Origin of the sequence: Abyssibacter sp. (assembly GCF_964229365.1) — a bacterium.
Classification (GTDB): Bacteria; Pseudomonadota; Gammaproteobacteria; order Nevskiales; family OUC007; genus Abyssibacter.
The window spans coordinates 1-57671 of sequence record NZ_CAXRDQ010000023.1; the positions used below are offsets into that span (position 1 = coordinate 1).

The window sequence follows — 57671 nt, forward strand, 5'->3', positions numbered from 1 at the left end:
CGCCCCGCGTTCAGCTCCGGGGAAATCCGATGAGTTTCAAGGACATCCTGGGATGGTCCACGTACATCGCGGCGTTGATGCTGCTGGCGGGGGCACTTCCACAGACGCACTTCGATCCGGCCAGCTCCGAGTTCATTCTGATACTCGGTGCGGTGGGTTTGTGGCGCTATTCGCTAGGGATCTACCATTTTCTCAGGGCGATGTGGTTTACCCATATCGCCTATCCGCGGGCACGGCGTCGTATCCAGGCCATGGGCGATGCGGCCATGCCCAGTCATGTGTACCTGTTGGTCACGAGCTTTCGCATCGAGCCGAGAACAACCGCGCAGGTGTACATGGCGACATTCCGCGAGGCGGTGAACTGCGGTCTGCCGGCCACGGTGGTGGCATCGATCGTCGAGTACGGCGATGAATCGCTAATCCGCGACCTGCATCGCAAGGTTGACCCCGAGGGTGTCAGCGAACTGCGGATTGTGCGTATTCCCGGCACCGGCAAACGCGACGGTCTGGCTCATGGATTTCGGGCGATCTCGCGTTGTGCGCCACCACCGGATGCCGTGGCGGCGGTGATTGATGGCGACACCGTGATCGACCCCGGCATCGTTCGCAAGACGGCGCCCTACTTCAAGCTCTACCCGAATGTCGGCGCGCTGACGACCAACGAATTCTGCAGCGTTGAGGGCTCGAGGACGATGCAGGAATGGCACCGGCTGCGGTTCGCCCAGCGGCACATGTACATGTGCTCCATGGCGTTGTCGAAGCGGGTGCTGACGCTCACCGGACGCATGTCGATGTTCCGGGCCTCGATCATCACCTCGCCCGAATTCATCGAAGACGTGCAGGCCGACGCGCTGGACCACTGGCGGCTGGGCCGGTTCGCCTTCCTGACCGGTGACGACAAGTCCAGCTGGTACAGCCTGATTCGCCACGGCTACGACACCTATTACACGCCCGACGCGGCGATCCACACCGTGGAACATCCGCCGGACAAGTCGTTCTGGCGCGCCAGCCGCAAGCTGATGTTCCGTTGGTACGGCAACTCGCTACGGCAGAACTCGCGTGCAACCAAGCTCGGGCCACGGCGGCTCGGGTGGTTCACCTACTACATGTTGTGGGATCAGCGGATCTCGATGTGGACCAGCCTGTTCGGGCTCGGCGTCTCGATCATCGGGGCGATGTACTACGGCTGGGCGATCTTCCTCGGTTACATGCTGTGGATCGGGCTTACCCGGTTGGCCGTGACCATCGTGCTGCGGTTCACCGGGCATGGCGTCGGGCCGATGTTCCCGATTCTTCTCTACTACTCACAAATCGTTGGTTCGCTGGTGAAGATCTACGTCTTCAACCGGCTGGATCAACAGTCCTGGACTCGTCAGGACACCAAGCTCGTCCGCGAGCTCGGACATTTCCAGGTGGCCTTCAACCGCTGGTCTTCTCGCGTCATGACGACGTCGGCCGCCAGCATTTTCCTGGCCTTTGTCTTCTTTGTCGTCTAACGGCAGTGCACCAAGGAACACGACCATGACCTCGAAAATCTCTCCCGACGTCGTTCACGAATCCGAGACACAGCGCCAGTACGTTCGCGTGCGGCTGCCTGCCGTGCTGCGGATCAGGCTGGAGGACGGCAGCGTCCGCAAGCACACCGTTCGCGATCTGTCGGTCGGCGGAATCTCTTTCGCGCCGGATGGGCAGAACTATGCATCGGGCCAGCGCTTGAGCGGTTCGGTGTCCGTCAGCCTGGAAGGGATCGGCATCACCATCCCGGTCAAGCTGATCGCGCTGCGTGATGAAGACGGCTATTGCTGCGCCGAGTTCGATGACCTTGACCGCACGGCTGTCGTCTCGCTGCGCCAGCTGATCACCGCCTATGTCAGTGGTGAGGTTGTGGATGCAGGCGATGTGCTGCACACCATGAACCGCGACAACTTCACCAAGCCTCGCAACGCCAAGACTGCGCGGGGCGAACCGCGCAGCCAGTTCCGAGCCTGGCTGGGTACGGCGGCCAGCTTCGCCATTGGTGTCATCGCCTTAGGTTATGTGGCCTCGGAGCTATACGGGCTCGCCTTTGTGACCAGCTCATCGGTCGCCACGGTGGAGGGCGCGAGCTTTCCGGTGACCATGCCGCGCGAAGGCACCTTCCGCAGCCTCGTGGAAGAGGGCAGCCGGGTCGAAAAGGGCGCACCACTGGGCACTTTCGAAACGCCGATGCTGGAGATTGTGCGCAGCGAGGCCATGGCGGCCAACCTGAGCACGCAGCGTCTCAACGACCTGCTCGAAGACACGATCAAGGGCACGGTGACCAGCCCCTGCAACTGCCGTGTGCAGCGGATGATGGTTGGAAACGGCCAGTTTGTCGGCAAAGGCCAGGAAGTATTCCAGCTGGTCGACATGGAGCGCGAACCCCTGGTGATTGCCCGGTTCGGCTACAAGCGCCTGGGTGATCTGAAACCGGGCCGCGAAGTGCGAGTCGCCGTTGCCGGCACCGACGGTTCCATTCCCGGCGAAATCCTGCGCATCGCCCATGGCAGCAGCGAAACCGCCTCCGGGTCGATTCTGGAAGTGGTCGTGAAGCCGAAGCGGGCGTTGCCGGTCGACTTTATCAATCGTCCTGCCGAGGTCTCGATGATGACGCCGAGCTTCATGCCGCGTCTGGGTGATTTCTCCACGGATGCGATCCCGGCAGCGGTCGCGAGTGAGAGCGATCCCGATGCGTAAATGGGCCTCCACACTCCTGCTTTGTCTGCCGTTGGCGGCGCACGCTGCCGTGCTTCCGGACATCGGCCGGGGCGTGCAGGCTCTGGAAGCCGGCCGCCTGGACCAGGCCGAGAAAAATCTGCTGCCTCTGGCCCAGCGCGGTTTCGTCGATGCCCAGCAGTATCTGGCGCGCCTTTACAAACAGGTCGGAACAGAAGCGACCCGGGACGAGGCGATCCGCTGGTACGAGCAGTCGGTGTCCAAGTACCCGCTGGATGCCGATCCGCTGGGCCGTCTGCGCTTCGAGGCGACGCGTGATCCGCAGCATCTGCTCGGAGTCGAACAAATGCTGCTTCAGCAGCGCGAGTTCGGGAATCCGGATGCGCTGAAGCGTCTGGTGCGGCTTTACCGTGACTTTCCCGGCCTGGCCGACGACGACAAGATCGGCGATGTGCTGGGCGCTGCGCTGGCGACCGATGATCCTGACAACATCGCTGCCGTCATCGACTGGTATCGCAAGAACGACGGCGTTCGCGAGAACTTCGTCCAGTTGATCCAGCTTTGCGCGCGCCACTATCGCCGGGTCGATGACTGCCTGCCCGATCTGGCGCTCAACGCCCGGATGGGCCGTAACCCCGAACGGGTGACGGAGCTGGTCGATCAGGCGCTGGCCCGCTACCCCAGCGAGCGGGTGGATGCCGGCCTGCTGTACGACATGGCGTCACGCCTGCTGACGAACAACGTGCCGCAGCCGCCGATGCAGGCAGATGCGATCGAACTGCTCGAAGCCGCGAGCTCGCGCCATCTGCCCGCGCTGGCGCGCCTGGGCGAGATCCTCACCGACCGCCCTGACCTGATCGAGGACGCCAACCCGATCGAGATGCTGGAACAGGCACACGCTGCGGGGTCGGCCGATGCCGCGCTGACGCTGGGGCGCGCCTATATGAACGGCACTCTGGTCGAGATCGATCCGTCACGTGCCGAACAGTATCTATCCGAGGCTTCCGAAACCCTGCCGGCCGGCAAATTCTCGCTGGCACGGTTCTACATGCGCGGCTTTGCCGGCGACGACGAGTACGTGCGTGCGGCGCCGCTGCTGCTGGAGGCCGCCCGCGCCGGGTATCAGCGGGCTGACCTGGATCTGGCGCGCTTTTACGCCGAGAACCGAGTGGTCCAGGCCAATCCGGCCTATGCCTTCGCGTTTGCGCGGATCGCGCAGCGCAATGAGGTCAGCGGCGTGGCCGAGTTCCTGAATCAACTGCAGCCACGGCTGACCGACGACATGGTCGCCAAGGGTAATTCGGTGGCCGAGAAGGAATTTGAGGCGCGGCGCTATCGCAACGAACCGATGTTGGGTCTGGCCCTGAATCAGGAGTCCGGCGCGACCGCATCTGAATCCACATTGAAGGACGGAGAGACACAGTGAAAACAACAACATGGATGTTGTTGCTGGCTGCGACACTCAGCAGCACGCAAGCCTTTGCACAAATGGAAAACGAAACCGAGCTGAAGCTGCGTGCCGGTGGCTTCGCCGAAGGCGAGCGTGATCTGGGACTGGGTGGCGATGAGGAATCGTCCGAGTTCTTCGGCGAGATCCACGGTTCGTTGTTCACGCAGTACGCCCCAGGCTTTTCCACGAAGCTCCGGGTGCAGGCGTTCTATTCCACCGGCGAAGTATTCCTGAACACGGACGAAACCCCGCAGCCGTCGGATGAGTACATCGCCCTGCGCGAGGCCTGGATCGACATCGGCGCGATGACCTCGTTTCCGGGCGAAGTGTTGCGTCTGGGACGGCAGCGGATTCGTGACGATGACGCGCTTTGGTATGACGACGATGCCGTTGCCGCCCGATGGGCGTTCGACACGACCTTGCTGCAGGCCTCGCTGGGCGTGGCGCAGCAACTGGAAGGCTTTCGGACCGATGACGCCGGTGTCGACAAGGACCAGGAAGACCGCTTCTACGTCTTCGGTGATATCGGCACACAGTTCCGGCCGGGACATTTTGTCGAGCTGCGTCTGGCCAATGCCGGCGACGATGTCGATCTCGAAGAAGAGCAGATGCGGGACGAGCCCGAGCGGGATCGTGATCGCAGCCTGACCTGGGTCGGCCTCGCGGTGCATAGCGACTACTACAACGAGTCGGCGCTGGAGCAGGTGGCCTACTGGGCCGAGGTGATGGGCGTCATGGGTGACGAGGAATACGTCATCCAGCCGGACCCGGTGCTGGGCGGCCCCGTGACCTTTGACCAACGTGATGTGAACGGCGTCGCCGGTTCGTTCGCCATGCGGTTCCGGCCATCGCTGCAAACGCCGGCGCAGTTCGGGTTCATGTACTCGCTGGGTTCTGGCGGCGTGGACGGCAGCGGTGAATCGGAACGTTTCGAACAGACGGGGCTGCAGAGCAACCGCTCCCGGTTCACGGGCACTCGTAGCCAGATTCATCGATTCAGCGAGGCCGCGCAGTTCGAGCTGACGAATCTGCACGTGGGCACGGTGTTCCTGTCGTTCCCGGCCGAAGTGTTCGACATCAGCCTCGTCGCGCATCAGTTCCAGCGCGATGCCGAGGCCTTCAGCGTGGAATCTCGCGGCTTGCGGGTTGACCCCGAGCCGGGTGGTGACGATGACATTGGCCGCTCCTACGACATCGTCGTGGCGCGTTATTTCGAAGGCTTCGACCGGGTGATTCTGCGTGACTCCGGCCCCAGCGGCGTGCTGCGGCTGCGGGCTTCGCTGTTCGAGCCAGGCGACGCCTATGCATCGAACGCGGATTCCACATATCGCGCGATTCTGGAGATGAGTTGGAAACTGTGATGCCTTTAAGCCCCTCACGATTCCTGTTGCTCGCCACCCTGGTCCTGCTGCCGCTGGCCGGCGCGCAGGCGGCGGATTACGTCGTGCGTTCGGAAGATCCGAATGTGCTGTACGAGCCGAAACCGGAACTGCCGTCGCTCAAGCCGTTCACCCGAGCGGCGGTCATGGCGAAGATCGGTTCACGCCAGCCCGGCGAGGTGAGCAGCGCTCGCATGGTGCATCTGGATCCGATGAACGAATTCGTCGGTGGCGATGGGCGCCTTGCGGTCTGGGCGGCGCGGCAGCGGCGGAATCCGCATGCCATCGTGCTGCGCAAGGGCTATCTCACGCCAGCCGACATCGCAACGGTGCTGGGACCGGAGGCCATGGAGGAAACGGCGCCCGGCATTTTTGTGGCGCGGCTGCCGATCCTGGTGTCCCGCGACGCCACATTCCATGTCGACGACTCGGTCCAGCAGTTGCGGCTGTCGGAGGACGCGGGCTCGTTCCTGGTCAACGATGGCCGGCTGTTCGTCACGGACTCGGCCGTGATCGGCTGGCGCGAATCCACCAACACGCCGGCGACCTATCGGTACGAGAAGGGCTACCGGCCGTTCGTCCTGTCCTGGGGCGGCACCGAAACCTATGTCGTCAACAGCCGTTTCGAAAGCCTGGGCTACGACGAGAGCAAGTCCTATGGCTTCTCGATCTCCCAATACACGCCGGCGCAGGCCAAGATCTTCAAGCGGCCGCACCCGACCGGCTGGGTGATCGATTCGGAATTCGACGACATGTGGTTCGGCTTTTATTGCTACGAGGCCGACGATGTCGTGATCGCACGCAATACCTATCGCGAATCCATCATCTATGGCATCGACCCGCATGACCGCTCGAACCGGCTGATCATCGCCGAGAACCACGTGTCGGGCACGCGCAAGAAGCACGGCATCATCATCTCCCGTGAGGTGAATAACAGCTGGCTGTTCAACAACATCACGACCCGCAACAAGCTGTCCGGCATGGTGCTGGACCGCCAGAGCAGCCACAACGTCGTGGCCGACAACGAGTTCATCGACAACGGTTCCGACGGCCTGACGCTGTACGAAAGCCCCGACAACATCATCTGGGGCAACAAGGCAATTAGTAACGGTTCGCACGGCTTTCGCGTTCGCAACAGCGTCGGTGTGAAGCTGTACGACAACATTGCCATCAACAACGCCTACACCGGCATCAATGGCCACGCCAAGGTGCTGCCACCCGGCTCGCGTGATCTCGAACTCGATCCTTACCACGACGAGTTTTCCATGGTCATCGTCGGGGGGCGGCTGGTGCACAACGGTGGCGGCCCGATTGCGATAGAGCAGCCGCTGAGCATCGAGATGGCCGGCGTGGAGATGCTGGCGCCGACCAGCGAAACCGGGTTCGCCCTGGATGGCGTGCTGGGTGAACACCTGCACGAGGTTTTTGACGTGATGGTGCGGCAGAAAAAAGCCGTGGTCATCGAACTCGACAATGTAAAACGCAAGGTCGAGGGCTGATGCAATGACGCTGGGGACGCAGTCAATCCGGGCGCGTTGCGTGATGTGGGCGCTGGCAGCGGTCATGCCGCTGACCGCCAGCGCCGCCATCGCCAAGGATTTCAACGCGACGCATTTCGACAGCTACGTGGTGCGTGCCGTGAAGCCCGACGGCCTATCGATGGCCGAGCCGGCCCTGCCGGATATCACCGGCTTCACCAAGCAAGCCGCGCTGAACAAGATCGTGCGCCGCCATCCCGGCGAGATCACGCTCACGCGGATGGTCGATCTGATCGAGTTCGACGAGTTTGTCGGCAGTGATGGGCGGCTGGCGACCTGGGCCGAGCGTCAGCGGCAGAACCCGGTCGCGATCGTGCTGCAGGACGGTCTGTTCCGGCTTTCCGACGTGCTCGGCAAGGTGGAGCCCTATCACCTGGAGGCCACCGAGAGCGGTATTTACACCCTGCGTCTGCCGCTGCTGATCACGGCATCGGCCACGCTGCTCATCGATGGCTCGGTGCGGTCGCTGCGGCTGTCGCAACAGGCCGGGGCCTTTCTTGTGAACGACGGCCGTTTGTTCGTGGCCGACAGCGAGATCGTGGCCTGGGATGAGGCTGCCGGGAAGGCGGCAGGCTACCAGTCCAAAAAGAAGTTCCGACCCTTCATGATCTCCTGGGGTGGCTCGGAAACCTACCTGATCGACAGCCAGTTCAAGCACCTCGGTTACGGCGCCACCAAGTCGTACGGGATCAGCTTTTCGCAGTACAGCAAAAGCGTGGAACGGCATAAGACACGGTCTCGACCCACCGGCTGGATCGTCGGATCCACCTTCGATGGACTGCTCTATGGCTTCTACTGCTACGAGGCCGATGACGTGGCCATCGTCGGCAACGTCTACAAGGACAGCATCATCTATGGCATCGACCCGCATGACCGGTCGCTGCGGCTGATCATTGCCGAGAACACGGCGTTCGGCACCCGGGAGCGCCACGGCATCATCGTCTCGCGCGAGGTGAACGACAGCTGGATCTTCCGCAATGAGTCTTACGACAACCATGGCTCCGGGATCATGGTGGATCGCCAGAGCACCGGAAATATCGTTGCCTACAACAAGGTGCACGGCAACGGCTCGGACGGCATCACCATCTACGAATCGCCCGAGAATCTGCTCTATGCCAATCAGAGTATCGGCAACCAGGCGCATGGTTACCGGGTGCGCAACAGCGTGGGGGTCAAGCTCTACGAGAATCGGGCGATCGCCAACGCCTACACCGGCATCAACGGGCATGTCCGCACCCTGAACGACCCGACGCGCGACCTTGCCCTGGACCCCTACGACACCCGCATTTCCATGGTGGTTGTCGGTGGCCGGCTCATCCACAACGGTGGCGGGCCGATCTCCATCGACCAGCCGGTGAGCGTGGAACTGTACGACGTGGACATGTTCGCGCCGGCCAACGCCACCGGCGTGGAGATGTCGGGCGTGCTTGGCGAGCACCTGCCGGAGGTGCTGGACGTGATGATTCGCCAGCGTCAGGCCGTGGTGATCGAACCCGACAACATCCAGCGCCGGGTGGATGGCTGACATGGTCTTCTCGTCGAACATCTTCCTGTTTGTCTTCCTGCCGGCGTTTCTGGGGATCTACTTCCTGAGCCCGACACGCTGGCGCAACGCCTGGATCGTGCTGGGCAGCTATGCGTTCTACGCCTGGTGGCGGCTGGATTTTCTCGCCCTGTTCGTCGGTGTGACGCTGGTCAATTACGTCGTGGGGCGCCGCATCTTCGCGGCGCAGGCGGTCGAGGCGCATGCATCGGCCCGTCGCTGGATGGTGGCCGGTGTGGTCGCCGACCTGGCGGTGCTCGGCTATTTCAAATACGCGAACTTCGGTGTCGACAGTTTCAACCTGATGCTCACATCGGCTGGCGTGGCACCGTTTCACCTGGCCGACATCGTGTTGCCGATCGGCATTTCGTTCTACACCTTCCAGGCGGTGAGCTACGTCATCGACGTGTATCGACGAGACACGCCGCCCGCCGACAACCTCGTCGACTTCGCCGCCTTCATCGCGCTGTTCCCACAGCTGATCGCCGGGCCGGTGCTGCGCTACAAGGATCTGGCGCCGCAGTTCAAGCATCGGCCACTGTCGGCGGATCTGTTCGGGGAGGGTGTCGCCCGCTTCATGCAGGGCTTCATCAAGAAGGTGCTGATCGCCGACTCGGTCGCGCCTCTGGTCGATGCCGGCTTCGCGCTGGAAGACCCGACCATGGCCGATGCCTGGCTCACCACGCTGGCCTACACGGTGCAGCTCTACTTCGACTTTTCCGGCTACACGGACATGGCGATCGGCCTCGGGCTGATGATGGGCTTTCGCTTCATCGAGAACTTCCGTCAGCCTTACGTTTCGCAGTCGATCACCGAATTCTGGCGGCGCTGGCACATCAGCCTGTCCACCTGGCTCAAGGATTATCTGTACATCTCGCTAGGCGGCAACCGCCGCGGCAAGGTTCGCACCTACATCAACCTGTTGCTGACCATGGTCCTCGGTGGGCTCTGGCATGGCGCCAACTGGACCTTCGTGGTCTGGGGGGCCTGGCATGGTGCGATTCTGGCGGTCGAGCGGATGCTGGGTGTCAATGGCAGCCCCAAGGGTTTCAACCCTGCACGCTGGGCGGTGACCTTCCTGTTCGTGATGTTGGGCTGGGTGGCGTTCCGCGCCGAGACGCTGGGCGATGCCGGGCGGCTCTACGCCGTGATGTTCGGCGCTGGCGATCTGGCGCTGTCGCCGGCCTACGCGGCCGCCATCTCCCAGTTCAATCTGGCCCTGTTGGGCCTCGGGGTGGCGGTGCTGCTGCTTGGCGGGCTGCGTGATCGCCTCGCGGCCGCCGGTGCGGCGCATCCGGGGGGGCATCCGCTGGTGCTGCGCTGGGCCGGTGCATTGGCCCTGCCGGTCTTCGTTGCCGCCGTGTTGAAGCTGTCTGCCGACAGCTACTCACCATTCCTGTACTTCCAGTTTTAGGAGGCTGCCCCATGCGATCACCCAATGCCTGGATTGCCGTTGTCTTCGTCGTGCCGTTCACCCTGCTGGTCGGTGCCTGGTCGGTGGTGTCCGCCGCCTCCTTCCAGCTCCCCGAGCAGGTGGGCTGGACCGATGGCGATGCGGCCGAGACTTTCGAGGGCCATTTCGATGAGGCGTTTCCGTTGCGGCAGGTCGGCCAGAACCTGTGGGCCGCGGCGCGCTACGAGCTGCTGGGCGAAGGGCGTGACGGGCTGATCGTCGGCAAGGACGGCTGGTTCTTCACCGAACAGGAGTTCCGCCCGTATCCGAATGAAGAGGCGAATCTTCAACAGCACCTGCAGTGGATCGTCGCCGTCCACCGGTATCTGGCCGACCGCGGCATCGATCTCGCCATTGCGTTGCTGCCCGCCAAGGCGCGCGTTTACGAGGAATATCGTGGCGAGCATGCGCCCTCCGAAGCGCATGCCGATCTATACGCCCATGCGCGCTGGCAGCTACGCAGTTCGGGCGTGCTGGTGCCGGACCTGCTGGGCTCCATGCAGCAGTGCAAATCCGCAACCCAGGTGTATCTGAAAACCGACACGCACTGGACGCCCGACGGTGCCGAGTGTGTGGCGACCGCGTTGGCCGACGATCGACGCGCCCAGTTGGCGATCGCCGATGCCGAGGCCACCGAGTTTGAAACCTACCTGAAGGATACGGTCGAGCATCGCGGCGACCTGATGAACTATCTGCCGCTGGCACCGGTGTTCGAATCGCTGCTGCCCGAGGCCGAACGTGTCGCACAGATCGAGACCGTCGCCAAGACATCGGGCTCGGCCAGCGCCTTGTTTGGAGGCTCCGACACCGTTCCGGTCGCGCTCGTGGGCACCAGCTACAGCGCCGACCCGCTCTGGCATTTCACGGGCGCATTGCAGCAGGCGCTGGCGCGTGACGTCGTCAATTACGCCGAGGAAGGACATGGCCCGTTCAAGCCCATGGCGCGGTTTCTCGCCGGCGACGTGCTCAAGACGGTCGAGCCTCGACTGGTCGTCTGGGAGATCCCCGAACGCTATCTGGTGCAGCCGGACGACAGCACCGAAATGCCCCCGCTACGCACCACTCAAGCACAACGCTACACGGAGATCCGAGTATGAACGTCACGACACTCCACGCCTCGCGCTTGCGCCCGGTTCTGTGGCTGCTCGGCCTCGCCGCGCTCGCCTCGATCAGCCCGCGGCTACAGGCCGGGGACGATGCCCTGTACGGCCCAGAGGCCCCGCCGGGGTCGGCCTTTGTGCGCATTTTCAATGCGACGCCGGCATCGATCACCGGTGGCAGCATCGGCGGTGAGCCGGTGGAAACCCTGGATCAATATGAGGCCAGCAGCTACACGTTTCTGCCGGCCGGCGAGCACAGCATTTCGACGGGGGCGGAGTCGGTCACCGAATCGCTGGAAGCGGGTCGTTACTACACCGCGACCCTGGATAGCGGAGGACTGTCGCTGCACGCACTGGAGACGCCCGAAGACGATCTCAAGGCGCTGGTGGTGTTCTACAACCTGACCGGTAACGACGCCTTGCAGCTCAAGACGGCTGACGGGTCGGCGACCATCGCCGAGGCATCCGGAGGCGACTTCGCCACCCGCGAAGTTAACCCGCTGCGCGTTTCGATGGCGGTGTATGCAGGCGACCAGATGCTGGCCGACACCGACCCCGTCAACCTCGCCCGGGGACGGGCCTTCAGTCTGTTCGTCACGCCCGGTCGCGGCCAGCCGCGGTTGACCTGGGTCATCGATTAACACTCACGGCACATAAGAAAAAGGGATGCAGGCATGCTGAACAACCAATCGACCACCCAAGGGTGCTGGCCGCGCGGGCTGCTCGCCGCGGCGACGACCGCCCTCCTGGCAGCAGCAATGGGCGCAAGCGCTCAACAGGCGCCTGCGTTTCCTGAACTGCCCACTTATGAATTGCAGCCCTGCTGCGACCTCTGCCCGGCCGCCGCCAATCCGGCGACTTATACCGGGTACCTGGACGGTTTCCGGATGATGGTGCAGGGCAAGAATGGCTGGTTGTTCCGGACCGAGGACGACCTCAAGGACCGCTACGCGTTATTGCCGTCGACATATCAGTCGGTCGCGATGCTGCAGCAGCGACTGGAAGCCCGTGGCGTGACCCTGGTCATGCTGCCGCTGCCGCCGCGTGGGTTGATGGCCTGGCAGAATCTGCCCGAGCAGCTGCGCCAGGGAGTCTCTCGGGACATGGCGCGTGTCGGTTACCAGGTGTTGCTGGAAGACCTGCGCAGCGCGGGTGTGGTGGTGCCGGAACTGGGTCAGTTGCTGTACGGCAACCAAGACCAGCCGTTCTACTTCAAGCGCGATCATCACTGGACACCATCAGGTGCCAAGCGCACGGCTGCGGTGACGGCCGAGACGCTGCGCGGCCTAGACGCCTACAAGAACATTCCAGGAAAGACGTTCACGACCCGCCAGCAGGGCGTTCTGCGTAAGTCCGGCACCTATGCCGAAGCTGTTGAGCGGATGTGTGGATTCGGCTACCCCGAGCAGGTGATTCCGCGATTCACCACGTCCACCGAGGGCAGCGGGTCAGACCTGTTCGGTGATGCCGAGAAGCCGGAGATCGTGCTGGCCGGTACCAGCAATAGTGATCCGGCCTACAACTTCGCCGGCTTTCTTGCCGAGGCGCTGAACGTGGATGTGCTCAACATGTCCGTGACCGGCGGGGGCATCGACGCCGCGTTGCTGCAGTACTTCATGAGCGAAGACTTCCGCGATTCACCGCCCAAGATCCTGATCTGGGAAATGCCTGTCTACAGCAATTTCGACGAGGCCGATCTGTTCCGCCAGATTCTGCCGTCCGTGGATGACGGCTGCACGGACGACGACCCCGTGATGCAGGTGCAGACGCCGCTCAAGCCGGATTCACTCACCGAAACGCTGTTCAACGGTAACGGCAAGGTCGAGTCCATTCGTGGAGGGCAGCACCTGCTGGACGTGAAGCTGAACCGGCCCGACATCGACAAGCTGCATTTCTCGGTTTGGTACACCAACGGCAAGAACGACAATTTCACCATCGAGCGCTCGCGCCACATCGACACACAAGGTCGGTTCGTCATCACCCTGCGAGAGGGCGAGGACTTCACCGACGCCGTGTTCATGGGCCTGGATCTGGGCCCCGATCCCGACGCCGGTGAGCCGCCGCTGCCCGAGGGCACGGAGGCCACGGTGACGCTTTGCGAGCGCCGCGCCTAAACGAGGACACCATGACGTTTTCCCCCCTGATTTATCGCCGACCCGCCATCACCGCGACATGCGCTGGACTGTTGCTGGCGGCCGGCTGCGCCACCAACCCGGGCCAGCCCGACCAGGCGGTCTACAGCCCTTCGCCTGCACCAAACCCGGCGACGGCCACGTCGCGGCTCAAAGCGCCGACCGGGTTTTACGCTGCGGCCCGCACCGAGGATGATTTTGACGGCTGCCCGCAGACCAGCGCGCCGCACACCGGTCCGCTGAACTTCCCGAGCAAGTACGAGGGTTCCGACTCCGCCCGGGACGATCTCAACGAGAATGCTGCGCAGCGCTATCGGACGCAGGTCGAACCCATTCGCGACCTGGAACGCGGGATCAATACGCTGGTCGAGGACTACCTCGAAACGGCCGATCCGGCCGCGGTGGATTGTGCGCTGGACTGGATGCTGGAATGGGCCCGAGCGGACGCGATGACCGGGCCGGTGACGACCCACACCGGAAAGTCGATGCGTAAATGGTCACTGGGTAGCATCGCATCGTCCTATCTACGGCTGAAACTGTCGGCCAGCGAACCGTTGTTGCCGTATCAGGATCAGGCTGCCGAAGTTGAGGATTGGCTCGGTGAGCTGGCGTACCTGGTCATCGGTGACTGGAGCAATGTCCCCCAGCGCAAGTTCAACAACCATGAGTACTGGGCCGCCTGGGCGGTGATGAGCGTTGCCGTGGTCGTGGACGACCGGCAGCTGTTCGACTGGGCTGTTTCGCAGTACGACCGGGCCGCCAATCAGGTGACCGACGACGGTTATCTCAACAATGAGTTGCGTCGTGAGACGCGAGCCTTGTTCTACCACAACTATGCGTTGCCACCGCTGGCGATGATGGCGGCGTTTGGCCACGCCAATGGCTTGGATCTGGAGCAGCGCGGCGACCATGCACTGACGCGCCTGGCCGAACGCGTGATGTCTGGCCTGGATCAACCGGAGGCGTTCCGGAACAAGGCCGGTGCCGAGCAGAAGCTCGACGATTTCAAGCCGTCGAAGTTCAGCTGGCTGGAGCCGTATTGCTCGATCGAACCCTGTCGTGGTGAATTCGCCCGCCGGCTTTCCGAATACCGCCCGCTCGACAACTACCGGGTTGGCGGCAACGTGACCGATTTGTTCAACCCGCGTGAATCTTCCTAATCCCCGTCGCGTAGGTGTCCGGGCCATGCCTGGGGGCGCTGCGCACTCAACCGACCGTTGGAGGTCTGAAATCATGGACGACTACCAAACCGAAACAACGAGTGCACGGACACCGGGTCGCGTCATCGTCCCGGTGATTCTGGCCGGTGGCTCCGGTACCCGCCTGTGGCCGCTGTCGCGCAAGCAGAAACCCAAGCAGTTTTTGGAGCTGACCAGCCAGCATTCGCTGTTTCAGGAAACCCTGTTGCGCAGCGCCGGCTTGAGCCGGGTGGCGGCACCGATGATTGTCGGTAGCGAGCCGCATCGATTCCTGATCAGCGAACAGTTGGAGGCGATCGGCATCGAGCCGGATTGCATTGTTCTCGAGCCCGAAGGCCGCGACACCGCGCCGGCCGTGGCCATCGCCGCGCAGCAGGTCGCCAACCGGCACGGGCCGGATGCCATCGCACTGGTGATGCCGGCTGATCATGCAGTGAACGACGTGGATGCGTTCCGCGCCGCTGTTGAGTCGGCCATGGATGTCGGTGAGACCGGCGAGATTGTCACCTTCGGAATCAAGCCGACACGGCCGGAAACCGGCTACGGCTACGTGCGGTGTCTGCCGACCAATGGCCGGGCGGCTCGCACCGTGGATGCCTTTGTTGAAAAACCCGATGTCGAGATTGCCGAGACCTATGTCGCGGATGACGCCACTTACTGGAACTCCGGCATGTTCCTGTTTCGCGCCGATCGCATGCTCGACGACCTGGAAACGCTGGAGCCCGATCTCATGCAGAACGCGCGCCGGGCCTTGATCAACGCCGAGGTCGACGGTGCCTTCCTGCGTCTGGATGCGCTGGCCTTCAAGGCCTGCCGTTCGGTATCCATCGACTATGCGGTCATGGAGCGAACCGACCGGATCGCACTAATGCCTCTGGATGCGGGCTGGGACGACGTCGGCGCCTGGACGTACCTGGACCGGTTGCCGGCCGATGACGACCAGGGCAATCGCACGCGCGGTGACGTGCAGGTGCTGAACGCGCACGACAATATCGTGCATTCGACCAAGCGCCTGGTCGCCTTGTCTGGCGTGAGCGATTTGATCGTGGTCGAGACGGCCGACGCCGTGCTGATCGCCCACAAGCATGACGCGCAATCGGTTAAGCAACTGGTCAAGCAGCTGGAACAGCTGGAGCGGCCCGAGGTGGAGCATCGCCAGCGGGTCTACCGCCCTTGGGGCTTTTACGAGAGCGTGGCCTACGGGGCACGCTTCCAGACCAAGCGGATCTGCGTGAAGCCCGGTGCCAAGCTCAGCTTGCAGATGCACCATCACCGCGCCGAGCACTGGATCATCGTGCAGGGTACGGCCATCGTGACCCGAAATACGGAGTCCTTCATGCTCTCGGAGAACGAGTCCACCTACATCCCGATCGGTTCCACGCATCGCCTGGAGAACCCCGGCAATATTCCGCTGGAGTTGATCGAGGTGCAGTCGGGTACGTATCTCGGTGAAGACGATATCGTGCGCTTCGACGATGTCTACGGCCGCGCCGGCGGCGAGACACCGCCCACCGCGGAACCTGCCCAGGAGCCCGTCGAGGTCGAAGCCGCCGCTCAGCAACCGGTGGCCGTAGCGCCGGCTTAACCGGAGAGCCGTATCGAGCCGAAGTGCCTCCGGCGGCGCGGCAATGCGTCGCCGGAGCGTCCGGGCACCGCCGCATGCGCCCGACAACCGGTCGGTCGGAACGCTGCACAGCGTTTTCAAGGTGATATTCTTGTGAAATCACTGGGGAAAACCTGACCACAGGTCGGTGCATCATGTTGAATCAAACGACGATCCGTTCGGTATTGCTGTTCTGTCTGGGCCTGGGGCTTTGTCAGCCGGCCTCGGCACAAGTGCTTCCGGACATCCCGTACGAAACGATTGACCAGGGCATCCGCACGGTGGCGCTCCAGTCGGCAGACTTGATAGAAACAGCCGGATATTCGGAATCGGCCCACGCGATACGTCAAGCCTGTAAGGACACCAGCTCGAGTTCTGTCAACTGTGCGATTTATTTGGCGGCCTACGGTGGCACGATTCTGATCCTGCGCGAGCACGAGATCGTCGGCACCTTTTACCGAACGATCGGTCAGGACGATATCGCTCGCGACTATGCGAATTGCGAAGAGGAGCCCGGTCTTATCGGCGACTCCACTGACCTTGGCAGCATGCATTGTTCGGAGCAGCTGGCGACCGACCCGCTATGGGCAGGTTCCCGCGCGGCGGTGTTGAACCTCGCGGATATCGCCGAGGCTGCCGGCTACAGCTCGGCCGCCCGGGACATGCGGGAAGACTGCCAGTATCCGGGCCCTGTGGGCGCTTGTGCGCTTGCGCCACAGCATCTGATTCTCGGCATCGCTACCGGGTCTGCCGCGGGAGAGAGCACGGGCGACACGACCCCGGTCTGCCAATCGACCGGTCTGATCACGCACTGCCCCACGCTGCGCCCGATTGACGTCACCAGTCTTGCAGACCTTGGTTTCGGTGGGCTGGACCAAACCGGCGATGGCATGTTTTCCGTGGCGGATCTCTCGCTGCTCTCCGGTAGTCGTCTGTCCCTGGACGGGCTGCTCGGCGGATTGCTCGCCGGTTCGGCGCAGCCGGAAGAGGGCCGAGCGGTCTGGCTGGCCCTGGAAGCCATCACGCTGGGACCGGCGGTTGCATCAGGAACCCCGCTTGCCGACGACTACTACGGCTTTTTACAAGCCCTCGCGGCAATGTCCGCACAGCCAGCAGCCCTCCGCACCTCGCGCCGCGCCGCTCGCCTGACCCCGTAGCGAAGTGAAGGACTCCGACGCGACGGCCGGCGTGGTCGCGTCGTATCTGCCGCTGGTTGTCGACCTGGATCATTCCCTGATCCGCACGGATGTTTTCGACGAAACGCTGATCGATGGTCTACGGCGTCAGCCGCTACAGACGCTGGCCTGCCTAAACGCGCTTCGGCGTGGTCGCGCCGCGCTGAAATCGGCTTTGGCCGATGCCACAACGCTCGACGTGGGCCGGCTGCCACTGAATCGCGACGTCCTCGGTTTGATCGATGACGCCCGGCGGATGCAGCGGTCGGTGTTTCTCGTGTCATCGGCTGATCAGCGGCTGGTGGATGGTATCGCCGATCGCCTCGGCGGTCTCGCTGGTTGGCAGGGTTCGTCGGAGTCGCTCAACCTCAAGGGTGCGCGCAAGGCACGGTGGCTGGTGCAACGCTTTGGTGACGGCGGCTTTGAGTATGTCGGTGATTCACATTCGGATCTCCAGGTCTGGCGTCATGCCGGCGGCTTGACCACTGTCGGGCTGGGGCCGTGGATGCGGCGGGCCGCCAACGTGCTCGGCCGCAACCAATCGGTGTTGGTGCTGCATCTCTCGGCCCCTGCTGGCGGGCGTGCACGGCTTCGTCCCTGGGCACGGCTGCTGCGGCCACGCCAATGGCTTGCCGCCGAGGGCGCGCTGTTCCTGACGCTGTGCATCTGCCTGCAGGCCGTCGATGCAGTGGTCGCAGCGCTACCGTTGATCGTCGGCTACTGGTTGCTGGGCAACAGCGGTCGTATGGGGGGCGGCGTTTTCGGGGCGCAAGTTCATCGTGGTCGTCCCGCAGCAGCGTCGATCGGCGACACCAACACCAGTACCAACCCCTACGCCGACGGTCGGCTGCGGCTGCGCACGGGTGCGCTGCTGTTTCCGTTCGTCGCGGTCTTGGGCCTGGTCTTCGTGAGCCGGGCTGGTGATTGGGCTTTGGGTTCGCTGGCGGTCCTGCACGCCGGGTTGTGTGCGGTGTCGACCTACGCAGGCCCATCTCACCCCAGGCATCGCTGGCTGCTGGCCGCAGCACGGCTTGCGACTTCGATCCTCACGGGGGTGCTTTTGGCCGTCCAGTTCAGGGCGTGACCGGAGCACATGCGGTGAGCAGTTGACCTTGACTGACCCCATGGCCTTGCACGTAGTCGATGCCGAGATCGAACAATGCCTTGACCAGGATTTTGTTGTGCGCGTGCTCGGCGATCAGAGGGAGTTTCAGCGCTCGTCCCAACTGAATGATGGATTGGAGAATGGCTCTGTCCTGGTTGTCCTCCAGAAAATTTCTGACCAATGAGCCATCGACCTTCAGGTAGTCCAGTGGTAGCTGTTTTAGCCGCGAGAACGAGCAATAACCTGAACCGAAATCGTCCAGCGCGACCTGGCAGCCCAGCTGCCTGATCTGGTGGAGCGCCGCCGAGGCTTCGACCGGGTTCTTCATGGCGAAGGTTTCGGTGATCTCCACGGTGATGTAGCGGGCGTCGTCCAGGTTGGTCAGAAGAACGGCTAGCCAGTCTTGCAGGCAGGCTTCATTGGCCAAGGTATAACCGGACAGATTGATGTGCATCCGCTTCATATCGAGACCATCTAGGCGTTGAGTCCCCATCCACTGCATTAGGCGGGCGAGGTTTCGCACATCCAGCTGCCCGATCAGGCCAAAGCGCTCGGCGGTCGGGAGAAACTGGCGGGGAAGCCGAGGTTTTTCGTCGCCGTTACAGACGCGTGTCAGCACCTCGTAGCCGAGGTATTCGCCCGACGGTTGGAGTATCGGTTCTGCGAACAGACACAGGCGGTCCTCATTGAGAATGCCGAGCACGTCCGAGATCCGGCAGGTCTCGTCAGGCGATTGCGGAGCATGTGGCAACGTCGCCGGTACCGATCGATTCCTGCCGCCCCGCTTGGCGTCTTCGACTGCAGTGGTGAGCGCGGCGAGGACCTCCTCGGTCGAGTGCATCACCCCAGGGCCGACCCAAGTCGCCCCAACGCTGGCGGTTAGGTGCGTCGTGAAACGCGCCGCTGTCAGGTCCAGCCTGCGCAAGGCCTGAACGATGCTGTCCGCTTCGCGCTGAGTGGCGTCCAAGTTCTCGGCAGCTAGGACCAAGACGAACTCGTCGGCGCACAGCCGCCCCGTCGCAAGGACATGTTCGCGATGTTGCAATAGCCGCCCGATGCGTCGCAGAACGCCGTCCGCCGCGTCTCGTCCCACCACATTGTTCACGATGCCGAAGCGATCCAGGTTGACCAGCAGTACGCCAAACCCACCTGTGCCGGTTTCGTGCACCTCTAGGCTCATCGCATCAATGGTTCCGCGAATGCTAACGCCGTTCTGAACGCCTGTGATCCTGTCGTGCTCGGAGCGATAACGGACGCGGCGGAGCAACTCGTCATGCTCGGTTGCATCGTGGAAGCACGCCATGGCTCCGACGAGTTGACCGTTTGCTTCGGTTAGGGGTTTTGCCCGCCCGCGTATCAGCCGGCCAGGTTGGCCCGAGTCCGGTCTGATGAGCATTTCATAGGCAGGTGTTTCGATGCCTTTCAGCGCTTTGGCCAATGGGAATTCATCAGGCTGGTAAAGCGTCCGACCGTCGAGATGATAAACCCCGAAAATTTCAGCCCAGTGATCAGGCGATGTAATGACTGGGCCATGTCCAAGCAGCTTTTCAGCATTGGCATTCTGGTAGATCACATGGCCGGTCGGGTTGATCAGCACCACACCGTCATTGATGTTGTCGAGCAGCAGGCTGACCGTCTCCAGCAGCATGTCTCGGGACATGGTTTCACGTAGGGCTTGCATCGTCGTTGGCATCGCGACGCGTGTTTTCATTGGATCAATGAATTGAGACATGCTCCCCTACCGTTCTTGGTCTTTTTTCCCACACTACTCCTGTTGTCGATCTTTTCCATCGTAAATTCTGTGATCTGAAAGACCTCAAGATTCAGCCGTTGGCGTCGATACCTGGGCCAAGTTCTGAACAAGGCCAGCCCGACAGTGCTAGACACCATTACCCAGGAATCCGTGATTCGGCTGGCGACCCAGCAGACCCTGCCCGCGCCGCCACAGGTGGTGATGCGGTTGTTGCAGGTGTTGCGCGGCGATGAGTTTTCGCTGGCCGATGTTGTGGCTGTGGTGGAGTCCGATGTCTCGTCGGCTGCGGCGGTGATGGCAGCGGCCAATTCCGTGGCCAACCGTGGCGTATCGCCGGCCCGTTCGGTCCGTGACGCGGTGATGCGGCTGGGCATGAGCGCAACCCGCGATCGGGTGATGCATCAGGCGATGCAGTCGGCCTTTCAGCCCCGACATCCTGCATTGACCGGCTTGTTGGGTAAGGAGTGGGCGCTGGCTGCTGCAGTGGCGACGATGCTCCGGCGGGTCGCAGACCCGGAGTTCGGCTTCGACGATCCGGATGCCGCCTTTACCATCGGCCTTTTTCACAATATCGGCATGGTGCCACTGCTTAGCGCCGCTCCGGCGCTGATCGACATCGGCTCTGCATCGGGCTACTACAGCGCCGCGCGGCATCACGCCAGTGCGCTGGGAGGCGCACTGGCGCGTCGCTGGCATCTCGGCGATGCCGTGTACAAGACTGCGCTGCATTGTCTGCGTCCCGCGGCCGAGCCTTGGGGACCCTGGATACTCGTGGGGATTGCCCGGCAGCTCTGCGCCGAGCAGCTGGGGCATCAGGTGGCTTGCGATGCCGAGTCATTGGAACGCTCCATCGTCTTGGCGCAGCGCGCGTTGGATCGAACAGATGTGATCGGCTGGCTGCAAGCACAGGGGGCCTATGCCGCCTGAATGCGGGCGCTGCGTGGCGGCGGACTTCCAGGGATAATCCACGCTCTGACTCGGATGGAGCCACGCGTGCGATTCGTGTTGTCTTGTTTGCGCGCCTGTGGGCTGACGCTGGCCGCGGGGGCGTTCGGCCTGCCCATGGTCCTGTTGCTGGCTGCGTCAACGCATGCGCCGGGCTCGGTGCCCGTGCCGGGTGACATCTGGCCGGACTCGCCCGGTATCGCTGCGTATTTCACTGCGTTCGAACAGGTGCCGATGGCGCGCGCCCTGCTGAACTCGGTTGTCTTGTTGCTGTTGTTTGTGCCGACGGCGTTGCTGACCGGCAGCCTCGGCGGGTTTGGTATTCGCCTGATGTCGCCACGTTGGCAGTTGATCGCAATCGCCTTGCTGGTGGCGGCCGCCTCGGTGCCCTATGCCGCGATCTGGTTGCCCCGTTTCATGTTGTTTCAGTGGCTGGGCCTGGGAGGAAGCTGGATTCCGCTGTGGGCGCCTGCGCTGATGGGTGGGCATCCCCTGCTGGTCCTGCTGTTCTACGTTTCGGCTCGCGGCATTTTGTCCTCGCAGATCGATGCAGCCCGGCTGGAGTCGGCGGGCTGGTTGCGAATCTGGTGGCGTGTCGCCCTGCCACAGATGCAGCCGGCGTTGCTCGCGGCGGCGTTGCTGGCGACTGCCTGGTGCTGGTCCAGTTTCACCGAGCCGCTGCTCTACCTGCACAGCGAACGTTCACAGACGGCGCCGCTCATGCTTTATGCACTGGAACTACTTGGGGCGAGCAACTGGTCCGTGCTGATGGCGGCTGCCATGGTGCTGGCCGCACCGGTGGTGCTGATCTTGCTGGTGGTCCCGCGGATACTGAATCGATCGGTAGGAGGGTGATTTGAGCGCTGCACGATGGGTGGGCTGTTGGGCGGCCGTGTCGCTGACTGTTGCTGCCTGCGGCCGTGATGCGGGCGGTGACCATACGGCGTTGCGCTTGCAGGCCGTGGCCGACCCGGTCGAGGCCAAGGCATACCGCGGCCTGATCGCGGCATTCGAGGCGCAGCGTCCAGATGTGCAGGTGGAATTCATCCCGGTGGGGCGTCACCCCGAGCATGTGACCCGCCTGACCACGGCATTCGCTGCCGGTAACGCCCCCGACCTGTTCCTGATCAACTTCCGCCGCTGGGGGCAGTTCATCGCCAGCGACGTGCTGGAGCCGGTCGGCCCACTGCTGGACGAGGCCGGGTTGCTCGACCGCGATGCGTTCTACGCGCCGCCGCTGGACGGCTTCAGCGTCGATGGCCGACTGATCTGCATGCCGCAGAACGTGTCGTCCCTGGTGGTTTACTGGAACCGCGCGTTGTTCAAGCAGTACGGGGTCGAGCCACCGGCGGCGGATTGGAGCTGGCGCGAATTTCATGATGCTGCAAGGGCGCTGACCCGCGATAACGATGGTGATCGGCGAGCGGATCTTTATGGTCTCGATGTCGATGCCTCGATCATTCGTCTCGCGCCCTTCGTGTGGCAGGCGGGCGGTCAACTCGTCGACGATGTGCAACAGCCGACTCGATTTGCCCTGCGCACGCAGCGGGCCGTGACGGGGCTGATGTTCCTCAAGCGATTGAAGAACGAAGTGCGGGTGATTCCGCCTCTGATCGAGCGGCGCGCCGAGAGCCCGGACGCACGGTTCATTCGCGGCGGGGCAGCGATGACGCTCAACAGCCGGCGCTTCTCGGCGACCCTGCGCGCCGTCAAGGGCCTGGATTGGGATGTGGCTCCGCTGCCGCAGAACCAGCAGGCTGCTTCGGTGCTGCATGCCGATGCCTATTGCCTCGGGCGCCAAAGCCGTCACAAGGCGGCGGCGCGGGACTTCATTGCCTTCGCCACGGGGGAGCAAGGTCAGGCGCTGCTGTCAGCGTCCGGGCGAATCGTGCCGGTGCGCAAGTCCGTGGCCGAAAGCGAGGCATTCCTGGACCCGAATCAGCCCCCGGCATCCGCCCGGGTTTTTCTCGACACCATTCCGACGTTGCGCCGGACGCCGAACATCCCGGTTTGGTACGAAATCGAAACGCGGATTAACCCGATTATCGAGGAGTGGATGTTCGAGTCGGTCGCGCAGATGGCCGGCGAGCAGAACTTCGGGTTGAGGGACGGTTATTTCCTGGTCAGCCGCATCGAGGCCGCGGCGGGTGACTTGCTGCGACCGCCGGCTGCAGTGGACGACGGCTCGTGAGCCAGATGGCGTCGGCGGTGGCCGGCCTGGACATTGCTGACCTGTCGGTCCAACTGGGCGGGCAAACGGTTTTGCACAACATCGAATTGCGCGCGCAACACGGCGAGTTTGTCGTGCTGGCAGGACCTTCGGGTAGCGGGAAATCCACGCTGCTGCGGGCGATTGCCGGTTTGCTGCCCTGCGCCGCCGGGCGCATCGCAGCCGGAGGGCTCGCTTTGGATGGCTTGCCGCCGGGCAAGCGCGATATCGCCATGGTGTTCCAGGATCATGCGCTGATGCCGCATCTGACGGTTGCCGGAAACCTGATGTTCGGGCTGCGCGCTCGCGGCACTGCACGCCGGGTCGCCCAGGCGCGGGCCGCCGATGTGGCCGAGCGGCTGGGGCTCGGCGGACTGCTGCACAGACCGGCCTCCCAGTTGTCGGGCGGTGAGCGTCAACGCGTAGCGCTGGGCCGGGCGATGTTGCGTGATGCACGGTTGGTATTGATGGACGAACCCTTGTCGAGCCTGGATGCGCCGCTGCGCGCACGCATGCGGCGCGAGATTCTGGAGTTGCACCGCCGCCAGGGCTGGACCACGGTTTATGTCACCCATGATCAGGCTGAAGCGCTGTCCATGGCCGATCGGCTCGGCGTGCTGATCGACGGCGTGTTGCAGCAGGTGGACGCTCCGCTGGCGCTTTATCAGCAGCCCGCCAATACGGCCGTCGCGGCCTTTCTGGGTCAACCGGCCATGCAGTTGTTCAATGCCGAGGCGAGTTCAGCTGGTGTCTGGCTGCTCGGGCGTGACCGGGCAGCGACGCTGGGCGCCGAATCCGCCCGTCTTGTGGCCGGCATTCGCGCCGAAGCGGTCGAGGTGGACGGCTCGCTCTGGTCACCGCTGCAGAGCGGTAGCTGGCCCGTTCCGGCAAGGATCAGCCGGGTGGAACACCTCGGCGATGTGCAGTGGCTGCATTGCGATGTGGGCGACGAGTCGTTGATCGCCCGTGTCGAACCGGAGAGGCGATACACGGCGGGAGCACCGATTGCATTGGCGCTCTCACCTGATCGTGTGTGCTGGTTCGACGCGCGGACCGGACTGCGCCTGTGAGTCGTGGTGGCGGACTTGCGGCGATCGCGCTGGCCGCGACCGTCGGACTGGTGATGCTGCCCCTGGTCGCAACGCTGGTGCTCGCGGGATTTCGCTATGACGCGCTGAATTCGCCAGTCTGGATTGGGTTCGATCACCTGCGCCGGCTACTCGCTGATCCGCTATTCCTGACCGCTCTCGAAAACTCTCTCTGGCTGATTGTGGTCGCCGTACCGGTCCGGCTGTTGCTGGCTCTGGTGCTGGGCTTGCTACTGACTGATCGCGGCCGCGTGGCGCGTGCGGCATTCGTGCCGGTTTTCACGCCGGTGGTGCTGCCGGAACTCGTCTGGGCCATGGCCTGGCTGTGGATTCTGAACCCCTTCTTCGGCCCGGCCGCATGGCTGCTCAACACCTTGGAGGTCGGTGGCGCGCAATGGCTGCTGACATCGACGGGCGCACGCTCGGCGATTGTCGTCGTGTTGGGGTTTCTGATTGGTGAGCAGGTGCTGGTGATCATGGCGACGCGGCGCCACATTCCGCCGCAACGCTATGAGCTTTGCGCGGTCGAGGGAGCCGGTGGGTGGTACAGCTTTTCTCGCGTGACGCTGCCGGCATTGTGGCCGGTGTTGCTGATGCTGGCGGCGCGTGATGTCGTGCTCGTGCTGCAGCTGGCGTTCGTGCCGTCACTGATCGTGACCAAAACCGGGCCGCAGTTCGCGACACTTTATCTGCCGCATTACATCTACCAGAACGCGTTCGAGTATTTGCGGTTCGGTTATGCGGCGGCGATGAGCGCCGTGCTCGTGCTGGCGGTTATGGTCGTGCTGGCCGCGCAGTTCTGGTTGCTGCGACGCTGGATCCGGATGGGCTGATCAGCATCAGGCCATGCGCGGCCAGTTCGCCAGCCGTCGCTTGCTGCGCCCCGCCTCACCGTCGCTGCCGCCGGCTCTTGCCAGCGCACGGGCGAGTTCCGAGCGGGTCATCCGGGGGTCAATCACGCGATCGATCAGGTTTTGTTCCGCCGCCGGCCACGGTGCATTGGCGCGGGCCATGTCGTCGATCATCTGCCGGCGCATCGCATGGCCCTGTTCTTCGGGGAGGGCGGATAGTCGCCGGCCATGGGCCACGTTCACCGCGACTGCCGGCGCCATGAAGGAGATATCTGCGCCCGGCCAGGCCAGCACCACGTCGCTGCCCATGTTGCCGCCGGACATATTGCAATGCGCCATGCCGTAGGACTTGCGGACAATCAGGCTAATGCGCGGTACCGAGGACTGATGCAGCGCCTCGATGAAGTTCATGATCTTCAGCGGCATCTGGCGTTCTTCCGCCCGCTTGCCGACAAAGAACCCCGGCGTGTCGTGCAGAAAGAGCAAGGGAATATGGAAGGAGTCGCAGAGACAGATGAAACTGGTCGCCTTTTCGCAGGCACCCGGTCCCATGGCGCCAGCGGTGACCTTCGGATTGTTCGCGAGGATGCCCACAACCTGTCCATCCAGCCGGGCGAGCGCGGTGATCAGGCTGCCGTCGTAGCTGGGTTTGAGCTCCAGCAGCGAGCCGGTATCGACGATCAGTTCCAGCAGCCGGTGCATGTCGTAGGGCTGGCGCGGGTCCGACGGAACCGTCTCCAGCAAGGCCGGAACCGGTTGATCGGTCGGGTGGGTGGCGGGTAACCGGGGTGGCAAGGCAGCGGCGCTGGATGGGAAATACGACAGGCAATGGCGTGCCAGTTGCAGCGCATGGGCATCGTCATTGGCGAACAGATCGACCAGCCCGGTGGTGTGGGCGTGCAGGGCCGGGCCGCCGAGGGCCTCTGCCGTGGCCTGTTCACCCGTGGCGATTTCAAGAATGGACGGCCCGCCGACGCACATGGCGGTGCCCTTGGCCTGGATCACGATGTCGGAGACCGAGGCGGTCCAGGTTGGTCCGCCGAAGCATTCGCCGAGAATCAGCGTGAGCAGGGGCACGCGCCGGTCGCGTGGCGCGTGGTCGATACGGTAGACCATGCTCATCATGCCGTCCGAACCCATGATGTCGGGAACGCGCGCGCCGCCTGCGTCGCCGAGGTGGACCAGCGGCAAACCCTTGCGGCAGGCATAGTCCATCAGCGCCATTTGCTTGCTCACACCCACACGCCCGCCGGCGCCCGCGAGCACGGTGACATCATCTGCGCTGACCGCCACCGGTCGGCCGGCGATCGCACCGTAGCCACAGATCTTGCCATCGGCAGGGGTTCGGTCGCGCGCCTCTGGCATGTCGCTGCGTGCCAGCAGGCCGAGTTCGTCGAAACTGTCGGCATCGACCAGGGCGGCGATGCGTTCGCGGGCGGTGAGCCGCCCCTTGGCATGCTGGCGGGCGATGCGCTGCTCGCCGCCCATGGCCAGGGCCGCCTGGGTCCGCGTCGCCAGTGCGTGCAGCCCGTAAGGATCGTCGCCGGTCATCGCGTCACCCCGCTCCGTCGGCGTCGGCGGTTCTGATCAGTTCGGCGAAATCTGCCGTCGGCATCGGGCGGGCGAAGAGAAAGCCCTGCATTTCGTGGCAACCCAGCCGGCGCAGGGCCTCCCATTGCGCGTCGGTTTCCACGCCTTCGGCCACCGTATTCAAATGCAGGCTGTTGGCCAGCGCGATGATTGCGCTGCAAATCGACGCATGTTGTTCCTCGGAATCGACGTCCCGCACGAATTCACGGTCGATCTTCACCGTGTCGATGGCGAAGGTCTTGAGGTGGGTCAGCGAGGAGTATCCGGTTCCGAAGTCATCCAGGGCGATCGAGAAGCCGTGCGATTTCAGCAGCCGCAGTGCGTCGCGGGTCTGTTCCATGTCGGTCAGCAGGGCTGATTCGGTGAGTTCCACCTCCAGCTGTGCGGGGGCGACGTCGAATTCCTCGCAGGTCCGGATCAGCAGTTCGACCATGGCGAGATCGCCGAGATTGGCGGCCGAGAGGTTGATCGCGATCTGAGGAGCTTGCAGCTGCTCAGCCTTCCACGAGGCCAGTAGCCCGCAAGCCTTGCGGATGACCCAGGTGTCCAGTTCGACGATCAGGTTCGATTCTTCAGCCAGGGCGACGAAGGTATTGGGCGGGATCCAGCCGATTTCGTCGCTATGCCAGCGCAGCAAGGCCTCGGCGCCGACGATGCGGCGGTCCATGCAGAACTTGGGTTGCAGGTGCAGTTCCAGTTCATCATTCGCGATGGCCTGCCGCAGCTGGGTCTCCAGTGCCAGACGCGATTCCACCCGCGTGGTCATTGCTTCGTTGTAGACCACCACGCCCTCGGCCTGAGGCCGTGAGTGGCTGGACGCCGCGGTGGCCGCGTAGCGGATCAACGAATCTGCATCGGCTGCGTGTTGCGGCGCTTGCGCCATGCCCACCGAAGCGGAGATAGGGACGCGATGTTGGCCAATGGTCAGCGATTCGGTGCAGATCAACCGCAGCCGCTCGCCCATCGCCAGGGCTTGCGTGTCATCGGGTCCGGTGGTCTGGAAAAACACCACGAAATGATCGGAATCCAGGCGGGCCAGGTCTCGTCGTCCCGACGGTTGCTCCTGGCCGTGAACCGCTCGCATCAGCCGAGAGGCCAGGGTTTGCCACATGTCGTTGAGTAGCTGCTGTTGCATCGACTGCGCAATTTGCTTGGGCACGGCAATGCGAACGCAAAGCACCGACAATGACTCTTGGCCGCCCTCGGCGCGGCGCAGCAGTTCATTGGTGCGTTGTTCGAACAGCTCCCGATTGGGCAGCCCCGTGATGCGGTCGTAGTAAGCGAGCTGATTGAAGCGGGCGTTGCGTTCCTGCGCCCTGAAATTGAGCCGGAGCACCCACCACAGCAGCAAAAGGGCCGCGGCGGTGTAGAGCCCGTACGCCCACCACGTAGCCCACGGAGCGGGCGTAACGCGAATCGGGAGCGTGTATGGCTCGGGCGTCCACACGCCGTCGCTGTTCGCCGCCCGAATTTTCAGCGTATAGCTGCCGGGGTCCAGGTTGGTGTAAGTCGCACGACTGCGGGTCGAGGGCGGGCTCCAGTTCTTGTCGAAGCCTTCCAGCTTGACCGAGTAGAGGTTTTGGTCCGGCGCGGTGTAGTCCGTCGCAGCGAACTCGAAGGCGACCACGTTTTCGTTGTGGGCCAGAACGAGCGAGTCACGTAGGTAGGGTGGCGTGGTGCCGGACAGGGGTTCGCCATAGAGCAGGATATCGGAGAGCAGAATGCGAGGCGGCTGGGCGTTCCACTCGACCGTCATGGGGTCGATGACATTGAAGCCGCCCGGCCCACCGAAATAGAGCGTGCCGTCGTCCGCACGGTAATGAGCTCCAAAGTTGAATTCGTTGCTAAAGCTGCCGTGGCCTTCGTGAAAAGTTCGAATCTCACCGGTCGCCGGTGTGTATCGCATCAGCCCATTGTTACTGCTCAGCCACAATCGGCCGTCGGGGTCCGGCTTGATGCCGTAGATGACGTTGCTGGAGAGTCCATCCGCGGTTGAGATCACCGAGAACGTCGATTGATCACGCTGTATCGAATCGCGACTCAGCTTCGCCAAGCCTTGAGCGCCGGTACCGATCCAGAGGTTTTCGTCGGCATCCGCATATAGGCTGTAGATCGTGTCCGACGGCAGTCGGCCGGCTTGTGCTGCATCGCTGCGGAAGCGGCGAGCATCTCCAGATTCTATGTCTACACGGATCAGCCCGTTCGTCTCGGTGCCTATCCAAAGTTGGCGGTCGCGGACGATAGCCAATGCGGTAGCGCGCAACCGCTCCAGCCCGATCGCCGTGCCCGAGAAGCCTAGGCGCTCGACAGAAAGGGTTTGCGTATCAACTCGGGCGACTCCACCGTTGTACGTGCCCACCCAGAGCGTTCCCGGCGGACCCTCCGCTAGGGACATGATGCCAGGCGCGCCTAGGGCATCTTGCGCTGCCGGATCGACTGGAAGGGATTGAATAGCGTCGTTTCTTGGGTCGTAGCGGAGCAGGCTATCTGCCAATGTGCCGATCCATATGATGCCGGCATCGTCTCTGAGCAGTGACATGACGCTGTTTTGGGACAGAACATAACGTGACATGGACGCCGCTGGGCTGGCATTGCCAGCTTCATCCAGGCTCAGCACTCCTGAGCCGATCGTGCCGATCCATACGGTGCCGTCCCCATCGGCCGGTTTTAGAAATGCGTTTACGTTGACCCCTGACAGGGATACTGGCGTGCGTGGCCCAAGTGACCAACTCCGGGGATTCCACGTGGCTACCCCACCCCCACGGGTGCCGATCCAGACAAGACCAGACGTGTCTTGTGCAAGGCTCATTACGAAATCGTTGGGAAGGCTGTACTGATTGGCCGCTTCGTGCCGGATAGTCTGGTAGGACTCATCCGGAAAGATCAGCGTGATGCCGGACTGGGTTCCGACCCAGATTCGTCCCTCGTTGTCCTCAAGCAACGCGCGGACGCGATTGCTGACCAATACGATCTCATCGTTGGTGTCAGCACGAAAATGCTTGAACTGGCCGGTATCTGGATTCAGGCGAGACACGCCAGAATCAAATGTCGCGATCCAGATGCGACCATGCCGGTCTTCCATTACGTGAGAGACATTATTTGTTGCCAGCGAATAAGCTACGTCGCTATCTTCGCTGTGAACATAGGATGTCACGGTGTTCGATGGCCGCTGAATCCGGTGCGCGCCTCGCTGACTCCCTACCCAGATCGTGCCGTCTTCGGCTTCCTCGAGTGAGGTAATCGCGCGGCGATGCGTCGCATCTGAACGTCCTGTTTCATTCAGGAATTGGGCGAAGGGTCTACCGTTCGCTGTGAGGGCGATAACACCGTGTTCCCGAGTCCCGACCCAGACCGTTCCGTCGGATGCGACTAACAGGTCATAAATTCTGGCATCAGTGAGATCATCCCCCCTCTGGCCGGTTAACCGAGCGAGATCAAAACGATCATCCTCGCGATGCATCTGCGTGACGCCGCCGTCGTCTGTCCCGAGCCAGAGATTGCCGGTTGCATCCTCGTCGATAGCCCAGATGTAGTCGCTGCGCAATTGGCCGGGCTCTCCGGCCTGGCGGTAGTAAGCCCGGATGTCATGGCCGTCAAACCGATTCAGCCCGTTCTCCGTTGCCAACCAGATATAACCGAACCTGTCCTGATGGATATCCATCACGGTGCTCTGGCTAAGCCCATCCCTGACACCGATTCGCTCAAAGGAAAGCGGGATTGATCGCGTGGCACTCCAGGCAGCGGGGGGCAGGGCAGTGAAGGCAAGCGCGAGCAACGCGTACGACATTGCACGACGGGCATGTGAGCGCAGTGATCGTCCCAGGCTGAAGCAGGCCAATTTCATTGAACAGAGTATGAACGAGCTCGTGTGAGAGTTCTGCGAGGACCGGTGAGATTGGGTGTCGAAACGTTCGCCTTGGGTGCGGCGCAGTGAGTTTAGTAGGTCCTACTATTGTTCCTGCCTGAGCGGGTTTCTACCCTAGCGTCCGAACAAAAAACGTTTCCACTAGGGATCTTCGCGGAAGCGCAATTTACTGGGGCTCAGGGATAGGCCACCACTAGGCCATTTGCAATGAATACACGTTTTCTGGGGATTGGCGCGGGCCTGTTCGCCGCGCTAGGGGTCGTTGCGTTCAACGCAACGGGTATTGTCCAACGCACGCTCGTCGAAGTCGAACCGACAACGACTTTCATCGTGAAAGCACGTACGGCAGCCGATGCCGTGGCGGCTGTGAACGCGGTCAACGGTGTGATGATCGGCGAGCTGTCGGTGATCAACGCAGCAACTGCTGCGTTGACGGACAGCCAGGCAGCGGCGCTGCGCCGCCGCGAGGGCTTGCAGGTCTACAACGACGCGCAACTCGAGGTCAGCGGTGACGCGCCGGATACGTTCTATCCGGCATGGGTCGGCGCCGATCAGCTACATGCCAGCGGCATAGACGGTAGCGGTGTGGCCATCGCAATCATCGACACCGGCCTGTGGCCGAAGGTCAGCAACGAGCTAGCCGTCGAACACGGCGTGGATACAGTAGGGCTGGCAACCGGCGGGTCCGACTTGTCGTTTGCGCCTGGGCTCGTCAGCGACCAGAGCGGTCACGGGACGCACATCACTTCGGTGGCTGCCGGCCGTGAGCTGTCCGCCGAAGGTTTCTACGAAGGTGTAGCCCCCGGGGCTGACGTGGTTGTGGTACGTGCATTCGATGACAATGGCTACGGCTCCTACGTGGATGTGATCGAAGGCATCCAATGGGTGATTGATCATCACGCGCAACTGAATATCCGGGTACTGAACCTGTCTTTTAGCGCCGAGCCTCAGTCCTATTATTGGGATGACCCGTTGAACCAGGCGGTGATGGCGGCCTGGGAGGCCGGTATTGTCGTGATCACCTCAGCCGGCAACACCGGGCCGGACCCGATGACGGTTGGTGTGCCAGGCAACGTGCCGTATGTGGTGACCGTGGGTTCTGTGGACGACAACTACACGCCCGACGATCACAGCGACGATTTCCTGTCGTCGTTTTCATCGACCGGGCCAACCTACGAAGGCTTCGTCAAGCCTGAAGTGACTGCGCCGGGCGGCCATATGCTGGCGCATATGAACCCCAACGGGACGATTGCGCGATCCTATAGCGAGTACCAGCACGAGAGCGGACACTACTTCACCATGTCCGGCACATCGCAGTCCTCGGCGGTGATTTCGGGCGTCGCTGCGTTGGTTCTCCAGGCGGACCCCACACTGACGCCGGACGATGTGAAATGTCGCTTGCTTAGTTCAGCGAGACCGGTTGTGGATTCATCAGGCGCATCATTGTATTCCCTGTTCCAGCAAGGCGCCGGACTGGTTTTTGCCCCGGATGCGGTATTCAGCCAGGCGACCGCTTGCGCGAACATCGGGCTTGATGTCGTGGCTGATCTGGCAGGCGAAGCGCACTATGTCGGCGCCGCGACGCAGCTCGAGGACGGAACCTTCGCGTTAAAAAACCCTGGTACGCAAGAATTGATCGGCGGAGAAGGTTCTACTTGGGACGGGGCTTACGTGTTTGCCCAAGGCTATACCTGGAGCGGAGGGGATACAGGCGGAACGACAGATGGATACACCTGGAGCGGTGGTGATACCGGCGGAACTACAGACGGGTACACCTGGAGTGGCGGTGACACAGGCGGCACCACGGACGGGTACACTTGGAGCGGTGGCGATACTGGCGGTACGACCAACGATGGTTACACTTGGAGTGGCGGTGACACTGGCGGCACGACCGACTTCATGCCCGACTTGTTAGGGCTCCGAGATCTAGACATCATCGACTGGGTCATCCCGGACCCACAGCGTGTGGGTGAATAGCCTATCGGCGAATATTAGTTCGTGCATTCGCGCTCGGAGTCGTTGATTCGGCTCCGAGCGTTTTTATATACAGGGCCTCAAAAGCCTGAACTCGGTTCATTGCCCGCCATGCAGATCATGATTGATTGCGGCGAGTTGGGGAATGAACACGCGCCACGAACTGATTGCGCAGCTCTATACCGTTGCGGCCGAAATGCTGCCGGATGCGTACGGCCAATGGGCGGTGGGTGAGCTGGCGCGGTGCCACGACATCGCCGGTCTCGAATGGACGCTATCTGCCGAGTCGAGTCTTTATCGCTCGGGGTTGATCGCCCGGCTGGAGGGTGGGGCGGGCCCGGATGAGCCGGTGGTCTATCAGCAGGTGCTGGAAGTGATGGTCGATGGCGCACGGCATGTGTTTCGACTGCCGGGCGCTGGAAACCACGCTCCTGCAGACCGTGATTTCCATACAGGGCTTTTTCATGCGGCGACGGCCTGGTCGCTCTGCCGCCGCTACTCCATCGCAGGTCGTATGGATGGCACTGGTGCGGATACAGAGCTGGGATACGCGATCGTTCACGCGACGGGGGAGGTCAAGGTGTGTGATTCGCGATTTTCACAGTTGCTGGCGGGTGCGGGGTGGACGGGGCTCGGGGTGCCACTGCCCTTTCAGATTCCCTGGAATGCCCGCGTGGCGAAGCGGGGATTTTGTTGGAGCTCCCTGTATTTCCAGGTGACACGGGATCGTCGGGTGTATCGTCTCGCGGTGCGGCCGGATCGCCGGGTCACGGCCAGCGTGACTGATCGCGAGTGGAGCGTCGTTCGCGAATTGGCCAAAGGCAAGACCTATCCGCAGATTGGCGAGGCGTTGCATATCGCACCCACCACGGCGTCTTCGCACACCTACAAGCTGATGGACAAGCTGGGGTTTCGCCAGAAGAGCGAGTTGGTGCAGTGGTACCACACCCAGGCCGTGCGTCTGGCCTGACGCCAGCCGCCGGCGGTTGTCAGCCAGCGCTCAGGTGGCGGGCGCATCGTGTGATCTCCCGTCATCAGGAGATCACCATGAATCGAATCGCCTGTCTTACCCTGTCCACCTGCCTGTTGGCGACCGCGCCGCTGGTTGACGCCGCCGGTTCTCGCGAACAGTCACTCATCGAGTCGGTGGACCGTGCCGCATCGGCGCGTGGCGAGCAAAAGCACCGGCCTTCGGGGCCTCGTCATGCGCCGGATCGCGGCCGTGGACGCGACCACCATCCAGGTCGTGGTCATGGTCACGCGCCGCGACATGGCCACGCACCGCAGCACCGCCGGGCTTACGCGCCGCGTCGCCACCGCATCAGTGAGTACGATGCACGCCGAATCGCCATCCATCACTATGGTCTGGGCGTGCGCAGCGCGCATTGCCACGATGGATACTGGACGCTGGTTGGTCATCGCCACGGGCATGGTGCGATCCGGGTTGTGCTGGATGCATTCTCAGGGCAGGTTGTCGGGTATTTCCCACTCGACCCTCACCGAGGCTGGCGTTGGTAACAAGTGCACGTATCTGTTCTCGCCGGTTCGTCAGCACCCTGTTCTTGCTGGTGGCTTTGGTCACGCCCGTGCACGCCTTTCCCGGCGGCGCCTCCGCGCTGGTCGCATCGGCCGGTGGGGGCTGGAAGACCGGCGCGGTGCGCCAGGCTATGGCCGAGATTCAGTCCCGCTACGGCGGATCGATGATCCGCCAGCAATCCAGCGGCGACACCTTGCTGGTGCAGTGGCGCACCCGACAGGGCGTGCAGGTCTTTGTCATCGAACCCTCTACCGGGCGCTGGTATCCGGCGCCGCGTCGCGATGCGCGTCCTGGTCGTTGACGACGATTCATCGCTGCGCGAAGGCGTGGCGGCGCTGATCCAGGAATCCGGCTTCGACGTGGAGACCGCGGGTAGCGGCGACGCTGCGGATTCCTGGGTCCGGGCGGTACCGTTTTCCGGCGTCGTGCTCGATCTGGGGCTGCCGGATGGCGACGGCCTGGCTCTGCTGCGTCAATGGCGCCGTCGCGGCCTGGCCGTTCCTATCCTGGTGCTTTCGGCCAGGGGGACGCCCGACGAGCGCGCTGACGGGCTCGAAGCAGGCGCCAACGATTATCTCCCCAAACCGTTTCACGGTCGTGAGCTGCTCGCGCGGCTGCGGCGCATGATCCAGGGCAGCACACCGCTGATCGAACCACTTCGTCTGGGCGCAGATGGCGATGTTGCCTTCGACCTGGTGGATGAATCCGTATTCCGCGATGGTCAGCCGGTGGCGATCTCACGCACCCTGCGTCGCGTGTTGGGTGTGCTGGTGGCCGCGCGAGGGCGGGCGGTTAGCAAGGCCCACCTGATGGATCAGGTTCGGGATCTGGAAGCCGCCGCATCGGAGAACGCCGTGGAGCAGTGGGTGCGCCGATTGCGCCAACGGCTAGGCCAGAGCTTGATCCTGACTGTGCCCGGGCAGGGGTATGCGATCAATTTGCCCGCCGAGCGGGCCATCCGCTGATGCGATCCCTGCGCCTGCAATTGACCCTGACGGTGGCGTTGGTGATCGGGGCAACGCTGTTGCTGGCCGGCAGCTGGCTGGGTGCCCGTCTGCATCAGGGCATGGAACAGTCGGCCGTCGCGCGCCTCACCGAAAGCGCCGAGCATGTGGCGGCTTTTTTGCCGTTCGAGCTGCCCGACAACTGGTCTCAAGGTGAGTTCGCCCAGCCGTATTCGGGGCATTACTGGGAGCTGATCCAGCTGGGCGATGGCGAAGACGCTGGGCGTTTTGCGGCCTCGGCGTCCTTGACCGATTACGAGTTGCTCGGCGCCGACGTGGCGGTCCCACCGACGGTAGTCGTCGGTCAGCTGGCTCGGCTAACGGGGCCGCTCGAGCAGCAGCTGGTTGCAGTCTGGGTACCTCTGCCGGTCGGTCCCGAACCCGGCCGTTTCGCGATGCTGATCGCGGTGCCCGCGCAGCCGCTGGACCAGCAGACAGCGGCCTTACGCTCCGCGCTCTGGCGCGGCGGGATCGTGATCTGGCTGCTGTGCGTGCTCGCGGGCGGGGCGGCAATTGCCGCAGCGTCGCGTCCGATCCGGGCCTTGCAGCGCCAGCTTCTCAGTTTGCAGCGCGGTCAACGGCAACGACTGGGCGAAGCCGTGCCATCGGAATTCTCTGGCTTGGTCCGGAGCTTCAACGCCGTCTTGACCGCACACGAGCAAACCGTGGCACGCCATCGGGATGCCGTGGCGCAGTTGGCGCACGAGTTGAAAACGCCGCTGGCGACGCTCAGGCAGGCCGCGGAGGCCGGCTCACAGGTCAGCTCCGAGGAGGTGCTGATGCGGGTGGAGCGAATGATGCCGCTGATCGAACAGGAGATCGGCCGGGCTCGCATTCACGGGCCATCACCGGGGTTGCAGCCGGTTACGCTGGTCAAGCAACTGCAGCGGGCCATTCAAGTCTGTCGTGTCGATCACGAGCTTGGGCCCGATGCCATTCGCCAGGACGTTCCTGCCACGCTGACGGTGCCGCTGGAAGCGCGGGATTTGTACACCGTGATCTGGAATCTGCTCGACAATGCCATCCGGCACGGCGGCCTGCCGGTCCTGATCTCCGCCACCGGCGACGGCTTTGCGATCCACGACAGTGGAGGCGGCGCGCAGCTTGCCGCGATCCGCCCTCAGGGCATCGGCCTGTCGCTGGTCGAGACCATTCTCGATGCCTACGGTTGGACAACGACGATCAGCGCCAGCCCGGAGGGTGGGCGCTGTGTCACGGTCCATCCGCAGGTCGCCACTCCGAACTGAAGCGGCCCAACCGAAGTTGGGCCGCTTGTATTACTTGCGCCGAGCTGGGTTCGCGCGCTGGCTGCGTCGCCGCAGCCAGCCACCGGCGAGCAGGACCAGCAGTGCGCCGGGCAAGGCCGCGCCGCCCTTGCCACCGGCCGAGTCGTTGCCGCCCGGCGTGCCACCACCTGTTGTCGCGTTCTCGAAGTTGTACAGCTGCACACCCCGACCAAACGTCGCCGCGAACAGCTTGGTGTCGTCACCGGGCTGCAGGACCAGCTGATTGATTGGCAGGTTGGGCAGGTCGCCCAGCGGCGCCCATTCCGAACCTTCGAGGTCGCTGGAGATGAACGCGCCGATGTCGGTGCCGACGATGAGCTGCTCGCCACGCTTGATGATGGCCGTGGTCACGACATCCGGCAGGTTGCCGGAAATGTCGACGAAGGTTTCGCCAGCGTCGGTGGACTTGAAGACATGGCCGCTGCCAACGTCGGTGTTCTGATCCAGGTAGCCGCCCTCGGGTAGCCAGCGAGCGGTGGAGTAGCCTCCCAGCGCGGCGTAAACCGTGGTGGGTTCAGCCGGGTCGATTTCCAGCCCGTAGATGAAGCGATTGGGCAGGCCGTCTGCTGTGGCGTGGTGCCAGCCGTCCGATGTGCCGGCGGCCGGGGGCGCATCGCCACCGACATTAGTCGCGATGCCCGAATCGAACTGGGCGTTGCCGTCCAGCACAGAGCAGCTCCCGCAGAACGCCACGTAGGCGGCGTCGCCTTCCAGATCCAGCGAGCGGTGACGGGCCTGGTAGGCGATGCCGGTGACCGGGCTCACCCCGAGGTCGAATACGTTGACCCAGTTGGTGGCCGTGGTCGCATCCGTGGTTTCCGCCACCATCGTGCCGGCCGCGATCATGTGATCGGCGTTTTGCGGATCCATGAAGAACGGCCCCAGGAAATGCGCGGCGCCGACTTCAGCTTCGCCCGGATCAGCGAAGCTGAAGGTCTCGCCACCGTCGTTGGTGCGGTTAATCGACAGGCCGGGCGTCTGCACAAAGGCCGTCTGCGAGTCATCGGGATCCACGGCTGTCCACATGCCGTCGCCGATGTAGATGCGAACCTGGCGTCGCGTGTCCGGCTCGATCTTGCCGGATGCGTTGTCTTGCAGGCCGTAGTACACCGTGCCGTCCTTGGCGACGCTGATGCCGTAGTTCATCAACGTGTAGAAACCTTGGTTGGCGCCGTCTTCCCAGTTGGCATTGGAGAACGGGGCGGTGACCGGGTTCGCCGAATACTGCTTGTAAGCGCCGCCATCACCACCCGCGAACAGCCACACGCCGCCGTTCACGTCATCGGGGATGTAGAAGCCGGTGTGCTGATCGGGATGCGTGGTGGTCCCGTTGATGATGCCGTCGTAGGTCGGGCAGATCGGCGTGCCGACGCCACCGACGTTGCCGATCAGGAACAGGCAGGTGTTGCCGGCGAAGTAGGTGCCGATGACCCCGAAATCCAGAGGGTTGAGCTGCTGGGTGACGCCATTGACGGGCACAATGCCTGAGGATTCGGTCTGCCAGATTTCCTCCAGGCCGAAGGTGAGTCGAGTCGGTGCGCCGGTGAGGGGGTCGGTGGCGGTGGGGTCGGGTGCGATCCAGAGGTCATACCAGGCCTGGATGCCCGGTCCGACGCCCAATGCCGCGGCGGCCGCAAGCGATGAGCCGCCGACCAGTCCGCTGGTGAGGATCTCCAGCTCGTCCGCCAGCTGCGTCCAGCTTTCGCCGAAATCGGTGGACACGTAAATCCCGTTGAGCGCAGTGCTGCTGAGTACGCCGGTGTCTTCCACGAGTTCGCAGACGAATTGCGGGTCACCAGCCGGTAGCTGCTCGCAGGGCAGGTCGGGAATCTCGATGCCATCCCCGATCAGCGAATCGACGTAGGCGACACCGCCGTTGAGCAGCGCGGCATCCTGCACGATCGCGTAGACGATGTTGTGATCCTGGTCGTCGCCGCTGGCGATGCCGAATTCCACACGGCCGATCTTGTCGAACGGAGCGAACCCGGCTGGGGCGCCGCTACCGTCGTCGATCAATGCGAAGCTGCCAGCCTCGCCGGTTTGCGACAGATACAAGCCGTTGCCCGGTGACTGCGGCGTGCCATCGGCGTAAGGCAGTGCGCCGGAGCGGTAACCGACGGCAGCCAGCACCGGGCAGCCCGCGGCGTCACAGGTCTCTGCCGTGGCGCCGCCCGGAATTTTCACGACAACGTCCGACACCACGTTCGCGAGCTGGCAGGCGCCAGCAAAATCTTCATTGCCGGCGCAGCTGTCGGAGACCGGCAGCGCGACATTCGCGAAGGTTTCGCCAGCATCGTCGGAGCGGAACAGGCCACCATGGGTGGCTGCATAGACGATGTTCGGGTTGGACGGATCAATCGTCACGCGCGAGCCGCCGACGCCGTCGGGCAGCCCCATGGATTGATGCCAGGTTGCGCCGAGATCGTCGGTATAGAACGCGCCCAGGCCGACATAGGTGTTGCCACCTTGCACATGTTCGCCGGTTAGAACGATCAAGCGACCGCCATTGACGGTGCTCCAGGCCAGCGAGCTGTTGACGAGGGTCGGCAGATTGTCCCCGATGGGGTACCAGGCGTCGCCCAGTGTGCCGACGTCGCCGTCGACCGCATCGCTGGCCCAGACGCCACCCGTTCCGACCGAGGCGAACAGGCGCATGGCGTCAGCATCGTAGGCAAAATCATCGACGCGGCCGGCGACCATGGGGATGCCGTCGTTGGAGCCATCGGGAAACTGCTCGTCCGACACCTGCGGCCCGATACCGTATTCCTCCCATTCGCCCACGGCGTTCGGCACCGCTTTCTGGGTGGCGAGCATCGCCGCCTTCTGCTCCACCGCGTTGCGGAAGGCTTGGCCGGGGTGCCCCGAGGCCTGCAGTTTCGCCTGGCTCCATTGGTCGATTTCGGTCAGCGATTCAGGCAGGCGGCGGTTGGCACAGGTCTGCTCGCCGTACTGCGCATGCAGCTTGTCTGCGGCCGCGTCCGATAACGCCGGGTTGAACTCCCGGGCAAACGCGGCCGGGTCCACCAGGGCGTATCCCGGTGGGCAGGTATCGGTTGCCAGACGCTCGCGGTCGGCACTGACGGAATTGAATGTGGTCCATACAACCACAGCGGAGAGGGCCGCCGTGCAGCCCAGGCCAAGATGGAGAGTTCGCATAGAGTTACCGCGGTGCTTCGACGTCTTGCGCGTCGCCTTCAGGATGGTCGTGGTAGCGCCCCCAGGCGCCAACCGAAGACTTTACGCGCAAACTCCGGGCCGGAATTCCCGTACTAGCGGCAAAAGTGTGGTCGTTGCTTCCCATGTGGGAATTGCATGCCAGGATTGACTACAGGGTTGGTTCTGTCTTGTCGTCAAGGTCAATCAGCTCCCCGAGTTCTGCAAGGTAGAGGCCGCGCCGGACGAGGGCGTGCCCCCTCAGCTGGCCGAGCAATTGTGCGTACTGCGTCAGTTGGGCGGCGTATTGAGCAATGGCCCTCTGCCGATATCTGTCGCGGTCGTCGGGATCGTCGATAGGCTGGCGCGTCGTCTTGTAATCGATCACCCAAAGCTGGCCTGCGTCGTCTTCCAGGCAGCGATCGATAATTGCCGACACCCACTGTCCGTCGAGCCAGCCTGACAGGTGGTACTCGGAGGCGTGCCAGGGATGTGATCGCAGCATCCATCGGCTGCGTTCGCCGTCCAAGGTGCGGGCTAACAGCAGCAACACGCGCTCCACGGCGGTTTCGACCTGATCCTCCGGCATGCCCATTCGCCGCAGGCCCGCGCGCATTGGCCCGGCTCGCGAGCGGCCCGCATCGGCCCAGGCGTCCAGTCCTTCGGAGATGATGCGTTCCAGTGCCTCGTGGTACATGGTGCCGATCAAGGTCGCGTGCAGATCTCCGACGGTCGCGCCGGCCTCGCCTTCCAGGACCTGCTCACTCGGTTTGAGCGTGCGGCGTTCGGTCGGGGCCCACACGGGCGGTGGCGGCGCCACCGGCCAGTCGGCAGGCAGACGATCGATTTGCGGCAGCGCGCCGGCTTGGGTCGTCGAGTCGGCGGTTACGTCGGCCTGGTCCTCGCAGGGGGCGAGCCCTTCAAAGCAGGGTTCGATCACCGGCCATAGCCGGGCGGCGATCGAATGTGCCCTGGGCTGATAAGCCAAGCCGTCTGCGGTTTCGCGCGGCGCGGCGGCGGCCACGATGTGCAGGCTTTCCTTGGCCCGCGTTACCGCCACATACAGCAGGCGCAAGGCCTCGGCCGCCGCGGCGTCGGTTGCCAGGCGATGCAAGAAGTCGTATTGCGCCTGGCCCGGATCGTTCTCATCCGCAGGCTTGGCCACCAACAATGCGCCATGCGGCACGGTGCGCAGGTGTAGCAGGGGTCTGTCCTGCCCGCGAGACGCTCGGCCGCAGCCCACCAGCACGACATGGTCGTACTGCAATCCTTTGGACTTGTGGATGGTCAAGGCCTCGATGCGGCCACGCCCGGCGCCGCGATAGAGCTGCTGCAGGCGTCGGTCGAAGGCGGGCCAGTCCTGCAGTTCACCGCCGACACAGCAGCTACGCAGCAGGCGAAAGAGTTGCCGGATGGCGGTGAAATCATCTGGCGAGACGCAATCCGGCCCCCGCAGCAGCGTCCACAACGCGTCCGCAGCATCGGCGAGATGAGCGCGCCGGGCCTCCGCGACGGCCAGTGCTGCCTGTAGGCGTGCCAGCCGGGCTCTTGCATCGTCGCTAAGGCCTTGTGCCGGGAGGTCACGCAGACGCGCCGGCCAGGAGCGATGCAGCTGCCCGCGGGACAGCACGATCAGATCGGCCCATTGCAAGCCGACAAAGGGCGCGCGCAGCAGCGCAGTCCAGGCCAGTCGGTCCTCCGGATGGCGGATGGCCCGGATGAGCTGCACCACGTCGCGAACATTCGGACGCTCGGCCAGCGGATCGATATCCACGGCCTGGAACGGCTCCTGCAAACGCCCGCGCAGTGCGTCGAGCACCGGGGTTAGCTGTGGGCGCGTCGCCGCGAGTATCGCGATGCTGGCGTCTGGCGCGGCCGATGCCAGTAACGCTTCCACGGTTTCCACAGCGGCCTGCACTTCGTCCTGCTTGTCGCCCGACGGCACGGCCACAACCCGGGCACCGGCATCGCCGCCTTTGTCGCGTCCGGCCGTGCACGGCGTGTACGTCACGGCGCCGATACCGCGGTCTGACCGGGTGGGAAACAGCTGGCCGAGCGCTCCGTTGAACCAGGCGATGAGCGTCGGCGCGCTGCGGAAGTTGGCGCTTAGCGTCTCGACGGTCAGTTCCAGACCGCCAAGGCGCTTGGATTCGATCAAGTCCACGAACAGCCGCACATCCGCCTTGCGAAAGGCGTAAATGGACTGCTGCGGGTCGCCGACGAGGAATAGCGAGCGCCCGTCATCCGGCGACCAGTTGGCGGTCAGTTCCCGAACCAGCCGGATCTGGGATTCGCTGGTGTCCTGCATTTCATCGATGAGCAGGTGCTGGATTTGCGCGTCGGCATGTGCGATCGCCTCCGCACCGGCTTCGCCGCTGGCTGCGGTAACAGCCGCCAGCGCGACTTCGATGAAATCGGCCTCGCCGCGCTGGGCGAACTGCAGACGCAACTCCGCATAGCAAAGGCGAAGCACCCGGCCCAGCGCCGCCCGCAATGCGAGGCTGGTTGGCGGCAAGCTCGGCTCCGGCAGTGTTCGAACCCGATCGAATAGATCACGTAGGCGTTCGGCATGCGGCAGGCTCGCCAGCGTGTCCAGCAGATCAAGGAATGCTTGTTTGCTCGCCTTGTCCTGACTCGGAAAGCCGATGCGCTTGTCTGCGGTGCGTCGCCAGGTGCCCGATGCGGTCAGCAGCAGATGGGCGATGAACTGCCACGCCGCCAGACTCTCGCAGTCCGGCTGCGGCCACTGCTGCAAGGCCCCCGAATCGATCTGGCCCTGCTCGGGCCAATGCGTTGCTGCGTGCAGGGCGGCATCCCGAATGGCCACCTGATGCGCCGACGGGATGGCGCCGATTAGCTGATCGAGTTGCGCCGCGATCAGCGTATGCAGAATGTCGGCGTCCTGAACACCATGCGCGTCGAGGAACTGCGGCAGGTGCTCCAGCCATTGATCGCGCCGAGCGAGCAGACCGGTTAACGCGGGCAGCAACTGATCGATGCGGTTGTCTGCCCAGCTGAGCACGGCGGTGATGGCGTCGCGTGCGTCGTCCGGGCCTGCGCTTAGATTGCGTTCATCGAACACCGCCAGAACCGCTTCGGCGTAAAGGCTTTCGGGGTCCTGGGTGATGCTAAGCGTGCCTCCGAAGCCGGAGAGTATCGGCAGGCGGGCGGCCAGGCTCTGGTTGAACGCGTCAATGGTCATCGCCTGCAGACGGTCCGGGTTTTCGCGCAGTTGCCAGCCGCGGGCGCGATCGCGCTGGCGCACCGCGGTGGCATCAGCGTGCAACGCCGCGCCGAAAGCCTCGGCCGGCGCGGGACCGTCCGCCAGTTCCAACGCTTCGGTGATGCGCAGCCGGATTTCCGCCGCGGCCTTGTTGGTGAAGGTGATGCAGACCACCGATTCCGGTTCGTCGACGGTGGCCAGGGCGCGCAACGCGCGCCGCACGAGCAGTCCGGTCTTGCCGGAACCCGCCGGCGCAATCGTGACGACATGGCGGTCGAGCCTTAGCGCTCGATCCCTGGCGGCCTGATCAGCCGGTGCGCTCATGCGTCGGCCTCCGCGTCATCGGTGAGCGGATCGCGGATCAGAACCTGAAGCGGGCTGTCGCGTAACGCGCCCGGTACGTAGTCGGCCTGTCCCACCAGAAACGCCCGGGTCAAATCACGAAGCCGGGCGTGGGTATCGGCGAGCAGGGTGTCGAAGTCTGGCTGGCGACGGGGTGTGGGATCGTCGTCGATGAGTCGCGCCGCCCAGTTCGTGGCCGACGCGATGCGTCGTCGATTGGCATGCACATGGGCGAAGGCGATGCCGTCGGCCCGCTCGATGCCCAGCGCCGCGATCGCTTCCGGCGAGGCGTAAAGCGGTAATTGCGGCTCGCGCAGCCGGTCGGCCTGCCAGCCGCCGGGTTGGACGTCGCGGCCCGTCTTGTAGTCCAGAATCAGGTAGCGGCTGCCTTCGGCAGTGTCCACCCGGTCCAGACGGTCCACCCGGAATCGCAAGGGTAGGTCCTCAAACATCACCTCGGCTGCTCGCTCGTGGGCCAGAACGGTGAATGGTTCGCTGCGCCGCTGTTCATGCTGCAGCCAGGCCACCAGCAGACGGCCGATGCGGGCACGCTCGGATTCGATCACCAGGCGAGGGTAGCGATGGGTTGGCAGCGCGGCGGGAAGCAGGTGATCGAGATGGGCATCGACCAGCGCCTCCAGGTCTGAGGCGCTCATCCGTCCGAGGGCCTGTGAGTGCCCCAGTTCCGTCCAGATCGCGGCGAGCGCCGCATGTATGAGCTGCCCCTGCGCCCGCGGGTCCAGGCCGTTGGCCGGCTCGTTCATCGGTTCGGCGCCCAGCCGGAACTGCACCATCGCAGCGAATAACGACTGTGCACAGGTTTGCAGCAGACGTGTACCGCCCCGGATGCCATCGCCGGCCGGGTCGGTAATGGGCGGCAATGCGGGTTCGGGGGTCCGGATGAGTGTCGCGGGAATGCCGTGGGCGGTTTCGAAGGCCGCGGTGGCCGACGTCCAGCGCACATCACTGCCCAGCAAGCCACTGGGGTGCTGCTGCGCTCCGGTGTCGTCCAGCAGCGGCATGCTCAGGTGTAGCTCGTTCGTCTGCTGGCGCCAGGCCGCTGTCATCGCGCGTGCGCGCTGCAACCGGCTGTCGGGTGATGCGCCCGGCACGTTGGCTTGCGTCAGCAGCTCCCGCGCGATGAACGGTTGGTTGAGCGAGCGGCCGAGGACATTGGAGTCGTCGACGCCCAGAATCCAGCGGGCATCCGCCGGTGTTTCGCAGGCTGCCTCAAAGTCACAGATCAGAATCGGCTGGATCGCGTCGACGCGGGGTGCGAAGCGTCTCGAGCGCAACAACTCGCCGAACCAGCCGGTGGCGGCCTCGAAGCTGATTGCACCGAGTTGTCGGTCCAGCACCGCCAGCTGCTGCAGGCTCTCCCGCACGGCCTCGGTGCTTTGCCATTGCTCGGAGTCGCGTTCATCCGAGCGGCCCCAGCCGAGCGCCTGCAGGCGCCGGCCGAAGTGCTCGACCCAATCCCCGGGGGTTGCGCGTCGTGGCTCGTCGCGGACGACTTGTTCCAGTGCCTCCCAGCCGTCCCTGAATCCGGGATCAGCGTGGGTCACGAAGTCGCGCAGGTGGATACGCGGCGCGCAACGCTCGCGCAGCTGCGTTTCCAAACGGGTGGCGGCCGCACGTTGCGGGCCTTGCCATTGAGCGCCGGACAGTAGCAGCCGCGAAACGGTGCTGAACCGGTTGTCCCAGAGGCGCAGCGACAGAATGTCCAGCGCGGCCGCCGCCCACGGGTTACTGGTCAGCGCGTCGGCCCGCTCAAACCGCCAGGCGCTTGCGGCGCCGTGGGCCGGCGTGAGGCGCAGGGCTGTCTGCAAGGCGTCTTCGAGTGCCGCCCGGTCGGCGTCGGGATTGGCGGTGGCGACGACCAGCACCGGTAGGGTTGCGGTGTCACTCAGTGCGCCCAGCAGCTTGGCGATCTGTGCGGCGCAGGCGCGCCGCTCGGCCTCAGCGTCGGCAAAGATGCGGGCGGACGAGGCGGGAACGGTGGCGCCAGGTGCTACATGCTGCAGCCGGGTGCCGGTTTGCTCCAATGCTTGCAACGCGGCCCGCTGTGAAGGGTTCAGTAGGAGGCCCGCGTAGGGAAAATCCAGGGCGACGGCTTCGGGCGGCCGAATCAGCCCCTGGCGCAGTCGTTCGGCAAACGCTGCCGGAATCGCCGCCGCAGAGAGTTCGCCGCGACTCTGTCGCTCGGCATTCAGCTGGGGGAGCCATCGCTGGAAGGCCGCTTGTTCCGGCGTCCATGCTGGCGCGTTGCTCAGGTCGATGTGATGGCTCGCCACCAGTCGATCGGCAGCGCGCAATTGTCGGGCAATGGTCTTGGTCGACAGCAGGTCTTCGGCGACCGGGTCGGCATCAACGCAGGCCATCCATTGAGCGAGTTCCTGAACGGGGTGCAGGATCTGCTCATTCGGCCAGCTGGCGGCCCAGGTTTCGGCGAGCCAGCGGTCAAGCGACAGGAACTGCGGTGCTTCCCACACCGTCAGGCCTTGATCTCGGGCGCCCAGCGCGGCGGCGGTGCGAAGCGCGCGGGCTCGCGTCTCGGTGGAAGTGAGCGTCAGCACGAGCGCAGTTTACGCGAGCTGATTGGATCGGTTTCTGGCGCCAGAAAAAAAGATGGCCCGGTGTAAACACCGGGCCGAGTACGAAGGCAATGAACGTAACGGACGACTGGGGAACCATCACATCACGTCGGCATCCAGCCAGCGGCTCTTGGCCAACCGCTCAAACCAGGCGTTCCTTGCCCGGCGACCTCCGAAATCAGAACCTTGTTAGGTCTGTAAAATCACCATCCTTGCTCAAGCCCGTTCTAACCATCCCTGGACTCCGTGTCCCTGAACAGGCTGAGGCTATTATGCGCGCTCATCATGAGATTTCCATGTCAGTTCGTCGGATAGCGCGCGTGTCAGAAAATTCCTACGCATGAAGGCATTGTTGCAGCGCGTCACGCAGGCTTCGGTGTCGGTGGACAACGCCGAGATCGCAAGCATTTCCAAGGGGTGTCTGGCCCTGGTGGGCGTTGAGCCCCATGACGGTCCGGAGCATGCTTCCAGGTTGGCCGAGCGCATGGTCACGTACCGGATGTTCGCGGATGACAGCGGCCGGATGAATCGCTCGCTGGTCGATATCGGGGGCGGTTTATTGCTGGTGTCGCAGTTCACGCTGGTCGCCGACACACGCAAAGGCACTCGCCCCGGGTTTTCGACGGCCGCCACGCCGAATCTCGCAGAGCCTCTGTTCGAGGCGCTGGTGAAACAGGCGCAACACCGTCTGGGTAACGTGCAGGTGGGCCGGTTCGGCGCCGACATGCAGGTCTCGCTTGTCAATGACGGCCCGGTGACGTTCTGGCTGTCCGTTCCGGGTTGAGACTCAAACGAGGTGCCGGTAGTCCTGCCGAAAGACGACCGGACTGCCCGAATCGTGCCCGGCGCGTTTGCCAGCCGGTCGCATCGGAGTATCCTTCGCCCAACACCTGCCCTGATGCTTGCATGAACCCGCGGATTGCGGATGTCGCGCGCGATACGAACGAAACCCAGATCGCAGTGCGCATCAACCTAGATGGCTCCGGCCAGACCGACTTGTCGACCGGTATTCCGTTCTTTGATCACATGCTCGATCAGATTGGACGACACGGGCTGTTCGATCTGAAGATCCGTGCGTCGGGCGATCTCGAAGTGGACCAGCACCACACGGTCGAAGACACCGGCATCGTGCTGGGCCAGGCCGTGGCGAAAGCGGTGGGCGACAAGCGCGGTCTCGTGCGCTATGCCCATGCTTACGTGCCTTTAGATGAGGCGCTCTCGCGTGTCGTGATCGATTTCTCCGGCCGACCGGGCCTGCATTATTTTGTGGACTATCCGCGGGCCCGCATCGGGGATTTCGATGTCGATCTCATCTCGGAGTTCTTCCAGGGCTTTGTCAACCATGCCAACGTCACGTTGCATATCGACACGCTGCGTGGGGTTAACGCGCATCATGTGGCCGAGACCATCTTCAAGGCGTTTGGACGTGCATTACGCGCAGCCACAACACTGGACCCGCGGGCCGGCGACAGCATGCCCTCCACCAAGGGGACGCTCTAGCGAGCCGAACACGGACCCACGCCCGGATCTGATGAACGCCCTCCCACTCTTGTTTTCGCGCGCTTTGCCGGCCTCCGCTTCGGACGCCGGGAGGGCTGCGTAATGGCATCGATTGGTGTCATCGACTACGGCATGGGCAATCTGCATTCGCTGTCCAAGGCCATATCGCGGGTTTCAGCCGAGGACCGCGTCGAGGTCACCTACGATCCCGACAAGCTGGTGCGCGCAGAGCATCTAGTGCTGCCTGGTGTGGGTGGTGCCAAACATTGCATGCAGGAGCTCCAGCGCCTGGAACTCGATGCCTTTGTCCGCGAGGCCGCGGGGCGGGTGCCGATCCTCGGCGTTTGTCTGGGCATGCAGATCATGCTGGATCACTCCGATGAGAATGGCGGCGCCGACACCCTGGGATTGTTCCAGGGGACGGTCGAGGCCTTTCCAGAACCGGAAGCCGAAGGGAGTAGCTCGCAGCGCATCAAGGTTCCGCACATGGGCTGGAATCAGGTGCGGCATACACGGACACACCCCTTGCTCGACGGTGTGTCAGAGGATGCGTGGTTTTACTTCGTCCATAGCTACCGTGCTCGGCCGGTGCACGATGCGGACACGCTGGGCATGACCCGGCATGGCGTGGATTTCGCCTCCATGCTGATCAAACCGAATCTATTCGCTGTTCAATTTCATCCGGAAAAAAGCCAGGGAGCCGGAATGACGCTTCTCGCCAACTTCGTGCACTGGGACGGGCAGGCCTAACATGCTTTTAATACCCGCAATTGATTTGAAAGACGGTCAGTGTGTCCGCCTGCGCCAGGGGCGCATGGACGATGTCACGGTCTTTTCCGACGATCCCGTCGATGTGGCCAAGCAGTGGATCAAGGCTGGTGCCCGGCGCCTGCATCTGGTCGATCTGGACGGTGCCAAGGCCGGTGAGCCGAGAAACTTGGCGGCGATCCAGGCCATCACCGAGGCTGCGGGCGACATTCCGGTCCAGGTCGGTGGAGGCATTCGCGATGAAGACGCCGTGGTCGCCTGCCTCGAAGCCGGCGTGCAGTACGTGATTCTTGGCACCAAGGTCATTAACGAGCCGCATCTGCTCGCGGATCTGTGCATCGAGTTTCCGCGCCACATTCTGGTCGGTCTGGATGTGCGTGACGGCAAGGTCGCGGTCGACGGCTGGAGCAAGCTTTCCCAGCATGATCTGCTGGATCTGGCGCAGCATTTTGAACGAGACGGCGCCGAAGCTTTCATCTACACCGATATCGAGCGCGACGGCATGATGCAGGGCGTCAATGTGCCCGGCACCAAGGAGTTGGCCGAGGCCGTCGCCGTGCCCGTGTTCGCCTCAGGCGGCATTTCCAGCATCGAGGACATCCGCGCCTTGGCCGGGCTTGGCGAGTCCGGCGTCGCGGGCGCCGTCATCGGCCGGGCTCTTTATGAAGGCAAGCTCGATCTGGCTGAAGCCCAGGCCGTGGTTGACGAGGTCCAATCACAGTCATGACCAGCGGTCTGGCCAAGCGCATCGTGCCCTGTCTCGATGTGGACAAGGGCCGCGTGGTCAAGGGCGTCAAGTTCGTTGATATCAAGGATGCGGGTGACCCCGTCGAGGTTGCGCGCCGGTATGACCAGCAAGGGGCTGACGAACTGGTGATCCTCGACATCACCGCGAGTTCGGACAACCGGGAAACGCTGATTCACGTGGTTGAGGCCGCGGCCGCGCAGATCTACATCCCGCTGACGGTCGGCGGGGGCGTTCGAACCAACGCCGACGTGCGCGCGCTGCTCAACGCGGGCGCCGACAAGGTGTCGATCAACACCGCCGCGGTTGATCGTCCCGAGTTCGTCTCGGAAGCCGCGGAGCGTTATGGCTCGCAGTGCATTGTCGGCGCGATCGACGCTCGCCGACCGAAAAAGCGCCGCAAGCAGGACGACATGCCAGCCGGCTGGCATGTCTACACCCACGGCGGCCGCAAATCGACCGGTATGGATGCGGTGGAATGGGCGCAACGACTGGTCGAACTCGGCGCCGGTGAAATCCTGCTGACCAGCATGGATCGCGATGGCACCAAGGAAGGCTTTGATGTGGATCTGACGCGGGCCGTGGCCGATGCGGTCCCCGTTCCGGTGATCGCGTCAGGCGGTGTGGGGGCTCTGGAGGACCTGTATGATGGCCTCGTCGCCGGTCATGCCGACGCGGTGCTGGCCGCCAGCATCTTTCATTTCGGTCAGCACACCGTGGGCGAAGCCAAGGATTTTCTCGCCGAACGCGGCGTGCAAGTTCGGCGTTAGCCACGGCGATTACGCCGAACGTCACGATTCTGCAATCTGCAGACGGTGCAATATGTCTTCTTCCGACATCCTCGCCCAGCTCGACGCGATACTCGCAGAGCGGCGGCACGCCTCTCCTGACCAGTCCTATGTCGCACGTCTGCACGCAGGCGGGCCGGCAGCGGTGGGCAAAAAGGTTGGCGAGGAAGCGGCGGAAGTGATCATCGCGGGTCTGGATGATCAGCCTGAGGCTTTGGTGCACGAAGTGGCCGACCTCTGGTTTCACACGATGGTCTTGTTGAATCACCATGGGCTCGATGCGGCGGCGGTGCTGGCAGAATTGCAGCGTCGCTTCGGCGTGTCGGGTTTGGACGAGAAAGCGGCAAGAGCCGCGGAGGGCAAGTAGCAATGGGATTAGGCGGCATCAGCATGTGGCAGCTTCTGATCATTCTGGCGATCGTGCTGCTGGTGTTCGGCACCAAGCGGGTTCGCAATCTGGGCGGTGATCTGGGCGGCGCGATCAAGGGCTTCAAATCGGCGATGAAAGACGGCGAGGAGGAGCAGGCGAAATCCGAAGAGACCGACGACCCGGCATCCATCTCGGCCGAGAAGTCCGAAAGCACTGAAGCGACCAGCAAGACCGGCGAGCGTCAGTCTTCCTGATCGTACGGAGTCGGCTCTGCCATGTTCGACATCGGCTTCTGGGAGTTGCTGCTGATCTTCAGCATCGCACTCATCGTGCTCGGTCCCGAGCGACTGCCCCAGGCAGCGCGTACGGTCGGGCAGTGGACCGGCCGTGCACGCGCCTTTGTCCGTAATCTCACCACCGAACTGGAACGCGAGACGCGTAAGTCGGAAGCCGCCAAGTCCTTTGCTGAAGCGCAGCGGATGATGAAGGAATCCGTCGCGGATCTGGATACGAAATCTGACGATGGGACGACCTCGACATCTTCGCAGGAAAAGGCCACCAAGCAGGCTGCGCCAGGTGAGTGACACCTTGGGCGGCGATGCACCGCTACTGTCCCATCTGCTGGAACTGCGCACCCGGCTGATGAAGGCGATGGCCGGCGTGCTGGTGGTATTCCTGCCGCTCGCGTTTTTCGCTCAGCCGATCTTTTCGTTTATCGCCGTGCCGCTGCTGGCGCAGATGCCCGCCGGCACCAGCATGATCGCCACCGAGGTGGCGGCTCCGTTCCTGACGCCGTTCAAGCTGGCGATGCTGCTGGCCGTGGTCTTGTCCATGCCCTGGATTCTGTATCAGGTCTGGGCGTTCGTGGCGCCGGGCCTGTACAAGCGGGAACAGCGCCTGGCAGTGCCTCTGCTGCTCACCAGCACGCTGTTGTTCTACCTCGGTATGGCATTCGCCTACTTTGTCGTCTTTCCGTTGATCTTCGGCTTTCTGGTCTCGGTTGCGCCGGAAGGCGTCGCGGTCATGACCGACATCAGCCGCTATCTCGATTTCATCATCAAGCTGTTCCTGGCATTCGGAGCGGCGTTCGAGACACCGGTCGCCATCGTGCTGATGGTTTGGGCCGGGTTCACGACGCCCGGTCAGCTACGGGCGAAACGGCCCTACGTCCTGGTCGCTGTATTCACGCTGGGGATGCTGCTGACGCCGCCGGATATCGTGTCGCAAACCCTGCTCGCGCTGCCGGCCTACATCCTGTTCGAGATCGGAATCATCGCCGCTCGCGTGTTCGTGCCAGGGTCGAAGGAGGTCGACGAGCAGATCAAGGCGGGTGAGTGCGAGTAGCGCGGCACACACCCAACTTGGCAGGCCTATCTTTTCGATAGTGTCAGTTCGCCGCGTGCGGTCTCCAAGCATCTCTCATACTTTTCTATCGCCTCCGGATCGCCGTGTAGCTTCCTGAGTTGTGGGATTGCTGCTTTCAGCAGTGCAACTGCTTCGGCGTATTTCCCTTTCCCCAGCAGCGCCTGGCCACGAATCGCTTCGAGGCGCGCCGCCCATTCGGGTTCGCTTTGCGCCGCGGCCAACTTGGCGGGCTCCAGACCGTCCAGCAGCGCAAGGCTGCGATCATATTGTCCTTTGTCTGCATAGGCTTCCGCTGCGAACACCCGAAAGGCTTGCGAAGCAGTATCATCGTTCCCGTTGGCGACCCGAAGTGTCTCCCCAACCTCCTCAACGAGTGCCAGCCCCACCGCGGGATCGCCGCACTCATATTCCTTGAAGCCGAGATTCCCATTTTCGATCAATGTAAAACGATTGTTTAGTCCGACCAGCCGGGTTGCCTCAGCGCTAACTTCTCGCATCACTTCGAGAGATTGCTCACAGTCACCGGCCTCGTCGTATATTGCTGCCAGTTGAGAGCGGATTAGCAGGACGGTCCTCGAATCGGGGTTTACGGAAGCGGCGTTCTCAAGGGCCAACTCCGCCGCTCGGACGGCCTCATCGAATCGGTGTAAGGCTCTGAGGCTTCGCGCCAGCATCATTTGAACGTTTGCACGCAGCTCTTGACCGCCATCGGTTGGAGTCTGATCCATTTGCTGTATTAGCGATTGCGCGCGTTTCATCGCTGCTTCCGGCTTGCCTTGCCGAAGGAGTGCTTCGGTAATTTGCGACTGCACACTAAATCGTTCCAGTCGTGCCTCTGGCCGCAAACGCTGGAGCAGGCTGGCGGTTTTCTCGAGATATGGCAGTGCCAGCGCTGGTTCGAGTTTTGTTGCATGGTAGCCGGCGTGTGCACGTGCCGCGAGCAGTGCAAGTTCCGAAGTTTTATTGACTTGTTCCCCGGCTAATGTGTCCGCGCGCTCCAGAGTTATTTTTACTAAGTTTAACGATTTGGCGTCTTCAGCATATGACTGCGCCAGTGCCACGTTATACAAGGCGGCGGCGATTCGAGTATCGCTCTCGCCGAACGCTACTTCGCTGCTTTTCACCGCATTTTGGAAGTATTCTTTCGCGTCTCGGAACTGATGAATGGCAAATGCTGCATCTCCCATTGCTTGCCAGACGGCGGCCTCGGTGGCGGGTTCGTCGGCAAAGCGCTGCTCAATCTGATTGGAGGCGAGTTCTAGCAACTCTTGGACAGTTGGGTTTTTTTCGAAACCGGCGCGACCAGGGTTGGCTCCCCCAATTATATCGTCGGTCAAAAACGCCACCGTGGCCTCTGCGCGCCGGCGCTCCTGTTCTGCCTGGACACGGGCACGATCGCTTTGCTCGAATAGCCATAACGTAGTCGCTAATCCGACGACCAGCATGCCTATGGTCGCTGCGATCCAAGGCCGCCTGGCTTTCGCGCGTTCTAGAGTTTGTGCTGCAATCCGGTTCTGCAGTTCTGCGTCGGCAATGTGCTGGCGCTCACTATGACGTGATTCCAGTGTTCGCAGTCGTTTCGTCAGTTCCGATACGTTCGGTAACCGACGCGCAGGATGGCCGTCGGTCGCCCGAGCGACATCTTCTTGAAGTAACTCGTCGGCAATATCGCGCTCCCATCCCGGCGCCATGGGGCGAGACAGATCGCCGACGAGTATCTGGTAGAGCATGATGCCCAGCGCGTAGACGTCGCTTTGTACCGTGGGCGCGTGTCCCGCGACGAGTTCAGGTGCCAGATAGAGCGGCGTGCCGCTGCTGGAGTCTCCGCCGATGCCTTGAGTCAGTGTCAGGCCCAGATTGGTGATCCCGAGCTCGTCCAGCCGCCCGGGCTCCAGCAGACGGCTACTGCCGAAATCGGTCAAACGTGTGCGCCAGGCACCGTCTTCACCGGTTACCAGTACGTTGCCGGGTTTCAGGTCTTTGTGAAGGACCCCGACGCTATGTGCCGCGGAAACGGTGTCGCAAATCTGGATGAAGAACGCCAGGCGCTCATCCAGGGACATATCGTCTAGCGCGTCACCAGTTTGTGCCCAATCTGACAGGTTTTGTCCGCCGAATTCGCATTCGAGAAAGAACGGAGCGGTTTCGAAATTCCAGTCGATGATGCGGACGAAATCGTCACGCTCCCCCAGGCTTTCGCGCAGAACGCGGAACAGTGTCGCCTCGCGCTTGAGGGAGGACAGCCGGCTGCCGTCGGGACTAAACTTGTAGACGCGTTGCTCGCCCGTCTTACTGTGGCGTGCCAGCCAGACTTCACTGCTGCCGGAAGGGCTGAGCTGGCGTTCCAGCTGAAAGTGGTCGCGGCCGGGCACTTTCGCCCCCGGGGTCAGATCCATCTGACTGGTGTGGCGGCGGCCGACTGCCACGCGTTCGACCGGAATGGCCAGTCGGTATCCCACCCTGGGAACGGTGACAATGAGTTTCGTGCCATCGTCTCCGAAAACCTTGCGCAATTTGCCGATCGCGGTGGCCAGGACATGATCGACGGTCACCCGTCCCTGCCACACCGTCTCGAACAATTCTTCCTTGGTGACGACTTCGCCCGCGTGTCGTAGCAACTGGGCAAGGACTTGCAGCGGTTTTTGTTCGACGTCGACCGGCAGTCCCGACACACGCAGTTCCAGTCTCGCCTCATCGAACTGCATGTCGCCGAACCGCCAGCGATACAGGTGGCTGCCTTCGCTCATTTCACCATTCCCCAAGCGTCGTTTAAAAAAACGCCGAATCCAGCTGATTCCCCGACTCGGTATACCGAGTTTTTTTAACCATACCGCGTGTCAGCGGTGCTCGGAAAGAGCGGCTTGAAGGTTTCTTGAAACCGGCTTGAGGACTCGCGGGTGTCAATGCCGGCAGTCTTTTGGTCGGAACTCGAGGTTGGCCGGCATAGGTTCGCGTCAGGAGTTTGTTTCAACCGCACCAATGCCCGTCGTCTTCTCGTGCATCAGCGTTTCATAACCAAGAGGGAGTCACGATGAAATTGAAAACGGGAATAGCCTGGGCGCGGGTGATCACCATGCTGACGCTCGGTCTGGCACTGACGGGCTGCATTGCGGCCGGGGGATCCGCACAGATCAAACCCGACAATGTCGCCAAGCTTCAGGAAGGCGTCACCACCTTGGCAGAAGTGAGAGCCATGTTCGGTGACCCGATTCAGACCGGCCTGACGTCAGACGGCAATCGAGAGTTTTATTACCAGTACTCGAAGACGACGGTGAATCCGGCGACCTACATTCCTGTCGTAGGTTCGTTTCTGGGTGGTAGTGACACGGACTTTCAGAAGCTCACGATCATTTTCGATGAAGACGACGTCGTGGAGCATTTCCTTTACGACGAGACGAGTCAGGAAACGAAGACGCCGTTGGGTTTTTGAGCGGTTTTCATCCGGTCAGGGCTCGTCGAATTAACCGCCTGAAGGGGATAACGATGCCAATTCTGTTTGAAACGGAATGGTTTGTATGGAAAGTCGAAAATGACTGCGTATCCAAAAAAATCGAGAACAGGAGGTTTGACAAGGGAATCTGGGACCGCAGCGACTGGACGATCAATGAGCAGTCGATGGAGCGAGGCCTAGCGTTGCTTGCTCAGCGGTGCATGGAAGAAAACTTGGAGATCAAGTCAGTGCTTCCGCTCAATGGTGGCCGCTCATATGACTACTGTCGCTCAAGCACCAATTCCTGGTCGACAGGGGCAGGCGGTGGGGGTGGTTGGGGTTGGGGGCTCGGGTATGGGTGGGGGGTCGCCTTATGCAAGGGCTTTGTGGCCTTGCTGCAACGTCGGGTTGAGGTTCGCACTGAGGACTACGAAACCTGACTTCAGGCCAACCGACTGAAGGCACGCATCGCGGAGAAGTTGCGCTTGATTCAAGAGCTATCCACGCGTGCACGGGCCTCATCGGAAGTTCAGAAGAAGACAGAGAAGCGAGGCTTGATTGGCAAGAAGGAAACCTGGTTCGTCGTATTCAGTAGGAGAGACCACCATGAGACAAGTGTTGTTTTTCGATTCGATGATCACGCCGAGGATCATCACCTTCGTGTATTGGTTGCTGCTGCTCGTCGTCGCCTTCAGCGGCATTGGTTCCATGTTCTTTGGGTTCGGTGGATTTTCATTTGGCGGGTTTTTACGTGGCCTGTGCATTATCGGTGGTGGTGCGCTGGGAGTTCGTATCTGGTGTGAATTGCTGATCGTGCTGTTCAAAATGAACGAAGCGTTACAGGACATTCGTCAGCGTCCGTCGTCGATTGGGTAAAGAACAAATTGGCGACCATCGCAATCATGAAGAAATAAAACTCCCGCTTTTTCGCATGTCGCGCGTCAGTGACGCTTGGAAAGAGCGGCTTGAAGAGTTCTTGAAGCAGGCTTGAGGACGTGGCGGAGCAGCCGCGGCAGGCTATTGGTCGGTGTTAGGGATGCGATAGCGGATCGCGCCAAACATCAATTTCCAAGTGACTAGAAGAGGTGTTCAATGACTGGGAAAAAACTAATTGGAATGGGCGCGGCTTTTTGCGTTGCGATGTACCTGGCCGGATGCGGTGGGAGTGACGGTGGTGACAGCGGCGAGCCTGAGCCACCGATTCAGACCCTGTCGCTAACAATCGCCGGAAAGGTGACTGACGCTCCAATACCGAATGCGGTAGTTACCGCAACGGTCGGGGGCGTGGAGTTCAGTGCGGTTGCTGATGGCGAGGGTGCTTATTCGTTGGAACTCGTGGATGTGCCGCTCGAGAGCGGTACCCTGCCGGTGCTTATAGAAGCCCAGGGTTCAGAGGGTCAGGAATTTGTGGCCTTCCGCAGTCAACTTCATTCCCTCGACACATTGATTACACAGTCGAACGACGACGGTGTTCTGGATTCCGGTGAAAACATTCGAGTCAATGTCACTCATCTGAGCACATCCGAGTCGGTATTGATTGGCGATGATCTGAATTCAGATGCGGAATTGAACGATGCGATTTCCAACGTCGATCCCGAACCATTGCTCGACACGGCTGGCGTCATCAAGTTGATTGTGGATATGGGAGAAGAATACGCACTACCCGACGAATTCGACGACACCTTGTCATTTGCCTCGAGTGAGGAGGCCGTCGAGACCTTCGTTGAGGAGGTGATGAGTACCGAAGAGGGGGCGGAGGATTTGAGGAAGGCTCAGATGGAAACTGCGGACGATGCGGACGTGGTTGACCAAAGCGATGGAATTGTCGTTCCAGCGCGTGCACTGACGATATACCAGGTGCCAGAAGACGCCTTCAACTACTTCAACCTTGGCGAAGTATTCGAGTTCAAACCCGACGGAACCGGCTTGGCATACAACGCTGCCGAGACGTCTGAAACCACTTGGCAGCAGGATGGCAATGGCATCCAGGTGTCGACCGATTTCGCAACCGAAGTTGACGAATACAACGGATCCGGCGCCTATGACCGGGTTCTTTACGAGACGCGACTTATCGAGCTCGTGCCGTTGGGCAACGACCTTGCGCAGGTTCGACGCACTGTAGTCAAGAGCTACCCTGACTACCCGATGGTAGTGCCTACCGAGACGACATACGTGTTTGCAAAGCGGTATCTCGTCGACGAACGCGAAACCGAGGTCTTTCCTCCAGTCAATGGCGTGTCGGGTCGGTCGATTGGCGTGAATGTTTATAACACTGACGAAGCGGTTTCGCCGCCCGGCGGGTTGGCTGCGGACGTTCTCGGCTTTATTGCGGGGGGCATGGGGGAATCGACATTCTGGGCGGACGGCTTCACCTGGACGGAAGCCGAAAACGGTTTGTCCTTGTCCTTCACTGGTGGCACGGAGATGTCGTACCGCTTCGTCCGCGATATCGACGCCTGCGGTCAGATCTGGATTGCTGATGCGCTGGGCGCCGATGGACACCGCCGAATCGATACTGGGCTCGCGCTGTGCAACGAGCAAGCTGCATTCGTGGAATCGGATATTCCCGGTTACTACTATCAGTTCGGCGTGGGAGAGGAAGAGATGCCTGAAGCTGATGTCGTTGGCTTCGGCCTGAGATTCGACGCGGACGGTACGGGCTCTCAGTTCGACAACTACATCGAAACCGACGAGGACGGAAACGAGACTGAACGCTATGACGACGATCAAAACGATCCCTACTTGGCGTTTTTCTGGGAATTGACGGCTGACGGCTCGGTATTGGTGCGACGTACTTACGATGAGGAAACATACGTGCCGAGCTGCGATCCCGATTCGAGCGGATGTCTGGTCTGGGACCGGCGGGAACTGTTTCCGATGACGCTGTCCGACGGGCGCTTCTATTGGATGGAAGTGCGTT

General features: G+C 62.7%; 45 protein-coding genes (1 of these 45 running past the window's edge). 38 read left to right on the forward strand and 7 right to left on the reverse strand.

Annotation, left to right across the window (positions count from 1 at the left end; translation table 11 throughout):
- The 14 genes from ACE1EY_RS03255 to ACE1EY_RS03320 all read left to right on the forward strand — a co-directional run.
- The coding region (locus ACE1EY_RS03255) for a glycosyltransferase family 2 protein (RefSeq protein WP_370299468.1) at positions 1 to 1496 on the forward strand (1496 nt) is incomplete at its 5' end.
- A 25-nt stretch (positions 1497 to 1521) separates the two neighbouring features.
- A complete protein-coding gene (locus tag ACE1EY_RS03260) occupies positions 1522 to 2715 on the forward strand; it encodes an HlyD family efflux transporter periplasmic adaptor subunit (protein WP_291513469.1) in 1194 nt (397 codons plus the stop codon).
- Positions 2708 to 4120, forward strand: coding sequence for a tetratricopeptide repeat protein (locus tag ACE1EY_RS03265; protein ID WP_370299469.1), 1413 nt, complete (start codon positions 2708 to 2710; stop codon positions 4118 to 4120). Before ACE1EY_RS03260 ends, ACE1EY_RS03265 begins: the two co-directional genes overlap by 8 nt.
- The gene (locus tag ACE1EY_RS03270) at positions 4117 to 5505 is read left to right on the forward strand and encodes an alginate export family protein (RefSeq protein ID WP_370299470.1); all 1389 of its coding nucleotides are present in this window, start codon (positions 4117 to 4119) and stop codon (positions 5503 to 5505) included. The genes ACE1EY_RS03265 and ACE1EY_RS03270 overlap by 4 nt, the downstream gene beginning before the upstream one ends.
- On the forward strand, positions 5505 to 7022 hold the full coding sequence (locus tag ACE1EY_RS03275) for a right-handed parallel beta-helix repeat-containing protein (RefSeq protein ID WP_370299471.1): 1518 nt from the start codon (positions 5505 to 5507) through the stop codon (positions 7020 to 7022). The genes ACE1EY_RS03270 and ACE1EY_RS03275 overlap by 1 nt, the downstream gene beginning before the upstream one ends.
- 4 nt (positions 7023 to 7026) lie before the next feature.
- A complete protein-coding gene (locus ACE1EY_RS03280; protein ID WP_370299472.1) occupies positions 7027 to 8586 on the forward strand; it encodes a NosD domain-containing protein in 1560 nt (519 codons plus the stop codon).
- Entirely contained in the window at positions 8579 to 10018 is a 1440-nt protein-coding gene (locus ACE1EY_RS03285) for an MBOAT family protein (protein WP_370299473.1), read from the forward strand. The genes ACE1EY_RS03280 and ACE1EY_RS03285 overlap by 8 nt, the downstream gene beginning before the upstream one ends.
- Positions 10019 to 10029: 11 nt before the next feature.
- Positions 10030 to 11154 carry an alginate O-acetyltransferase gene (locus ACE1EY_RS03290; protein ID WP_370299474.1) on the forward strand — a complete coding sequence of 375 codons (1125 nt, stop codon included), beginning with the start codon at positions 10030 to 10032 and terminating at the stop codon, positions 11152 to 11154.
- Entirely contained in the window at positions 11151 to 11798 is a 648-nt protein-coding gene (locus ACE1EY_RS03295) for an alginate O-acetyltransferase AlgF (protein ID WP_291513462.1), read from the forward strand. The genes ACE1EY_RS03290 and ACE1EY_RS03295 overlap by 4 nt, the downstream gene beginning before the upstream one ends.
- Before the next feature lie 33 nt (positions 11799 to 11831).
- A complete protein-coding gene (locus ACE1EY_RS03300; protein WP_291513461.1) occupies positions 11832 to 13271 on the forward strand; it encodes an alginate biosynthesis protein AlgX in 1440 nt (479 codons plus the stop codon).
- 11 nt (positions 13272 to 13282) lie between these two features.
- Positions 13283 to 14449 carry a mannuronate-specific alginate lyase gene (locus tag ACE1EY_RS03305; protein WP_370299476.1) on the forward strand — a complete coding sequence of 389 codons (1167 nt, stop codon included), beginning with the start codon at positions 13283 to 13285 and terminating at the stop codon, positions 14447 to 14449.
- A 73-nt stretch (positions 14450 to 14522) separates the two neighbouring features.
- Positions 14523 to 16073, forward strand: a complete 1551-nt coding sequence (locus ACE1EY_RS03310; RefSeq protein ID WP_291513459.1) for a mannose-1-phosphate guanylyltransferase/mannose-6-phosphate isomerase — start codon at positions 14523 to 14525, stop codon at positions 16071 to 16073.
- 173 nt (positions 16074 to 16246) lie between these two features.
- On the forward strand, positions 16247 to 17248 hold the full coding sequence (locus ACE1EY_RS03315) for a hypothetical protein (protein WP_291513458.1): 1002 nt from the start codon (positions 16247 to 16249) through the stop codon (positions 17246 to 17248).
- A 4-nt stretch (positions 17249 to 17252) separates the two neighbouring features.
- Positions 17253 to 18350, forward strand: coding sequence for a hypothetical protein (locus tag ACE1EY_RS03320; protein WP_370299477.1), 1098 nt, complete (start codon positions 17253 to 17255; stop codon positions 18348 to 18350).
- Here the strand turns inward: ACE1EY_RS03320 and ACE1EY_RS03325 are convergent.
- Complete coding sequence (locus tag ACE1EY_RS03325; RefSeq protein WP_373928036.1) at positions 18340 to 20031, reverse strand: EAL domain-containing protein; 1692 nt, start codon at positions 20029 to 20031, stop codon at positions 18340 to 18342. The two genes, ACE1EY_RS03320 and ACE1EY_RS03325, sit on opposite strands and share 11 nt — an antisense overlap.
- Positions 20032 to 20247: 216 nt before the next feature.
- Between ACE1EY_RS03325 and ACE1EY_RS03330 the strand changes: the two genes are divergently transcribed.
- From ACE1EY_RS03330 to ACE1EY_RS03350, 5 genes are all read left to right on the forward strand, one after another.
- Positions 20248 to 21051: an HDOD domain-containing protein gene (locus ACE1EY_RS03330; RefSeq protein WP_370299479.1), complete on the forward strand. Its 804-nt coding sequence runs from the start codon at positions 20248 to 20250 to the stop codon at positions 21049 to 21051.
- A gap of 66 nt (positions 21052 to 21117) precedes the next feature.
- Positions 21118 to 21924: a hypothetical protein gene (locus ACE1EY_RS03335; RefSeq protein WP_291515237.1), complete on the forward strand. Its 807-nt coding sequence runs from the start codon at positions 21118 to 21120 to the stop codon at positions 21922 to 21924.
- A gap of 1 nt (position 21925) precedes the next feature.
- Positions 21926 to 23260, forward strand: coding sequence for a sugar ABC transporter substrate-binding protein (locus ACE1EY_RS03340; RefSeq protein ID WP_370299480.1), 1335 nt, complete (start codon positions 21926 to 21928; stop codon positions 23258 to 23260).
- A 5-nt stretch (positions 23261 to 23265) separates the two neighbouring features.
- A complete protein-coding gene (locus ACE1EY_RS03345) occupies positions 23266 to 24348 on the forward strand; it encodes an ABC transporter ATP-binding protein (RefSeq protein ID WP_370299492.1) in 1083 nt (360 codons plus the stop codon).
- On the forward strand, positions 24345 to 25199 hold the full coding sequence (locus tag ACE1EY_RS03350) for a carbohydrate ABC transporter permease (RefSeq protein ID WP_291515239.1): 855 nt from the start codon (positions 24345 to 24347) through the stop codon (positions 25197 to 25199). The genes ACE1EY_RS03345 and ACE1EY_RS03350 overlap by 4 nt, the downstream gene beginning before the upstream one ends.
- Positions 25200 to 25205: 6 nt before the next feature.
- Here ACE1EY_RS03350 and ACE1EY_RS03355 read toward each other — a convergent pair whose 3' ends face one another.
- Both ACE1EY_RS03355 and ACE1EY_RS03360 read right to left on the reverse strand, forming a co-directional pair.
- Positions 25206 to 26768, reverse strand: coding sequence for an acyl-CoA carboxylase subunit beta (locus ACE1EY_RS03355; protein WP_370299481.1), 1563 nt, complete (start codon positions 26766 to 26768; stop codon positions 25206 to 25208).
- Positions 26769 to 26772: 4 nt separating this feature from the next.
- Positions 26773 to 30468, reverse strand: coding sequence for an EAL domain-containing protein (locus ACE1EY_RS03360; RefSeq protein ID WP_370299482.1), 3696 nt, complete (start codon positions 30466 to 30468; stop codon positions 26773 to 26775).
- Positions 30469 to 30879: 411 nt separating this feature from the next.
- Between ACE1EY_RS03360 and ACE1EY_RS03365 the strand changes: the two genes are divergently transcribed.
- The 6 genes from ACE1EY_RS03365 (at position 30880) to ACE1EY_RS03390 (ending at position 36434) form a co-directional block, all read left to right on the forward strand.
- A complete protein-coding gene (locus tag ACE1EY_RS03365; protein ID WP_370299483.1) occupies positions 30880 to 32649 on the forward strand; it encodes a S8 family peptidase in 1770 nt (589 codons plus the stop codon).
- 142 nt (positions 32650 to 32791) lie between these two features.
- A complete protein-coding gene (locus ACE1EY_RS03370) occupies positions 32792 to 33616 on the forward strand; it encodes a response regulator transcription factor (RefSeq protein ID WP_370299484.1) in 825 nt (274 codons plus the stop codon).
- 77 nt (positions 33617 to 33693) lie between these two features.
- Positions 33694 to 34164, forward strand: a complete 471-nt coding sequence (locus tag ACE1EY_RS03375; protein WP_370299485.1) for a hypothetical protein — start codon at positions 33694 to 33696, stop codon at positions 34162 to 34164.
- Positions 34158 to 34484, forward strand: a complete 327-nt coding sequence (locus tag ACE1EY_RS03380) for a hypothetical protein (protein ID WP_291512854.1) — start codon at positions 34158 to 34160, stop codon at positions 34482 to 34484. Before ACE1EY_RS03375 ends, ACE1EY_RS03380 begins: the two co-directional genes overlap by 7 nt.
- Entirely contained in the window at positions 34465 to 35148 is a 684-nt protein-coding gene (locus ACE1EY_RS03385) for a response regulator transcription factor (RefSeq protein WP_370299486.1), read from the forward strand. Before ACE1EY_RS03380 ends, ACE1EY_RS03385 begins: the two co-directional genes overlap by 20 nt.
- Positions 35148 to 36434: an ATP-binding protein gene (locus ACE1EY_RS03390; RefSeq protein WP_370299487.1), complete on the forward strand. Its 1287-nt coding sequence runs from the start codon at positions 35148 to 35150 to the stop codon at positions 36432 to 36434. Before ACE1EY_RS03385 ends, ACE1EY_RS03390 begins: the two co-directional genes overlap by 1 nt.
- Positions 36435 to 36464: 30 nt before the next feature.
- Here the strand turns inward: ACE1EY_RS03390 and ACE1EY_RS03395 are convergent, their stop codons facing one another.
- The 3 genes from ACE1EY_RS03395 to ACE1EY_RS03405 all read right to left on the reverse strand — a co-directional run bounded on the left by ACE1EY_RS03395 (position 36465) and on the right by ACE1EY_RS03405 (position 45767).
- On the reverse strand, positions 36465 to 39629 hold the full coding sequence (locus tag ACE1EY_RS03395; protein WP_370299488.1) for a WD40/YVTN/BNR-like repeat-containing protein: 3165 nt from the start codon (positions 39627 to 39629) through the stop codon (positions 36465 to 36467).
- A gap of 169 nt (positions 39630 to 39798) precedes the next feature.
- Positions 39799 to 43173, reverse strand: coding sequence for a UvrD-helicase domain-containing protein (locus tag ACE1EY_RS03400; RefSeq protein ID WP_370299489.1), 3375 nt, complete (start codon positions 43171 to 43173; stop codon positions 39799 to 39801).
- Positions 43170 to 45767, reverse strand: a complete 2598-nt coding sequence (locus ACE1EY_RS03405; RefSeq protein WP_370299490.1) for a PD-(D/E)XK nuclease family protein — start codon at positions 45765 to 45767, stop codon at positions 43170 to 43172. The genes ACE1EY_RS03400 and ACE1EY_RS03405 overlap by 4 nt, the downstream gene beginning before the upstream one ends.
- A gap of 358 nt (positions 45768 to 46125) precedes the next feature.
- On the opposite strand from ACE1EY_RS03405, the gene dtd reads away from it, so the two are divergent.
- The 9 genes from dtd (at position 46126) to tatC (ending at position 51300) form a co-directional block, all read left to right on the forward strand.
- Positions 46126 to 46569 carry a D-aminoacyl-tRNA deacylase gene (gene dtd, locus ACE1EY_RS03410; RefSeq protein ID WP_291512848.1) on the forward strand — a complete coding sequence of 148 codons (444 nt, stop codon included), beginning with the start codon at positions 46126 to 46128 and terminating at the stop codon, positions 46567 to 46569.
- Between the two features lie 122 nt (positions 46570 to 46691).
- Positions 46692 to 47285, forward strand: coding sequence for an imidazoleglycerol-phosphate dehydratase HisB (gene hisB, locus ACE1EY_RS03415; RefSeq protein WP_291512847.1), 594 nt, complete (start codon positions 46692 to 46694; stop codon positions 47283 to 47285).
- A 102-nt stretch (positions 47286 to 47387) separates the two neighbouring features.
- Positions 47388 to 48035: an imidazole glycerol phosphate synthase subunit HisH gene (gene hisH, locus ACE1EY_RS03420; RefSeq protein ID WP_291512846.1), complete on the forward strand. Its 648-nt coding sequence runs from the start codon at positions 47388 to 47390 to the stop codon at positions 48033 to 48035.
- Between the two features lies 1 nt (position 48036).
- A complete protein-coding gene (gene hisA, locus ACE1EY_RS03425; RefSeq protein ID WP_291512845.1) occupies positions 48037 to 48780 on the forward strand; it encodes a 1-(5-phosphoribosyl)-5-[(5-phosphoribosylamino)methylideneamino]imidazole-4-carboxamide isomerase in 744 nt (247 codons plus the stop codon).
- A complete protein-coding gene (gene hisF, locus ACE1EY_RS03430; RefSeq protein ID WP_291512844.1) occupies positions 48777 to 49568 on the forward strand; it encodes an imidazole glycerol phosphate synthase subunit HisF in 792 nt (263 codons plus the stop codon). The genes hisA and hisF overlap by 4 nt, the downstream gene beginning before the upstream one ends.
- 52 nt (positions 49569 to 49620) lie before the next feature.
- A complete protein-coding gene (locus tag ACE1EY_RS03435) occupies positions 49621 to 49953 on the forward strand; it encodes a phosphoribosyl-ATP diphosphatase (RefSeq protein ID WP_291512843.1) in 333 nt (110 codons plus the stop codon).
- A 2-nt stretch (positions 49954 to 49955) separates the two neighbouring features.
- Positions 49956 to 50210, forward strand: a complete 255-nt coding sequence (tatA, locus tag ACE1EY_RS03440) for a Sec-independent protein translocase subunit TatA (RefSeq protein ID WP_291512842.1) — start codon at positions 49956 to 49958, stop codon at positions 50208 to 50210.
- A gap of 21 nt (positions 50211 to 50231) precedes the next feature.
- A complete protein-coding gene (gene tatB / locus ACE1EY_RS03445; protein ID WP_291512841.1) occupies positions 50232 to 50540 on the forward strand; it encodes a Sec-independent protein translocase protein TatB in 309 nt (102 codons plus the stop codon).
- The gene (gene tatC / locus ACE1EY_RS03450; RefSeq protein ID WP_291512840.1) at positions 50533 to 51300 is read left to right on the forward strand and encodes a twin-arginine translocase subunit TatC; all 768 of its coding nucleotides are present in this window, start codon (positions 50533 to 50535) and stop codon (positions 51298 to 51300) included. Before tatB ends, tatC begins: the two co-directional genes overlap by 8 nt.
- 26 nt (positions 51301 to 51326) lie before the next feature.
- Here the strand turns inward: tatC and ACE1EY_RS03455 are convergent, their stop codons facing one another.
- Entirely contained in the window at positions 51327 to 54068 is a 2742-nt protein-coding gene (locus tag ACE1EY_RS03455; protein WP_370299491.1) for a winged helix-turn-helix domain-containing protein, read from the reverse strand.
- Between the two features lie 284 nt (positions 54069 to 54352).
- Between ACE1EY_RS03455 and bamE the strand changes: the two genes are divergently transcribed.
- The 4 genes from bamE to ACE1EY_RS03475 all read left to right on the forward strand — a co-directional run.
- The gene (gene bamE, locus ACE1EY_RS03460; protein WP_291512838.1) at positions 54353 to 54751 is read left to right on the forward strand and encodes an outer membrane protein assembly factor BamE; all 399 of its coding nucleotides are present in this window, start codon (positions 54353 to 54355) and stop codon (positions 54749 to 54751) included.
- 53 nt (positions 54752 to 54804) lie between these two features.
- Entirely contained in the window at positions 54805 to 55191 is a 387-nt protein-coding gene (locus ACE1EY_RS03465; protein WP_291512837.1) for a hypothetical protein, read from the forward strand.
- A gap of 166 nt (positions 55192 to 55357) precedes the next feature.
- A complete protein-coding gene (locus ACE1EY_RS03470; protein WP_291512836.1) occupies positions 55358 to 55627 on the forward strand; it encodes a DUF4282 domain-containing protein in 270 nt (89 codons plus the stop codon).
- A gap of 216 nt (positions 55628 to 55843) precedes the next feature.
- Positions 55844 to 57671, forward strand: partial view of a carboxypeptidase-like regulatory domain-containing protein gene (locus ACE1EY_RS03475; protein WP_291512835.1) — the 5' portion only. It continues 164 nt past the right edge of the window; only the first 1828 of its 1992 coding nucleotides appear in the window; its start codon is at positions 55844 to 55846; its stop codon lies off the right edge, out of view.

Excerpts from the sequence above, each read along its gene's own strand:
- ACE1EY_RS03260 (WP_291513469.1), top strand. The coding sequence starts at position 1,522 with ATGACCTCGAAAATCTCTCCCGACGTCGTTCACGAATCCGAGACACAG.
- ACE1EY_RS03265 (WP_370299469.1), top strand. The coding sequence starts at position 2,708 with ATGCGTAAATGGGCCTCCACACTCCTGCTTTGTCTGCCGTTGGCGGCG.
- ACE1EY_RS03275 (WP_370299471.1), top strand. The coding sequence starts at position 5,505 with ATGCCTTTAAGCCCCTCACGATTCCTGTTGCTCGCCACCCTGGTCCTG.
- ACE1EY_RS03280 (WP_370299472.1), top strand. The coding sequence starts at position 7,027 with ATGACGCTGGGGACGCAGTCAATCCGGGCGCGTTGCGTGATGTGGGCG.
- ACE1EY_RS03285 (WP_370299473.1), top strand. The coding sequence starts at position 8,579 with ATGGCTGACATGGTCTTCTCGTCGAACATCTTCCTGTTTGTCTTCCTG.
- ACE1EY_RS03290 (WP_370299474.1), top strand. The coding sequence starts at position 10,030 with ATGCGATCACCCAATGCCTGGATTGCCGTTGTCTTCGTCGTGCCGTTC.
- ACE1EY_RS03295 (WP_291513462.1), top strand. The coding sequence starts at position 11,151 with ATGAACGTCACGACACTCCACGCCTCGCGCTTGCGCCCGGTTCTGTGG.
- ACE1EY_RS03300 (WP_291513461.1), top strand. The coding sequence starts at position 11,832 with ATGCTGAACAACCAATCGACCACCCAAGGGTGCTGGCCGCGCGGGCTG.
- ACE1EY_RS03305 (WP_370299476.1), top strand. The coding sequence starts at position 13,283 with ATGACGTTTTCCCCCCTGATTTATCGCCGACCCGCCATCACCGCGACA.
- ACE1EY_RS03310 (WP_291513459.1), top strand. The coding sequence starts at position 14,523 with ATGGACGACTACCAAACCGAAACAACGAGTGCACGGACACCGGGTCGC.
- ACE1EY_RS03315 (WP_291513458.1), top strand. The coding sequence starts at position 16,247 with ATGTTGAATCAAACGACGATCCGTTCGGTATTGCTGTTCTGTCTGGGC.
- ACE1EY_RS03325 (WP_373928036.1), bottom strand. The coding sequence starts at position 20,031 with ATGTCCCGAGACATGCTGCTGGAGACGGTCAGCCTGCTGCTCGACAAC.
- ACE1EY_RS03345 (WP_370299492.1), top strand. The coding sequence starts at position 23,266 with ATGGCGTCGGCGGTGGCCGGCCTGGACATTGCTGACCTGTCGGTCCAA.
- ACE1EY_RS03355 (WP_370299481.1), bottom strand. The coding sequence starts at position 26,768 with ATGACCGGCGACGATCCTTACGGGCTGCACGCACTGGCGACGCGGACC.
- ACE1EY_RS03360 (WP_370299482.1), bottom strand. The coding sequence starts at position 30,468 with ATGGATATCCATCAGGACAGGTTCGGTTATATCTGGTTGGCAACGGAG.
- ACE1EY_RS03365 (WP_370299483.1), top strand. The coding sequence starts at position 30,880 with ATGAATACACGTTTTCTGGGGATTGGCGCGGGCCTGTTCGCCGCGCTA.
- ACE1EY_RS03370 (WP_370299484.1), top strand. The coding sequence starts at position 32,792 with ATGAACACGCGCCACGAACTGATTGCGCAGCTCTATACCGTTGCGGCC.
- ACE1EY_RS03375 (WP_370299485.1), top strand. The coding sequence starts at position 33,694 with ATGAATCGAATCGCCTGTCTTACCCTGTCCACCTGCCTGTTGGCGACC.
- ACE1EY_RS03385 (WP_370299486.1), top strand. The coding sequence starts at position 34,465 with ATGCGCGTCCTGGTCGTTGACGACGATTCATCGCTGCGCGAAGGCGTG.
- ACE1EY_RS03390 (WP_370299487.1), top strand. The coding sequence starts at position 35,148 with ATGCGATCCCTGCGCCTGCAATTGACCCTGACGGTGGCGTTGGTGATC.
- ACE1EY_RS03395 (WP_370299488.1), bottom strand. The coding sequence starts at position 39,629 with ATGCGAACTCTCCATCTTGGCCTGGGCTGCACGGCGGCCCTCTCCGCT.
- ACE1EY_RS03400 (WP_370299489.1), bottom strand. The coding sequence starts at position 43,173 with ATGAGCGCACCGGCTGATCAGGCCGCCAGGGATCGAGCGCTAAGGCTC.
- dtd (WP_291512848.1), top strand. The coding sequence starts at position 46,126 with ATGAAGGCATTGTTGCAGCGCGTCACGCAGGCTTCGGTGTCGGTGGAC.
- hisB (WP_291512847.1), top strand. The coding sequence starts at position 46,692 with ATGAACCCGCGGATTGCGGATGTCGCGCGCGATACGAACGAAACCCAG.
- hisH (WP_291512846.1), top strand. The coding sequence starts at position 47,388 with ATGGCATCGATTGGTGTCATCGACTACGGCATGGGCAATCTGCATTCG.
- hisA (WP_291512845.1), top strand. The coding sequence starts at position 48,037 with ATGCTTTTAATACCCGCAATTGATTTGAAAGACGGTCAGTGTGTCCGC.
- hisF (WP_291512844.1), top strand. The coding sequence starts at position 48,777 with ATGACCAGCGGTCTGGCCAAGCGCATCGTGCCCTGTCTCGATGTGGAC.
- ACE1EY_RS03435 (WP_291512843.1), top strand. The coding sequence starts at position 49,621 with ATGTCTTCTTCCGACATCCTCGCCCAGCTCGACGCGATACTCGCAGAG.
- tatA (WP_291512842.1), top strand. The coding sequence starts at position 49,956 with ATGGGATTAGGCGGCATCAGCATGTGGCAGCTTCTGATCATTCTGGCG.
- tatB (WP_291512841.1), top strand. The coding sequence starts at position 50,232 with ATGTTCGACATCGGCTTCTGGGAGTTGCTGCTGATCTTCAGCATCGCA.
- ACE1EY_RS03455 (WP_370299491.1), bottom strand. The coding sequence starts at position 54,068 with ATGAGCGAAGGCAGCCACCTGTATCGCTGGCGGTTCGGCGACATGCAG.
- bamE (WP_291512838.1), top strand. The coding sequence starts at position 54,353 with ATGAAATTGAAAACGGGAATAGCCTGGGCGCGGGTGATCACCATGCTG.
- ACE1EY_RS03465 (WP_291512837.1), top strand. The coding sequence starts at position 54,805 with ATGCCAATTCTGTTTGAAACGGAATGGTTTGTATGGAAAGTCGAAAAT.
- ACE1EY_RS03470 (WP_291512836.1), top strand. The coding sequence starts at position 55,358 with ATGAGACAAGTGTTGTTTTTCGATTCGATGATCACGCCGAGGATCATC.